Here is a 57,671-nt window from a genome sequence, read left to right on the forward strand (position 1 = left end):
ATTTGTTTTTCTATCTGGTATTTCCGCAATACTCATGTACGTATATATACATAGTTCAATGTATTTAATTATGAAATATCTCATTATTAGTTTAGGATTTTTTTCTAGTGCTATTTATACAATAATTATTACACTAGCTTCATTACAAACAAAAAAACCATCTGCACAATTAATAAACATAATTCTATTTTTTGGAACCATTGGAACATTATTAACGTTTATAGTTACTAGTCCTATCGTTGATGACAAAGGACTATATGCAACTTTAATATGCTCAAATATTTTATATAGTATAGTATTTATTTTATCTTTATTAATTTTAATAAATAGTAAAAATAAAATCTATTTCAAAGAATAAAATTTTTTTATAAATCAACATTACTACATAAAATATCAAAAATTATTGTTTATATAATAAATAAACTAGAATATAACTATTTCTGGTTTATTTATCTGATTAATTTGAAAAGCTAGTCAATTCCTATAGCAGAAAATACTTTTTCTAAAGTTTCTTGAGATTTTAAACGAGCTTTTATTGCGCCATTTGCAATGATTTCTTGTAAAAAAAACTCATTTTTACGATAATTAACATAGGATTTTTGTAACTTTAATAAAAATTTTGATAGACTCTCTGCAACAATATTTTTAAATTCACTATACAGAATACCATTAAATTCTTGTTCTAAAATATTAATTTCTTTTTTAGTTATAGCAGAAAGAATTTCTAATAAATTAGAGATTCCCGATTTTTTTTTAGTATCATAATATATTTTCGGAGGATGTTCTGAATCTGTAACACAATTTTTTATTTTAAAAAGCATAGAAGAAATATCTTCTAATAAAAAAATAACATTATTTTGATTAACATCAGATTTAGACATTTTTTTTATTGGATCTAATAAAGACATAATTTTAGAACCATTATGACTAATCATTGGTTTAGGTATAGTAAAAACGTTTCCGTATAAGTAATTAAAACGGTTCGCTATTTTACATGTTAATTCTAAGTGTTGTTTTTGATCTTTTCCTACTGGAACAAAATTCGTTTGATATAATAAGATATCTGAAGCCATTAAAACAGGATAATTAAATAAACCAATATTGCTATTTTTTATACAATTTTGAGTTTTTTTAAGTTTAAATTGAGTCATTCTAGATAGTTCGCTAAATTGACTAAAACAACTCAAAATCCAATTTAACTGACTATGCTGATAAACTTGTGATTGCACAAAAATAATGCTTTTATTAGGATCAACACCACAAGCTAAATATAATGCTAAAGTATCTAATATTGCATTTTTTATGTTTTTTTTTTATTAATTGTAGTTAAAGCATGTAAATCCGCAATACAATATAAACATTCATATTTATTCTGCATATTCGACCAATGACGCATCGTACCGATATAATTCCCAATAGTTAATTGACCAGAAGGCTGTATGGCACTAAATAATATTGGCTTAGAATTAATAAGCATAAATTAAAAACCCTAAATAAAAAATATTAATGAAGAGACTTAAAATTAGAACATTTTAATTCTTGACGAATTTTTTTAATAATTTTTTGATAGTCAGGATGATCAAAAATTCCAGAACCAACCACAAATACATTTGCTCCAGAAAAAGCTATTTCAGAAATATTTTCTAATTTAACTCCTCCATCTACTTGTAAAAAAATATCTGATGTATGTAAATCAATTCTTTTGCGTACTTCACGCAATTTATTAAATGTAGATGGTAAAAATGATTGATTGCCAAAACCAGGATTTACTGACATTAACAAAATTACATCTAATTTATCTATTACATAATCTAAAAAGTTAAGAGAAGTAGACGGATTAAATGCTAAACCAGCTTTGCATCCGTGCTCTTTAATTAAATTTAATGTACGATCAACATGATCAGTAGATTCTGGATGAAATGTAATAAAATTTGCACCTGCTTGAGCAAATTTTGGAATTAAATTATCTACAGGTTTCGTCATTAAATGAACGTCAATGGGTGCAGTAATTTTATAATTTCGTAAAGATTTTAAAATCATAGGACCCATTGTTAAATTGGGAACATAATGATTATCCATTACATCAAAATGAATCCAGTCTCCACCTGAATCAATAACTTTTTTTGTATCTTCTCCTAAACGTGCAAAATCAGCAGATAAAATAGATGGAGCTAATAAAAAATTTTTCATATTAATTTTCTCGATTTATATAAGATTATAAAGAACTAAGAATATAAACATAATATTTAGAAAAATAATATTTACTACATTAGTATTAATGCTGTTTATTTTTCATTTTTATAATATTGAAAATTATTTATTAAAAATTTACAATATATTTACTTTTTAAAATATAATTGATATTAAAAAATAAATTATTTAAAAATATTTCAAGTATAAAAAATTTATTGAGAATCTTTAATTGCACTTAAAATAATATTTTTATCTATACCAGAAAAAACCTTAGCTTTTCCGATAGAAACAGGAAGAACTAATCTCATTTCTCCTGAAATTACTTTTTTATCACGCATCATATATGGTAAATATGAAACTGCAGACATATTTTTTGGGCCTTTTATAGGTAATCCAGCTTTTTTCAATAAAGAAATTATTCTTTTATAATCTATTTTTTTTAAATACCCCAGTAATTCTGATGTACGCGATGCCATAACCATACCTACTGATATCGCTTCGCCATGTAACCAATTACCGTACCCAGCATGCGCTTCGATAGCATGACCATATGTATGACCAAAATTTAATAATGCTCTAAAATTTTTTTCTCGTTCATCAAGAGAAATAATTTTTGATTTTAATTCACAACATTTTTTAATACAAAAACACATAGATTTGTGATCTAATAACAATATTTTCTCGATATTTTCTTCTAACCAATTAAAAAATGTTTCATCAAAAATAACAGCATACTTAATAATTTCAGATATTCCGGAAATTAATTCATTATAAGGTAAAGTTTTTAAAAAATTAATATCTACAATAACTGAAGATGGTTGCCAAAAAGATCCTACCATATTTTTCCCTAATAAATGATTGACTCCTGTTTTTCCACCGATGGAAGCATCTACTTGTGCTAAAAGAGTAGTTGGAATTTGAATAAATCGAATTCCTCGCTGATAAATAGATGCTGAAAAACCAGTTAAATCACCTACTACACCTCCACCTAGAGCAATTAATGTAGTATCGCGAGAATGTTTTTTTTCAAGTAATGCAGAAATGACCATTTCTACTTCATTTAATGTTTTAAATTGTTCACCATCTGAAATTATTACCTGATCTATTTTTATTCCTGATTTTCTTAATTGAAAAAATACTTTATCTTTTAAAAGATTAGCTAATGTTTTATTCGTTACTAACATAGCTTGATTTCCTGGCTTTAAAGGAAGAAAAATATTATCTTCTTCAATAATACCAGAACCAATATGAATTGGATAACTACGCTCGCCTAAGACAACCTGTAATTGTTCCATAATTATAATACTCTACAAATATACTGTGAATAGTTATTAATTACTATATTTTTTCTAATAAACGAATTATATTATTTGCAACAGCTTTAGCACTTTGAGAATCAGTATGAATTTTAAAATCTGCTATTTCTTCATATAACGGGTTTCTTTCGATAGCTAAATTTTCTAATATAATTCTATTTGATATATTTTTTTGTAGTAATGGTCTTTTTTTATCTCTTTTTGTACGTGATAACTGTTTTTCAATTGTTGTTTCTAAATATACAACAATACCTCGAGCTGATAATATATTTCGATTTTCTTTAAATTTTATCGATCCTCCACCTGTAGCAAGAATAATTCCTTGTTTTTGTGTAATTTCATTAATTACTTTAACTTCTCTTTCTCGAAAACCATTTTCACCTTCCACATCAAATACCCAACTGATACTAGCTCCAGTGCGTTTTTCAATTTCTTGGTCAGAATCAAAAAATTCCATATTAAGTTGTTGAGACAATTGACGACCAATTGTACTTTTTCCAGCGCCCATAGGTCCAATTAAAAAGATATTTCGTTTTTCTGCCATATTTTTATTACTAAAATAATGTGTTAAAATTACTTATACTGAACATTTTAATGTCAGCAACATATACAATGCTAAAAATAGAATAATAAAATTTAAATGATACTACTTTTAAATTTTTTAATGAATAAAAATATTTAATAAATATTCTAAATTCATATATTTAGATTATTTAATAAAATAACATTATAAAAAATTTGAAAAATTTATAGGTATATCATAAATGAATTTATTCCTTATATTTACTTAGTTGTTTTTAGAGAAATATTTAAAAATAAATGTTTTTAAAATAATTAAACACTGAAAATACATTCTATCAGAGTAAAGATTATTTTTTCTATCTTTTCTTTGTAATTTTACTATAAATATTTTTAGATGTTTGATAAATTAAAAACTTGACGTAATTTACTTTTTCAGATTAAATAAGATAAATATTTTTAAAAATTAATTAAGGTGAGGTGTCCGAGAGGCTTAAGGAACACGCCTGGAAAGCGTGTATATGGAAACGTATCAAGGGTTCGAATCCCTTTCTCACCAAAAAAATAAACAACCTAAATTAATAAAGTAGTTTCTAAAGATAAAACAATCATATCATTAAAGCTAGATTCTCTATCTTTTGACGAAACAGATTCTTTTTTTAAAATATGATCAGAAACTGTACAAATTGATAAAGCCTGTGCTTTGAGTTCAGATGCAACAGAATATATGCCTGCCGTCTCCATATCTATACCAACAATATTATATTTTTTTAAAATATCTAGCATATTTCTATCAGTATAAAATGAATCAGTAGTAAAAAAATTGCCAATATGAATTTTTAAATTCATTTTTTTTGCAAATAAAAACGCATTATAAGTTATATTAAAATCTGAAATAGCAGCATAATCATGATTATGGAATCGTATTCTATTAAATTTTGAATCTGTAGAAGCACCTAATCCAATAACAATATCACGTAATTTTATATCATCTCGTACAGCACCACAAGTTCCGATTCGAATAATTTTTTTTACATTATATTCTGTTATTAATTCTCTTACGTAAAGAGCAGCAGACGGTATCCCTATACCATGACTCATAACGGAAATTTTTTTATTTTTATAATATCCTGTATAAGCTAACATTAACCGTGTTTTATTAATTTGCTTATAATCATTTAAATAATTTTCAGCAATATATTTTGCTCTTATGGGATCACCAGGCATTAAAATTACATCTGAAAAATCATTCTTTTTACTATTAATATGGAAAGTAGACACTGATTTTTTCCTTGTTTTTAAAATAAATGTTTTTAAAACATATATTTACCATATTTCATTTCTGATAATGAAAAATATTTTGCAATTGTTTGTCCTATATCAGAAAAAGTTTTACGATGACCTAAAAATTTTGTTTTTCTACTAGGAGAATAAATTAATATAGGAACGTTTTCTCTAGTATGATCTGTTCCTAACCAAGTAGGATCGCATCCATGATCTGCAGTAATAATAAGTAAATCTCTTTCTTTGACTAAATTAATCATATTGAACAACTGATTATCAAAAAACTCTAAACCTTTAGCATATCCAGAAACATCACGACGATGACCCCAAATAGAATCAAAATCTACAAAATTAGTCAATACAATAGTATTGTTTTTTGCTAATTTCATTTCGTTAATAGTCGTGTTACATAATTCTTCTAATCCAAAAGATTTTATGCTTTTACTAATACCTACACCTGCATAAATATCTGAAATCTTTCCTATTCCCACTACTTTCCCTTGTTTCTCGTTTATTAATTTTTCCATCACAGTAATAGAAGGGGGTTTTATTGATAAATCTAATCTATTTCCTGTTCTTTGAAAATTTAATTTATTATTTCCAATAAAAGGACGAGCGATCACCCGTGCTACTTTAAATTTATTTTCATTTAATAAATTTCGAATTTTTTGACACAATTTATAAAGTTTAGATAATCCAAAAATATTTTCATGACATGCGACTTGAAAAACAGAATCAGATGATGTATAAAAAATTGGTTTTCCTGTTTTTATATGTTCTTCACCTAATTTAGTAATAATTTCTGTACCAGATGCATGACAATTACCAAGAATTCCAGGTAATTTAAAATTGTTTATGATTTCGTTTATTAAAGTATTTGGAAATGTATTATTAATCTTTTTAAAATAATACCAATTATCTAAAACTGGAACTCCCGCTATTTCCCAATGCCCAGAAGTTGTATCTTTTCCGGAAGAAATTTCACTAGCAAAACCATAACTTGCAATAATTTTAGATTCATTAAATTTTTCATGAAAACCTAAAGGATATTTTCCTGTTGAAGACTTATATGCTTGAGCTATTCCTAATTTTCTTAAATTAGGAATTTTTAAATACCCTGCTCTTTCTTTATTTGCTTCACCTAAAAAACATTTTTCTACTATGTGTCCAAATGTATCAGCACCATGATCATTAAATTTATAAGAATCAATACTTGATCCGATTCCAAAAGAGTCTAAAATCATTAAGAAAACACGTTTCATTTTGAATACCTACAAAATAAATTAAAATATATTTACTGCTCTCTTATTGCATGAAAATTAATATCAACATATCGAGATATTATAATGTTTAAGTTTGCTTCATTAGGTGCTAAATATGTTAGATTATTGAAACTATCTAATGCTAAGTAAGATTTATTTTTATTTAAAAACATATCAATACTTTTCTTATTACTTGATGTAATCCAGCGAGAAAATTTCACATTAACTTCTTCGTATATTGCATCTATTTTATATTCAGTTTTTAAACGTTGAATAACTACATCAAATTGTAATATACCAATAGCTCCTAAAATTAAATGATTATTATTAAAAGGATGAAAAACTTGTATTGCACCTTCTTCTGATAATTGCATTAAACCTTTTTTTAATTGTTTTTTTTGCAAAGGATTTTTCAAAAGAATTCGACGAAATATTTCTGGAGAAAAACTCGGGATACCAATAAAATTAATTTCTTCTCCTTCTGTAAAAGAGTCTCCAATCTTAATTGTCCCATGATTATGTATGCCAATTATATCTCCAGGATATGCTATTTTGATAGAAAATCTATCTCCTGCTATGAAACAAAATGCATCAGAAATAATGATATTTTTTTTTATTCTAACATGTCTTAATTTCATACCTTTTGTATACTTTCCTGATACAATTCTAATAAAAGCTATACGATCATGATGCTTTAAATCCATATTAGCTTGAATTTTAAATACAAAACCTGTAAAATTTTTTTCTTCAGGTTTTATTTTTCTTTTATTACTCATTCGATAAATAGGTGGCGGAGCCCATTTTATTAAACTTTCTAATATATGATCAACAGCAAAATTAGTTAATGCACTACCAAAAAAAATAGGTGTAATGACATTTTTTAAAAAATCTTTTTTATTAAAATTTGAATATATATGACTAATTAATTTTAATTCTTCAAAAATTTGCAAAGTTAAATCTAAACTTATATATTTTTTTAATAAATTTTTATTTAAATTATTACAATCTATTTTAAAAACTTTGTTTTTTTCTAATTTATTATACAAATAAATTACTTTTTCATCTAGATGAAAAACGCCTTTAAAATTACTTCCACAACTAATAGGCCAAGTAATAGGTACACAAGATAAATTTAATTCTTTTTCAATTTGATCTAAAATCTCTATTGGTTCAAGGCTATCACGATCCAACTTGTTAATAAACGTAATAACAGGAGTATTATGTAATCGACTTACATCCATTAGTTTTTTCGTTCTTTCTTCTATGCCTTTTGCAGCATCAATAACTAACAAACAGCAATCTACTGCGGTAAGAATACGATATGTATCTTCTGAAAAATCTTGATGACCAGGAGTATCTAACAAATTAACTAGAATGTTTTTATATTGAAATTGGATAACAGAAGTTGTGACAGAAATTCCACGATCTTTTTCAATTTGCATCCAATCTGATTTAGCATATTTTCTACTTCCTCTTGCTTTTACTGTTCCAGAAGTACGAAGTATTTTCCCTAAAAGCAACATTTTTTCTGTAACAGTTGTTTTACCGGCATCAGGATGAGAAATGATAGCAAAAGTACGTCTTTTTTTTATTGCTAATTTATCATTTAAATTACACATATACACTCTATTAAAATAATTTGTGCTGACAAAATTTTATATAAATTAAAAATATATTTATGAAAATTTTTGTATTTATTTTTATATTTAAAAATATTTTTAAAACAAATAAATGGGTATAAATTAAATTAGTATGCAATAATAAAAATATTTATAATTAAATTATAAATAATAAAAAGAGTTTCTTTAATGAAAAAAAAAAATATATATATTGCATACACAGGCGGAACTATTGGAATGCAAAAATCGAATAATGGATATATTCCTATAGCTGGCTGTTTCAAAAAACAATTAATTAAAATGCCAGAATTCTACAGCCCAGAAATTCCAAATTTTGTTATTAAAGAATATAACCCACTAATTGATTCGTCTAACATGAGTCCAGTAGAATGGCAAAAAATTGCAGATGATATTAAAAAAAAATATTACAAATACGACGGATTTATTGTTCTTCATGGAACAGATACTATGGCCTATACTGCCTCAGCATTATCTTTTATTTTAGAAAATTTAGAAAAACCAATTATTATAACTGGATCTCAAATTCCTATAGCAGCGATTCGATCAGATGGACGTCAAAATTTACTAAACTCGTTGTTAATTATAGCTAATTATCCTATTAATGAAGTAACTTTGTTTTTTAATCACAAATTATATAGAGGCAACAGAGCTACTAAATCCAATGCTGATGGTTTTAATGCATTTTCATCTCCTAATATTGCTCCTTTATTAGAAGTAGGAATCAATGTTCGTTATTTATATAAAGATAAATTTTTAAAAAAACAAAAAAAATTAAAGGTATATAAAATTATACCTCAACCTATTAGTATTATTACTATATATCCAGGACTTTCTAGTAAAATTTTAAAAAATTTTTTGTTATATCCAGTAAAAGCATTAATTTTATGTACATACGGTGTTGGGAATGCACCTCAAAATAAAGACTTTTTAAACGAACTATATATTGCTGATAAAAAAAATATTATTATAATAAATTTAACGCAATGTGCATCTGGAAAAGTTAATATGAATGGATACGCAACAGGTAACTCACTTAAAAAAGTAGGCGTTATTAGTGGTTATGATTTAACAGTTGAAGCAGCTTTGACTAAATTGCACTTTTTACTCAGTCAAAATATTCCAATAAAAAAAATTCGCATGCAAATGCAAAATAATTTACGTGGTGAACTAACAAATCATTCATATCTTTTATAATTTCGAAACATATTTAACTACTCTTTAAATATTTCTTAATAAAAAGAATGATGCCCATGTAAATGTTGAGTTTGATCGATTACTTCTTTTATTTCAGGAAAAAAGGCTAATATTTTTTTTTCAATCATTTCTTTTAAAGTAACTCCTATCATTGAACATCCGTTACACCCCCCACTGAATTCTATTAACGCTATATTATTATTAGAAATATTAATTAAATTAACTTTGCCACCATGTAACGATAACTGTGGATTGATTTCTATATTTAAAAAATTTTTTAATTTTTCTTCTATAGAATGTTCTTGATGTATAATATTTTTTCTGGCATAAGGAGCTTTAAAAGTAAGATGTGTACTTAATTTATCTACTACTAAATCAATTTTAGAATCTTTTAAAAAAGGAATAATCGCTTTATTAACATAAACATAGAAATTATTATACTTTAGCTTAACATCACATTCATCTATTTCATCTACAGAGCAATATGCTACTCTACATTCTGCATTCTCCATACCTGGATTAACAATAAAAACACGAATTTGTGTTTCTATTGATTCTTTAGATAAAAGTGATAAAAAATAATTTTGAGCTTGATCAGAAATTTTAATCATAATAATTGTTTTAATGTGTTTTATTGATTTTAATTATGAATTTAATATAATAATTTTACTAATTAATTACTGTAAATACAAGAAAATTATAATTTAATATTTTATATAAAATATTATCATATCAAAAAATGAAAAAATTTACTTGGACAACTCTAGGAAATGGAGATATTAATCTTATTATACTCAATGGATGGGGTATTAATTATAAAATATGGTTTTTTATAGTTAAAAAACTTAGTATGTATTTTAAATTACATTTAATTGATTTACCTGGAATAGGAGTAAATAAAAATCTTCAACCTACTAACATTCAACAAATCATTGAAATATTAAATTTTTATATGCCTAAAAATTCGATTTATCTAGGATGGTCACTCGGAGGATTAATTGCAACTAATTTTGCTCTAGTATATCCTAAAAAAACATTAGGACTTATTAGCGTATCATCTTCACCTTATTTTATCAAACAAAAAAACTGGCCAGGAATAGAGAAAAAAAATATATATCATATATATGATGATCTATTAAATCAATATCATAAAACAATAAGCAACTTTTTATTCTTGCAAACATTCAAAGAAGAAAAATATTTTCAAGATTTAAAGATATTAAAAAAAATGTTATTTAGTAAAAATAATATACCTAATCAACAAACGCTCAAAAAGGGATTAGAAATATTATTATCAGTTGATTTAAGATCTAAAATATCTATGATTAAAGTTCCATTTCTACGTATATATGGATCGCTGGATACCTTAGTACCTAAAAAAATTTCAAGTTTAATTGATTTAATGTGCCCTGAAAGCTATTCTATTATTATAGAAAAAGCCGGTCACGTGCCATTTATTTCACACAAAGAAGAATTTTGTTCTATTTTATTAGAATATTTTTCAAAAAAAATAAAAATTAAAAATTAAAATACCCAAAATATCAGCCCCAAAAAAAATGGGGCTAAAACATATTTTAAATTAATTTAAAATGGAATTTCATCATCAAAATCTATTTCTGAAGAATCAACTTGTTCTTTTTTTAATTTGTACTTTTCTAAATTTTTAGATACATCAGTAGTTTCTATCTTTTTTGTTTTTAAAATATTATTATTTTCATTTGTATTATAAGAATTAGAATTTCGGTTTCCAAGCATTTGCATTGTACCACCAATATTTACTATGATTTCTGTTGTATATCGTTCAAAACCATTTTGGTCTTGCCATTTTCTTGTTTGAAGTGAGCCTTCAATGTAGACTTGTGAACCTTTTCGCAAATATTCTCCAGCTATTTCAGCTAATTTTCCAAATAAAACTACTCTATGCCATTCTGTTTTTTCTTTACTTTCACCTGTATTTTTATCTTTCCAATTTTCTGAAGTTGCAAGTGTCATATTGACTACTGCATTACCATTTGGCATATATCTTACTTCTGGATCTTGACCTAAATGACCAATTAAAATTACTTTGTTTACACCTCGACTTGCCATAAAAAACTCCATTTCTAAATTAATTGATATAAATATGTTTTAAATAGTATCTTTGATTATTTAACATATGTCATAAATATTTAATTTATTTTTTAAAAAATATATTTTATTAATAAAATATTTAAAATACTTTAACTAAAATTTTTTAAAAGCATTTAAAAGTTTAATTAACTTATATTGTAAATAGAATATATATGATTAAAATAAAAAGAAAGTTATATATTATAATCGATTTTTATTTTTTAAATTTTTTAGAATTATATAAATTAAAATTATTTTTTAAATAAATTTATTATTTATAATGATTATATGTACAATATTTATTGTATTTTTATCTTAAATGAACATAAAACCTATACGACTTTAAATAAAAAAGTTTAATATATAAAAAATCTAAATATTTATCAAAATACAAAATATGATAAAATTGTTTAAATCACAAATTAAATAAATCAATTTTAACATTTTATCTTATAAATTAATCTTTACCTTTAAATTCATTTTAAAAGACACTTTAATATTACTCATATTTTACAAATATTCCCTTAAAAAAATATTTCACTTATGTTGTTAGTAAAAGTACAGATTAAAAAATTTTATTATAAATCAAGTATAAGATATGTATTTTATAAAAAATTAAATAAATATTTTAAAAGCTACAAAAATAATGTTTAAAATAATTTACAAGATGTAAAGTAAATTTATCAGCACATAGTTTATTGTTGTAATATTAGAATATAATTTCAAAGTGATTTGCTAAAATAATGGTATATGCAATATATATGGGTAAAAATAAATTATATTTAAATCAAATTAATAGATTAAAGATTCCTCCACATTCAATAGAAGCAGAACAGTCGGTTTTAGGCGGTTTAATGTTAGATAATGAACAGTGGGACACTGTTTCAGAACATGTAGTTGTTGATGATTTTTTTAGTAAACCACATCGTTTAATATTTGAAGAAATGCAACAACTACTGAATTCAGGACATCCAATTGATTTAATTACATTATCTGAATCTTTAGAACAAAAAGGAAAACTAGAAAGTGTAGGTCGATTTTCTTATCTAGCTGAGTTATCAAAAAATACTCCTAGTACAGCAAATATAACTGCTTATGCTGATATAGTTAGAGAACGTGCAATCATAAGAGAAATGATATTAGTTGCTAATAAAATAGCAAACGCAGGATATGATACACAAGGGCGAAAAAGTGAAGAACTTTTAGATTACGCAGAATCAAGTGTTTTTAAAATAGCAGAAAAACGTTTTAAAAAAGATTCCGGACCTAAAAATATTGAAAAAGTACTTGATGAAACAATTAGTAGTATTGAAAAATTATTTTTATGCCCTAATGACGGAGTGACAGGAATTAATACAGGATATCAAGATTTAAATAAAAAAACATCAGGCTTACAACGTTCTGAATTAATAATTATAGCAGCTAGACCTTCTATGGGGAAAACTACTTTTGCAATGAATTTATGTGAAAATGCTGCTATGTTATATGATAAACCAGTGTTAATTTTTAGCTTAGAAATGCCTGGAGAACAAATTATGATGCGCATGTTAGCATCATTATCTAGAGTTAATCAAGCGCGTATAAGAACCGGTAAATTAAATGATGAAGATTGGTCTAGAATGTCAGGTACAATTAATGTTTTGCTTAAAAAAAAGAATATTTATATAGATGATTCTTCTGCTCTTACACCTAGTGAGGTTCGCTCTAGAGCACGTCGTATTTATCGTGAAAACAATGGTTTAACTTTAATTATGGTAGATTATTTACAACTAATGAGAGTTCCATCTCTTTCAGATAATAGAACTCTGGAAATCGCTGAAATTTCAAGAACATTAAAAGCACTTGCAAAAGAATTACAAGTTCCAGTAATCGCTTTATCACAATTAAACCGTTCTTTAGAGCAAAGAGCAGATAAAAGACCAGTAAATTCAGATTTAAGAGAATCTGGCTCTCTAGAACAAGATGCAGATTTAATCATGTTCATATATCGAGATGAAATATATCATGAAAATAGTGATTTTAAAGGTGTAGCAGAAATTATAATTGGCAAGCAAAGAAACGGACCAATTGGAACAATTAGTTTAACTTTTAATGGTCATTGGTCTAGATTTGATAACTATTGTAGCCCTAAATACGATTAATCTAATAAATTAAATAAAAGCACTATTTTAAAAATATACTTTATTAATATAAAAAATTTTAACTAAAAATTTTTATATTATATAATCATAGTTTTATATAAATAAAATTAAAATATATGAATAAGAAAAAGATCTTAAAAATTGGGATTGTAATGGATCCAATTCAATTAATTAAAATTGAAAAAGACTCTAGTTTTGCTATTTTGCTTGAAGCACAAAAAAGAAATCATCAAATTCATTATATGGAAATAAATGATTTATATTTAAAAAAAAATCATGCATATGCAAAAACGCGTTTAATAAAAATACAAAAAAAAATAAATGATCACTTTAGTTTCATACAAGAACAAAATATTTCATTAAATCAATTAGATGTTATATTAATGCGTAAAGACCCACCATTTAATATGGAGTTTATATACGCAACTTATATTCTAGAACGAGCAGAAAAATCAGGTGTATTAATTATTAATAAACCACAAAGTTTAAGAGATTGTAACGAAAAAATATTTGCCTCATTGTTTTATAAATTTATACCAGATACATTAGTCACTAGAAATATATCTCAAATATATAATTTTTGGGAAAAACACAAAGATATAATTATTAAACCTTTGGATAATATGGGAGGTTCAAGTATTTTCCGAATTAAAGAAGATGATGTAAATTTTTTAGTAATCGCAGAAATCATGACTAATTATGAAAAAAAATATTGTATGGTTCAAAATTATTTACCATCAGTCAAATATGGAGATAAAAGAATATTAATTATTAATGGTCAAGTAATACCTTGGTGTGTAGCAAGAATTCCTAAAAAAGGTGAAACCAGAGCAAATATAGCTGCTGGAGGTATAGCTCAAGTAAAAACACTAAATAAAAAAGATTGGGAAATATCAAATTATTTATCTCCTATTTTAAAAGAAAAAGGACTAATTTTTGTTGGATTAGATATTATAGGTGATAAGTTAACAGAAATTAACATTACAAGTCCAACATGTATTTGTGAAATTGAGTTAAATACAAATATTTCTATTACGGGTATGTTAATTGATTATATTGAAAATCAAATATATTAATAGAGATAAAAAAATGGTTATTGCTTTTGATTTTGGAATCAAAAATATTGGAGTCGCTATAGGAGCAAAAATTCTTAAAAAAGGAAAAGCTTTAAATAAATTAATTGCGTATAATGGATGTCCTAATTGGAACGATATAAAACATTTACTACATATCTGGAAACCTAATTGTATTGTTGTCGGTTTACCTTTAAATATGGATGGTACAAAACAAAATATAACAAAAAAAGCAGAACAATTTGCTAATTTGTTACAAAATAAATTTAATACTTCTGTTGAATTACATGATGAACGTTTAACTACAAAAGAAGCTAGATCTTTATTATTTCATCAATATGGTTTTAAAGCATTAAAAAAAGATAAAATTCATTCTACTGCAGCTGTTATTATATTAGAAAGTTGGTTTAACAAATATTTATAACAGCTAATTATTCTTAATTGTAAAAATATGAACAATATCGAAAATAATATAAAAATTCTTAAAAAAAAAATACAATATTTGTTAACAAATAATAATACTGAGTCAAAAAAAATTAAAATTATTGCAGCTAGTAAAAATCAATCAGTTGAAAATATTCAAACAGCTTTATTATCTGGAATATATGAATTTGGAGAAAACTATATTCAAGAAGGTATCAATAAAATTAAAAAATTAAAAAAAAATAATAAAATTATTTGGCATTTTATAGGAAAACTACAATCAAAAAAAACTAAATTGGTTGCCCAATATTTCGATTGGTGTCAAACTATTGATCGAGAAAAAATCGCAATTTTATTAAATAAATACAGAATAAAGCAAAAAGTTCCGATAAATGTCTTGATACAAATCAATATTTCTGAAGAAAATAATAAAAATGGAATTTCTATAAGGAATTATCAAAAACTAGCTGAAATTGTTTCTAAAATGCCTAATCTTAACTTTCGTGGAATTATGGCGATGCCTAAAAAAAAGAAAGAAATAATAAAATATCAGGATTATAAAAATATTAATAATATATTTAACATTTTAAAACATAAATATCAATCAGTTGATACATTATCATTAGGAACAAGTTTTGATATAAAAACTGCTATTATGTACAATAGTAATATGATTAGAATCGGGAAAAGTATTTTTAAAAATTAATATTGTAATACATTATTTCTTTTAACAATCAAATATTATGATAAAGTTACCTCCAATTAGTTTATATATTCATATTCCTTGGTGTATGAAAAAATGTGGATATTGTGATTTTTATTCATATGTTAGTAAAACAAATATCCCAGAAAGAGAATATATTAAAAATCTACTTAAAGATTTAGAAAAAGATTTAAAATTAATAAATCAACGGAAAATAAATAATATCTTTATTGGAGGAGGAACACCTAGTTTATTACATAATGAATCTATTAAAATTTTGATAAAAGGCATAAAAAAAAGAGTATTGATTTCTAAACATTCAGAGATTACTATAGAATCGAATCCAAAAACAATAGAATATAAACGTTTTAGAAAATATAAACAATCAGGAATTAATCGATTTTCTCTAGGTATTCAAACATTTAATTCAAGTTTATTAAAAAAAATAGAACGCACATATAACAAAAAAGAAGCTATTGAAGCGATTAAGGAAATTAAAAAAATTAATAGTAATTTTAATATAGATATTATGTATGGATTGCCTAATCAATCATTAAATAATGTTTTATCAGACTTAAAATATGCAGTTAAATATAATCCAACACATATATCATGGTATCAATTAACAACTGAACCTAATACTTCTTTTTATAAAAAAAAAATATGCTTACCTAATGAAAATATTATATTTAAAATGTTTAATCAAGGTGAAAAATTTTTACAAAAATCAGGTTATATAAAATATGAAATATCTTCATATATGAAATCAAAATATAAATGTCGTCATAATCTTAATTATTGGAATTTTGGAGATTATATTGGTATAGGATGTGGTGCTCATGGTAAAATTACTAAAATAAATGGTGATATTATTAGAACTATTAAAAATAAAAATATTAATGACTTTATAAATGGAAAATATTTAGACGCTAAAAAATTAATTGCAGAAAAAGATAAACCTTTCGAATATTTTATGAATGCTTTTCGGTTATATCAACCTATCTATAAAAAAGATTTTCAAGAACGTACTAATATTAGTATATTTGAGATAAAAAATAAAATTAAAAAAGCATTAAAACATAAATATATCATAGAAAATGCAAATTCTTGGGAAACCACGAAAAAAGGAAAAATATTTCTTAATTCATTATTAAAAATTTTTTTAAATTAAAATAATTTAGAATTTAGACTGAAATATCAAATTAAAAATTTCATTTCCTAACATGTTTGCTTTTTTTTCAAATCTTGTTTTGATATGAGGAAAAAAATTATCAATATAATAATTTGTATCAGATAAATTTACATATTGATTAATATTTTTTATAGTATCTAATATATAAAAAGCATATTCCTTTGAGTCAGTTTTAATGTGTAAAATGCCATTAAAAATTAATTTATTTAAAATATTTTTTAAAAAATTATATTGTATCATTCTTCTTTTTTGATGTCGTTTCTTAGGCCATGGATCAGGAAAGAAAATTTGTACTCTTGATAATGTATGATTATCGATCATATTGTTCATTACTTCTATTACATCGTAGTAAATAATTTTTAAATTTTTTAATTTAGAAAGAGAGGCAAGACGTAAACAAGAACCTATTCCAGATAAATATACTTCAACGCCTAAAAAATTTTCATGACAAGAATTTATTGCTGTTTGTACTAAAGACTCTCCTGATCCAAAACCAATATCTAAAATTACTGGATAATTATATTTAAAAACTGATTTAAAATTTATATTTTTTAATTGATAATCAATACCAAATGAAAACCAATTTTCTTTCATTGATTTTAATTGAGATTTGGTTGTACGACCTTTTCGGCATACAAAACTTTGATTTTTTCTTAAAAATATCCCATTTTTATATTTAGGTGTGATAATATTATTTTTCATATTTAATTAAATTGTTAATTATAAATATTTTATAAATGTTTATAAATGAATATATTATATTTTAACTGATTTTAAAAACACATCTATATCATCTCCTAACGAAAAATAGTTTTTATTAAAATGACATTTAATATTTTTTCAAGATTAGTCGTTAATTGGTATCATTTAAGTGGAAGAAAAAATCTTCCTTGGCAAAAAGATAAAACATTATATAAAGTTTGGGTATCTGAGATAATGTTACAACAAACTCAAGTAAAAACTGTTATTCCATATTTTAACAAATTTATATCACAATTTCCAAATTTAAATTCCCTAAATAATGCTGATTTAAATCATATTTTATATTTATGGAGCGGATTAGGATATTATAAAAGAGCTAAAAATATTTATGACACAGCTAAAATTATAGAAAAAAAATTCAATGGAAAATTTCCAAAAAATATTTTAGATTTAGTTAAATTACCAGGAATAGGAAAATCTACTGCTGGAGCTATTTTATCTTTTACATTAAATTATTTTTGTTCTGTATTAGATGGTAATGTAAAAAGAATTCTAATACGACACTATGGCATTGCTCAATGTTTAAAAAATTCTATAACTGAAAAAAAATTATGGAATTTAATAGAAACTATAACTCCTATTCATAATACCGGAGCCTTTAATCAAGGTATCATCGATATAGGAGCATTAATTTGTACACCTCAAGTTCCTAAATGCGATATTTGTCCTTTAAATATAACATGTATTGCTTATAAAGAAAAAGAATGGAAAAAATATTCTTTTCAAAAGAAAAAAAAAATAAAATTAAAGAAACAATACTGGTTTGTTATAATTTACTTTGAAAACAAAGTTTGGATGCAAAAAAATACCATAACAAATATTTGGAATCATTTGTTTTGTTTTCCGAATTTTGACAAAAAAAAACAAGCTATCGAATGGATAAAAAAAAATCAAATAAATACTAAAAAATATAAAGAAATGAACTCTTTTAATCATGAATTCAGTCATTTAACAATGCAAGCAACTCCTATTTTAATCAAATTATGTTTTCATAATCATTTTTTTGACACTAAACAACAGGGAATTTGGTATAATTTAAAACAACCTCAAAAAATAGGATTACCTACATTAGTAAAAAAAATTTTAAAGTTATTAATATAACTTTTCAAAATAAGGAAAATTAAAGAAATGTATCGTAAAATTTTTTGTGTATTTTTAGAGCAAGAATCTGAAGGTCATGAGTTTCCACCGTATCCAGGTGAATTAGGAAAAAAAATATACAATAAAATATCTAAAAAAGCTTGGAAAAGATGGATTATACAACAAACTAAAATAATAAATGAAGAAAAATTAAATATGCAAAAAGAGATAGATCGAAAAAAAATCGAAAAACAGATGCAATTATTTTTATTTAAAAATATTATTTAAAATATACAATCATATTTTTTAAATAAAATATACATTATACTTTTAATCTTTTATACATTAAAATTTACTAAAAAAGTGCTTATATTTGACTCTGGTATAGGTGGGATTGCTATATTAGAAAATATTAAAAATAAACTTCCTAACAAAAATTATATATATTTATTGGATAATGAAGGGTTTCCTTATGGAGAAAAAAAAGAATCTTTTATTATTAAAAGAAGTACTAAGATAATCAATACCATTAAAAATCTTTACCCAATTAAAATAGTTATTATAGCTTGTAATACTGCAAGCACTGTATCTTTATCTGTATTGAAAAAAAAATTTAATATTCCTATTATAGGAGTTTTACCTTTATTAGATAAAGTTACTAAAATTAAAAAAAATAATAATATTGGTTTCATAGCAACTAAAGCTACAATAAATAGTTCATATGTGAAAAATCTTATATCTCAATATATTAACTATATAAATATAAAAGTAATAGCTACAAATGAACTAGCTAAAATTGCTGAAAAAAAAATGAAAAAAATATCAATTTCTAATTATGCATTAAAAACAATTTTTCATTCTTGGATGATACCTTCGGTACAACCTGATATTATATATCTTGGATGCACTCATTTTTCATTTTTAAAAAATGAAATTCAAAGTATTTTTTATAAACCAATTAGTTTTTTAGATTCTCATACAATTACTACTAAAGCAGTTAAAAAATATTTTTTAGATAATAACAATAATCAAAATATTAAGAAAAATATTTTTTTATATTCTCAAGATAATATAGAACTGGATAAACTATTGCATATTTTAAAAAAATATAAATTTAACGATATAAAAAAAATTAATTTAAATTAATTTGCCCGTAAAATAAAGTTTTATACTTGTGAAAAACATATTCTAATAATTTATTTAATAAGTTAACTTTTTCTATATCAAAAGAAAATTTTTCTAAAAGATCTTCAATCGTATGTATATATTCTTTTAAAATAAATCGATTAAAAACCTTTAAACAATGATTAAACCAAATCTTTTTTTCATTAGTATTTAATATAAATAAAAAATTTCGAGCTTTATATCGGAAAAAAAGTTCTTTTAAACGCATATCTTGAAAATTTAATTGAAGATTTTTTAAATTTATCGGTTGAGTATTACTAATTTTTTTTATTAATCTTTTATCATTTAAATTAAAAAAATTATTATAAATTTGTAAATCTACATTAGAAGTTTTTTGAAATGTATTTTTTTGAGAAAAAATTTTTTTTATAGTATTTATTATGAAATAATTCAACTTAATTAAATTTATTTTTTTATCAATATAAAAATTTTGTATTTTTAATCTTTCCGTATCTTCCGTTCGAATAAGATTGATAGGAACTAATATAGGACAACGGTTAAAATGTATTAATACTATTCCTAAATCAAATAAATTTTTTATTTTAATATTTTGATAATCATGATTTTTTAAAAAATGAATTAATTTTTTAATATCTTGAAACAAATCTATTGAAATTAATATATTATTATTATTTTCATGCCAAAACAAAGGTAGTATAAAACTCATATTATTACGTATAGCACCAAAGCAACTAGAAATATAAAGTATAGGTTGAAAATTTTTCAAATTAATTAATTTAAATAATTCATTTTTTTTTCTATATTTTAAAAAAAAATTAAATAATTTTGGTTGCTGTTCTTTTACTAATTTTGCTAATTTAATAGTAGCGTAAACATCGGAAACTGCATCATGTGAATTATCATGTAATATATTATTTTCTTGAGTTAAATTAGATAATTTAAAAATAGGCATACCAAGATTATTTTTAGGCCATTTAATTCCATTAGGTCTCAAAAGATAACATATCCTCATAATATTTAATAAATCCCAACGTGAGTTATTATTTTTCCAACTCCATTCATATGGATCTAAAAAATTACGATAAAATATATTTCTTGTAATTTCATCATCAAAAACAATATTATTATAACCTACTATACAAGTATTAGGATGAGTTAAGATCTTATATATTTTTTTAGAAAATTCATATTCATTAATACCATGCTTAAATGTGTACTGCGGAGTAATTTTAGTGATTAAAATAGAATATGGTTCTGGTAAATAATCATCTGATGGAAAACAATAAAAACATTTTGGTTTTTCAATAATTTCTAAGTTCTTATTTGTTCTAATAGATGCAAATTGAGCTGGTTTATCCAATGATGTATGTGTGCCAAAAGTTTCATAATCATAGAATAAAAAAGTAAACTGATTTTTTTGAGAAGAAAATTGTATATTTTTTTTCATTATATAATCTTAATTATTTAAACAATTAAATTTAAAAAAATTTTTTTAAATCTTTAAAATAAATTTTTTAAAAGAAAATTTTATTAAGGTTGTAAATATTGTAAATATAAAAAATATTTAAAAATATATTAAAATTTGTATATAAATTTAAAAGAAAAAATAAAATACATACGAAATATCTGATATTAAACAATATAGAAAATGAAATAAAATATTATTTCTGAAAATTTAAAAGGTTATGTTAGAAATGAATTATGAAGAAACTAAAAAATTTTTATAATGAAAAAAATTATAAATTTATATATTATTTTATATTAAAATCGAATTTTTCTCCTCTGACTGGGCTCGAACCAGTGACATACGGATTAACAGTCCGCCGTTCTACCAACTGAACTACAGAGGAATATTGATATTTATATCAAAAATTTGCATGTCTGTCAAATATATATATAAAATTAAAAATTAACTACAAAATTTTTAAAAGAAGTATAGATTATTATTAAAAATTCATTTATAGTAAAAGATATAAAAATATTACGGCCCTTTAGCTCAGTGGTTAGAGCAGGCGACTCATAATCGCTTGGTCGCTGGTTCAAATCCAGCAAGGGCCATAAAAAATTATAAAATTAAAACCAAAAAAATTTTTATATGTTTATAAAAATATTACCTAAATTTTTCATCATTAATTAGGGCTGAAATGTGATGGAATGGAAAAAAGAATTTATTGAATTTCTTTTAAAAAAAAAGTCTTAAACTTTGGAACATTTATACTAAAATCTGGCCGAAAAAGCCCTTATTTTTTTAATTCAGGCCTGTTATCTACAGGTAAAGAAACTGCTAAAATTGGATTATTTTATGCACGTGCAATAATGGATTTAAATATTAAATTCGATGTGCTATTTGGTCCTTCTTATAAAGGCATCCCTATTGTCGTTTCTACTTCTATCGCATTAAAAAATCAATATAATTTAAATATTTCATATGCTTTTAATAGAAAAGAAGAAAAAAAATACGGAGAACAAGGACAGTTAATCGGAGGAGATATAAAAAATAAAAAAATTATTATTTTAGATGATGTGATCACTTCAGGAATGTCAATTAATCATTCAATTAAAATAATTGAAAAAGAAAACTCTAAAATATCTTCGATATTTGTTCTTCTTGATCGAAAGGAAAAACAAGAAAGTAATCTAAATAAAACCAATTATCTAAAAAAACAAAAAAGTCATAAAATCAATTCTATTATCACAATAGATGATTTAATTGTATATCTTTCAAAAAAAGAAAAACTAAAAAAATACGCTGATCAATTAATAAAATATTATACAAAACATGGTACTTTTTAATAAAAATTAATATTAGTATTTATATGCCAGAATGACCAAATCCACTTTGAAAACGAGTAGTTTTTTTAAATTTTTTCACTATATAAAATTCAGGTCGAATAATAGGAACGAATACTATTTGAGCAATTCTATCATTAGGATTAATACAAAAATCTTTCATACCTCTATTCCATAAGGAAACCATTAATTCGCCTTGATAATCTGAATCAATTAAACCCACTAAATTGCCTAAAACAATACCATTCTTATGACCTAATCCAGAACGTGGTAAAATTAAAGCAGTAATATAAGGATTTTCAATATATATTGAAATCCCAGTGGGGATTAAAACAACTTCTTTAGGAGACAAAATTATTTTTTTATTTATACATGCTTTAAGATCTAACGCAGAAGATCCTGGAGTAGCATATTCTGGGAAAAAAATATTATTATTCTTAACATCAGAATTTAAAAACTTGATTTGAATTTTATTTGTATTCATAATCTTTTTTAATTTGTGATTGAAAACTATGATGAAACTATAAAGTCTGGGTTTTTTAGAGATTTTCTAGAAAGTAAGCAATAGTTTAAATTCATTTTTTCATGATAGGTTAGCACACTACCTCCTGCAGCTGTAACAATCGCATGTCCTGCTGCAGTATCCCAGATATATGTTGTTCCGAATCTTGGATAATATTGGGCTTTTCCTTCTGCTATATAACAGAATTTTAAAGATGAACCTAATTTTTTGATTGTATACTTCTTGTTTTCTGTTTTATTGATAAAATCATATAATTTTTTATTCGGATGAGAACGACTTACAATAAATCTTGGTATATTAGATTGGACTACAGAAATTTTTTTTTTATATCCTGATGGACTGATTTTCCAAGCTTGTTTTTTAAAAGCAAAATATAAAATATTAAAATAAGGAGCGTATATAACACCTAAAATAGGTATACCATGTTCAATTAAACTAATATTAACTGTAAATTCACCATTTTTTTTTAAAAATTCTTTAGTTCCATCTAATGGATCAATTAGCCAATAGGTACTCAAATTTTTTACGTATTGAATATTTTTTACACTTTCTTCAGATAATATGGCAATATTAGGAGCAATAGTATATAATCCATCTTTGATAACTTTATCTGCAATTTTATCTGCACTAGTCACTGGACTTTTATCTAGTTTATAAGAAATATCAACTAACTCATTAGAATAGTAAATACTCATAATAGCAGCTCCAGCATTTCGAGCTAGGTTACAAATTTTATTAATCATTTAACACCAATTTTAAAAGCAAATTATTTTTTTTCTATAATATTTACTATAAAATGCTCATATATTTCACTATGTGGTTGAAAAGTTACTTGATGCTCTCCTATATGACGCAACACTCCATTAGGAAGTTTTATTTCTTTTTTATTAATTTTTATGCCTATTCGAGACATTTCTGTAATAATATCTCTTATACCTACAGAACCAAATATTTTCTTTTCTTTTCCAACTTTTGAAGAAATAGTTATAGATTTAATTTGTTTTACTTTTTCAGCACGAGATTTAGCGATCAGAAATTTATTAATATTTTCTTCTTTTAATTTCACTTGCTGAGCTTCAAAAGATTCAATATTTTTTTTATCAGCTAAAATAGCTTTTCCTTTTGGAATCAGATAGTTTCTAGCATAACCTGATTTAACTTTTACAATTTTACCAGAATCACCTAATTTATTCACTTTTAACAAAAGAATTACTTCCATTATTTATTATTCTCTTTAAAGTTTAAAAATATAATAATTCATTTAATATTAACGATGTTGATCAGTATATGGAAGTAAAGCAAGGTATCTTGCTTTTTTAATCGCTCTAGATAACTGACGTTGATATTTAGCTCGAGTCCCAGTAATACGACTAGGAACAATTTTACCATTTTCTGTAATATAGTTTTTTAACATAGAAATATCTTTATAATCTATTTCTTGAATATTTTCTGCAGTAAAACGACAAAATTTGCGACGACGAAAATAACGTGCCATAATAAAAGACCTTTCAAAATAAAAACAAAATGATTTTTAAATTTATATATTTTTTTGAAAAATTTTATAAAAATATTTTTAGTATAAATAATTTTTTTAAAAATTATTTTTTTTCTTTTTTTTCTTCTTTTAATTTCATTATAGGAGATACTTCGCTAATTGCTTTTTTCACTAGCATAATCATATTTCTAATAATTGCAATATTATAACGAAAATCTGTTTCTAATAAATTGATAACTTTAGGAACTGCTTCTATATTAATAAGAACATAATGTGCTTTATGTAATTTATTAATAGAGTAAGATAATTGTCTTCTACCCCAATCTTCTAAACGATGTATAATTCCTGAATTATCAAGAACAATTTTTTTATATTTTTCAATTATTATATTAATTTTATCGCTATAATCAGGATGGACTATAAAAATTACTTCGTAATGACGCACAAAACCGCTCCTTTTGGGTTATTTAGTTTCCTATATGTCAAAAAGTATAATATCTATTTTTTAGGAAACAAGGAACATTATATAAAAGAATAAACATTTTAAATACATAGTATTTTAATTCAATGGAAAAATCAATTAAATTTCATTGAAAAAATATAAAAAATAAAATTTTTGACCAATAGAACGCATTATATACATAAAGACAATTCTATTTTTTTTTGATTCAAATTAACAGAAATAACTTTTACTGTCAAAATATCACCAAGACAAAAAGTATTCTTAGTTGATTTCCCAATAAATTTTAATCCTACAGGATCAAAATAATAATAATCATCGCTCACATTGTCTATACGAATTAATCCGTCAATAAAATATTTATTTAAACGAACAAAAAAACCAAAAGAAGTAATATTGGAAATAACTCCAGTAAATATATTTCCAATTTTTTTTTCCATAAAATCACACTTTAACCAATCCATAACATCTCTATTCGCTTCATCTGCACGTCTTTCAGTCATAGAGCAATGCATTCCGATTTTTGTCATATCATTTTTATAATATAAATTAAAAAACTTATTTTTTTTATTATCATTTGATTTAAATAATATATGTTTAATAGCTCTATGCAAAAGAATATCAGGATATCTTCTAATTGGAGAAGTAAAATGCACATAACTAGATAAAGATAGACCAAAATGTCCACGATTTTCTGGGGAATATACAGCTTGTTTCATAGATCTTAATAATATAGTTTGAATCATTTCATAATCTGAACGGTGTTTAATTTTTTTTAATAGATCTGAGTAATGAATAGATTCTGGGATGTCACCACCAGTTAAAGATAATCCCAACCGATTCAAAATTCGTCGAAAATTTATAATACTATCTTGAGCAGGACGATCATGGTTACGAAATAAAATAGGATATTGATATTTTCTTATAAATTTAGCTGAAGATATATTTGCTAAAATCATACATGATTCAATAAATTTATGAGCATCATTTCTCACATGTTGATAAATATTTTTTATTTTAAAATTAGAATCTAAAGTAAATTTAGTTTCAATATTTTCAAAATATACACCTTTTTTAGCAACATCATTTTTTTTTAATATTTTTTGTAATAATAATAAATTTTCAATTTGTTTTAACAGTTTATGATATTTTGAACAAAGTTCGATATCACCGTTCCAAATATTAAATATTTCATCGTATGTAAAACGTCCTTGAGAACATATAACTGCTTCATAATATTGATATTTAATTAATTCTCCTGTATTTGATAAACTCATTTCACATATTATACATAAACGTTCTACGTGAGGATTTAAAGAACATAAATTTGTAGATATTTTTTCTGGTAACATGGGTACTACTAATGAAGGAAAATATACAGAATTTCCTCTTTTTAAAGCTTCTTGATCTATAGCAGTACCAGGTTTGACATAGTAACTAACATCTGAAATAGCTACCCATAAATTCCATCCTTCTTCACTATTTTTTTTTTTACAAAAAATAGCATCATCAAAATCACGAGCATCTTCTTCATCAATAGTGAAAAATGGAAGATGTCTTAAATCTACACGATTTTTAAATTCTTTTTGATCGATTTTATTATTGATTTTGTATAATTGATCTTTGACTTCTTGAGACCATAGATAAGGAATAGTATGAGTTCGTATTGCAATATCTGTAGCAAGAGTAGTGCGCATTTCTTTACCACCAAGAACTTCTACAATTTTTCCTTGCACTTTGTTTTTTTTATTTAAAAAATTTTTATTTAATTGCACAACAACAATAGATCCTACAGAAAGATTTTTTGTTAAAATTGATGAAAAAATAAATATTTTAAAATTAAATCGGCTATCATGCGGGATAACAAATTGTATTTTTTTTTCAATAGAATAGCGCCCTATAATAGGAGTATTATTTGATTTTAATATCTTTAATACTTTTGCTGTATTTCTTCCTTTTTTTTCAGATTTTATAATATGAGCTAAAATAATGTCACCATGAATACATAGTTTCATTTGTTCAATAGACAACCAAAGATCTTCTTTTAATGTTTCACTTCTAAGAAAACCATAACCATCTCTATGACCGATTACTTTTCCTGTGACTGTATGAATATTTTCTAAAACAATATAATAATGATTACATGTATATATAATCTTCTTATCTCGTTCCATAGCTCTTAATCTACGACGCAATGCTTTTTTATCTTCTTTATTGTTAATATTAAATTTCTTTTCTATTTTTTTGTGACTTATGAAATCTTTATAGTTTTTTAAAAAAGATAAAATACACTCGCGACTTGGAATAGAATTCATATATTTTTTATAATCATTTTTTTGGTAGGTATCTACTACCATATTTACTTCTCCAATAACATTATTTAATAGTAATATCCATAGATTTTTTATTTTAATCTTTATCTTTAAATTTAAAATTATAAAAAAGGATGTTTTACTACAATAGTATCATTACGCTCTGGGCCCGTAGAAATCATATGTACTGGAATTCCAGCAATTTTTTCAATACATTTTATATAATTCTTAGCAGCGTGAGGTAAATCTTCTATCTTTTTTATACCTGAAGTTTTTTTCATCCAACCTGGATGTGTTTCATATATTGGTTGCATATTTTCTAAATTATCAAAAGACACACTGGTATATATTTCTAATGTATTCACATTTCGATAAGCTATGCAAATTTTAATTTCTTCCAAATTATCTAAAACATCTAATTTTGTTATACATAATGCAGATAAAGAGTTCAACTGAACAGAATGATGTAAAGCTATTCCATCTAACCACCCAGTACGTCTTTTTCGACCAGTAGTTGATCCAAATTCATTTCCTTTCTTTGAAAGATAAGCATCTATATCATTATGAAGCTCGGTAGGAAAAGGGCCATTACCTACTCGTGTAGAGTAAGCTTTTGTTACTCCTAAAATATAATCTAAATTTTTAGGGCCTACACCTGTTCCTGTAATGACTCCACCTATCGTACTATTAGAGGAGGTAACATAAGGATATGTACCGTGATCAATATCTAAAAGACTTCCTTGCGCACCTTCAAAAATAATAATTTTTTTATTTTTAATTGCATTATTTAATATTACCGTAGTATCTTGTATCATATCAATGATGATGTTTTTAGCTTCTAATAAATCTTTTAAAATCACTTTACAATCGAACGGTTGACATTTATAAATAGAAACTAATTGATCATTATAATAATCAACAATCTTTGATAATTTTATAGACAATGTTTTTTCATTTTTTAAATCTCCAACACGTATAGAACGACGAGCGATTTTATCTTCATATGCAGGTCCAATTCCTCTTCCTGTCGTACCAATAGCATTGACTCCTAGTCTTTTTTCACGTGCGATATCTATAGCAATATGAAATGGCAAAATTAAAGAAGCAGCATGTGAAATAAAAAGACGTTTACTAACAAAGACATGGTTTTTTTCTAACATCTTTATTTCTTTAACTAAGTCGAAAATAGAAATTACAACTCCATTTGAAATTATTCCAATAACATTAGAATGTAGTACACCTGATGGAATTAAATGAAGAATAATTTTTTTTTTATTCACTACTAAGGTATGACCAGCATTATGTCCTCCATGATATCTGACTGCATAAGAACTCTTACTAGATAAATAATCTACTATCTTACCTTTTCCTTCATCGCCCCATTGTGTACCTAATATTACAATATTTTTTTTCATTTATGTAAATGACCTATTTTTTTGAAATACTTTTAATTAGAAATAATTTGATTCATATATTGGAAAAATTTATTATCAGAACTAATTAAGATAATATTATCTTTATTTTTAAAACTGTTTTCATAAGCATGTAAACTTCGAATAAACAAATAAAAAGATGAATCTTTTTGAAAATTATCCGAAAATAATTTTGCCACTTCAGCTTCTCCTTGGCCTTTTAATATTAAAGCTTTTTTCCTCGCCTCTGCCAATATCATTGATACTTTGTAATCAGCCATAGCGCGTAATTTTTCTGCTTTTTCTTGTCCTTGAGAACGTTGACTTCTAGCAACAGCTTCTCGCTCTGCTCGCATTCTATTATATATAGCTTCAGATACTTCAATAGGTAAATTAATTTGCTTAATACGAACATCAACAACTTCAATTCCTAAAGCATTCATGCTATTTACATTTATTTCAGATGAATTTTTTAAATTTACTGTTCCTTTATTTAAAGATTGCAGTACATCTAATGTTAATTTTCCTCTAGAATCAGTTACAATTTCTTTAACATTTAAACATCCTATTTCAGAGCGTAATCGATCACTAAACTTTCTTTTTAACAACACTTCAGCTTGAAAAATATCTCCGTTTCCAGTTGCTAAATAATAACGACTAAAATCATTAATACGCCATTTTATATAAGAATCTACAATCAGATCTTTTTTTTCTTTTGTCACAAAACGATCAGCTTGATTATCCATGGTATGAATACGAGCGTCTAACATCTTAACAGATTCTAAAAATGGAATTTTAAAATGTAATCCAGGATTATAAACTAACGTTTTTTGATCGTTATTTTTTAAAACTTTTCCAAACTGCAATACGATCCCACGCTCTCCTTCTTTCACTATAAATAATGAAGAAGAAATAAAAAGAAGTAAAATACTTGATAAACAAATTAATAATTTATTCATACAGTCATTCTCTCTCTATATTTTTAATATCATTGCGTATTGAATTGATACGTCGTTGTTTAAAAAAATGGTTAGGAGATAATGAAGATAAATAATCAATCTCTTGGTCTTTTTTTAAAAAATTAGATTTATGTTGTATTGGTTTAGTTAAATTTAAAAATGATTTATTATGTTTTTTTTTATCATATATAAAATTATTTAAAGACAAAAATAATGTTGAATTACTATTTTTATCAATAAAAACTTTTTTAGTGTGGCTTAATAATCTTTCCATAGATTCTATATAAATTCTTTTAAGAGTCATTTCTTTAGCTTTTTTATATTCTGGTAAAATTTTTAAAAATCGAACAATTTCTCCTTGGGCTTCTAAAATAATACGCGAAGAATATGCTTTAGCTTCTTCTAAAATGCGTTGAGCTTTTCCATGAGCTTTAGGTTGAACTTCATTTGCGTAAGCCTCTGCTTCACGTATATATTGTTCGCGATTTTCACGAGCTGCAATCGCATCATCAAAAGCAGATTTGACTTCCTCAGGAGGTCTAGCTGTTTGAAAGTTAACATCTAATATGGTTAAGCCCATATGATATGGTTGAATAGTTTCTTCAATTTCTTTTTGAGTATCATGTCTCACCAAAGTACGTCCTTCAGTCAAGATACGATCCATGGTGGAACGTCCTATAACTCCACGTAAAGCACTATCAGTTGCTTGTCTTAAACTATCATCTGGATATGCAACAGAAAAAAGATAACTAGAAGGATCAGTAATTTTATATTGTATATTCATTTCTACACGTACTACATTTTCGTCTGAAGTTAACATTACACCTGAAGTTGCTAATTCTCGAACTGTTTCAACATTTACTGTTTGCACATCATTAATAAAAACTGGTCTCCAATTTAATCCTGGTTCCACTAAATGACTAAATTTTCCAAAATGCGTTACTACTCCACGTTCAGCTTCTTTAATAGTATAAAACCCACTAGCACACCATATAAAAAAAGCTATAAAAATTAATATTAAACAAGGATGAATTTTCTTATTTAATAAGTTTTTAGAATTAGTTGTATGATTGATTATATTGTTAAAGTTATATAAAATTTTTTTAAAATTTATTGAGGTTTTTTTTTCATTACTTTTCTTTTGTTCTTTTTTTTCAGAATAATCTTGTTCTGAACTATTTTTTTTTCCCCAAGGATCTAGTTCTGGTTTATGATTATTTGTTTGATTCCAGGCCATTTTTGCCTCATTTATTAGTTTCAATGCTATATCATATGCTTTTAACAAATTTAAAATAATATATCTTATATTTTAAGATATGAAAACTGTATTTTTTTACAATTTTTCAAAAATTAATCCATTCAAAATACTTTAATAATATATAGAATAGAAATTTTATATTTAAAAATTAAAAATCTAATTCATATTTTTTAAAAATTTTTAACATCTCTTTGAAAATAATACTTGGATGAGAACTAATTAAAAAATAAACATTCTTCCATTTTTTTAACCATGTTAATTGATGTTTAGCTAATTTTCTTGTTGAAAAAATAATTTTTAAAATCATATCTTCGTAATTAATTTGATTTTCAAGGTATTCCCACATTTGCCGATATCCTATACAACGTATAGATGGTAATTGTTTATTTAAATCTCCTCTAAAAAATAAATTTTCTACTTCTTTTTGAAAGCCTGAAATTAACATTTGTTTTACACGCAATTCAATTTTTTCATATAACCATTCTTTACTTTTAGGTAAAATAGAAAATTGAATTACATTGTATGGTAATTTATTTAACATATTATTTTTTAAAGATGTTAATGTTTTTCCAGAAATATAAAATATTTCTAATGCTCTTAATAATCTTTGAAAATCGTTTTTATGGATATTACTAGCAGATATAGGATCTATTAAATTTAATTGCTCGTATAAAAAATATTGATTGTATTTCACTTTTTCCAACAAATATTTTCGAATTTCAAAATTTGAAGGAGGTAAATTAGATAAACCATATAATAGTACATGGTAATAAAGCATTGTTCCTCCAACAAGCAATGGTATTTTTCCTAATTTTAAAATACTTTGAATTTCCTTATGAGCATCTTTTCTAAATTCAGCAACTGAATAAATTTCACTAGGATCTTTAATATTTAACAAGCGATGTGGATGCATTTTTAAATCCAAATAATTGGGTTTATCTGTGCCAATATCCATATCACGATAAATTAAAGCAGAATCTACGCTAATTATTTCTATTGGCAAATATTTTCTAAGATATATAGCAAGTTTACTTTTACCACATCCAGTTAAACCCATTAAAAAAAAAATAATCGGTTTTTTTGATTTAAAGATTTTTACTTTTTTTATATGCATAATACTTCATCGATATTTATTTTATATGATCATTGTAAAAAAGGTTTTTAGAATTAATAGACGCAAATGCTATATTTTGAATAATAAAAAAATTACATGAAATAATTTTAAGATTAATTTGATTATATTATGAAGCGATTGTAAAATCTTTTTAATATTTATTTAGAAAAGATTATTTTATTTAAAAAAATTTTATATTCTATAATAAGAAAAAATCAAATATTTTCAAAAAGTGTTAATTACTTAATTTTTGAAAATGTAAAACAAAACGATATGTATATAAAATAAATTTTTTACTATTACTGTTTGATTCATACAAGATGATAATTAAATATAAATAATTTTTTAATTAAATTCTTAAGTATATATTTCATGTCATGCTTTATACTATAAGAAAAAATTAATTTTATTTTTGAAAATAATTTAATATTCAACTATGTCTAATTTCAAATTAAAATATATTAATACTAGATCAAATCACCAAGAAAAAATTTTACTATATTCCTTGTTAATAAATAATTAAAATATAATTAATGATAAGATTTAATTATATATTTCTTTAGAAAAAATATTATTAATTGAAATATATTCGAGAACAATTAAATCAATTTCTTGGCTATCTAATTGTAAATGAGAAATTTTACTTAATGTTTGTTTTATGCCAAATTTTTTTATTAAATTATCAATTTGCATAGATTCTGAATCATTTATATTTCTATAATATAAAGCTGCTGCAATACCCTTTATTAAATTATCATATGAAAAATTATATTTTTTTGCTAATAAAAAAGGTTTGATTAAACGTTCATCTTTTCTTAGTTTTTGTAATGGATTTCTAGCAATACGTTCTATTCTATCTAATAAAAAAGGATTTTGAAAACGAATTAAAATTTTATTAATATAAGAAAAATGACTATTTTGATTAAAATTATATTTTTTAATTAATGTCAATCCACTTTCTTTCATAGCACCATAAACAATATCTTTTACATCATTATCTTTAATACTATGATATATAGTTTTATGATTTTTGATCCAACCTAAATACGCTGCTATAGCATGTCCTGTATTTAATGTTAAAATTTTTCTATCTATAAAAGATTTTAAATTATTACTAATTGTCATATTAATAATTTTAGGTATAGTTCCTTTAAATTGTTTTTGGTCAACAATCCATTCTTGAAAATTTTCAGCAATTAAAGATAAGCTGTTTTGTTCAAAAGAAGATATTGATGGCACAATAGTATCAATACTACAATCAATAAAACCAATATGTTCGTTTAAATATTCATGATATTTAACAGAAATGTTCTTAAAAATAATTTTTTTAAGATAGGAGCTTGCTTGAGTTTTGTTTTCACAAGCAATGATATTTAATGGAATTTTAGATTTTAGCTTAATTTTTAACATAATTCCTTTTTCTAAAATCAGTGCAATTTTATCCAGAGACGATGCGCCAATAGCTGTTGTAATTAAATTCATATCAGATATAACATTTAATATACGAGGATTATTTAAATTTATTGCACGAAAATTATTAACACTAATAATTTCTTGATAGTTATATCCGACTAATTTCACGTTGTATTTTTTATAATAATTTAATGCATCTATTATATTTTGATTGATATCAGCAAATGTAAGATTAAAACCAGATTGTAATATTGACTTTCCAATAAAAGCTCGTCCAATATTTCCCGCTCCAAAATGTAAAACGTTCATAATCAATCCCAATTAATATTTAAATATTTAAATATGATAACACCTCTTTTACATTTTTTGTTTTAGATAATTTCATAATAATATCTCGGTCATCTAATGCATTAGTAACCTGACTAACTACCATAATATGTTCATTATTTTTAGCGGCGATTCCAATTACAAGATAAGCTATATCATCAACATTATCACCAAAACATACACCATTTGGAAATTGGCAAAAAATTATTCCAGTTTTTAAAATATTATCTTTTGCCTCTATAGTACCATGCGGTAATGCAATGTGTTCTCCTAGCCATGTAGATGCAATTTTTTCTCGTTCTAACATTGCATTAACATAATCAATCTTAACATAACCTTGTTCTACTAAATATTTTCCAACTATTTTGATAGCTTGCTCTTTATTAACAGCATATTGGTTAAGAAAAATATTTTTTTCATTTAATTGAAATAGTTTTTTAGGTTTATCTTGTATATTAACATTTACTTTAGTTATATGTTTATGATCATGAACGTTGTTATTTTTAATTAATTTGTTTACTAAAGAATCATAAAAAATATTATCAAGAAAATTAACTAAAGATATATGTTTAGCGTTAGGAGCGTATTTTTTAGCACGTGAAGTTAAATTTTTATGCGTTATTACGATATCAGTATTTTTAGGTATAGAACGAATAGAAACATTGAATATAGATATGTGCATTAAATTTTTTTTTCTTATTTTTTTTCGAAGAATACTTGCACCTATTGCACTAGATCCCATGCCAGCATCACAAGCTACTACAATAGTATTAATATTTCTGAAGAAATAATCCGATTGATTATTATTTTGATGGTTTAATAACTTGTTATTAACGATTTGTTTAGATGAATTAAAAAACTTTTTCTTTTTATAATTAATAAGTTTTAATAATATAATAGAAATTAAAAAAGAAACGAGAAAAGAAGAAAAAATAGAAAAAATATTAATATAATAAAAATTTTTTTTTGTCATCGCTAAAATTGATAAAATAGATCCTGGTGAAACAGCCCCGATTAAACCACTCTGAAAAAAAACAAGTATAAAAATATTAGTCATACTTCCTAAAATAAGAGCTAATAGAAATTCTGGATTCATTAAAACATAAGGAAAGTAAACTTCATGGACACCTCCTATAAACTGAATAATAGAAGCTCCCCCAGCGGATTTATAAAAATCTCCTTCTCCAAAGAAAAAACATGCCAGTAATATTCCTAATCCCGGACCAGGATTGGATTCAATTAAAAAAAATATAGAATTTTTATTTTCCAGTATATCTTGAAGTCCTAATGGAGAAAATATTCCATGGTTAATTGCATTATTTAAAAAAAATATTTTAGCAGGTTCAATTATAATAGCTATAAGAGGTAATAAATTATAATGTATAATAGTTCTTAATAAATAACCTAAAGAATTTGATAGCCATTCTATACAAGGTCCAATAATAAAAAACGAAACAATGGTTAAAAATATTCCAATTATTACAACGGAAAAATTATTAATTAACATTTCAAATCCATGTTTTATTTTATTTTTTACTAACATGTCAAAATTTTTAATAATCCATCCACCTAATGTTCCAACAACCATGCCACCTAATAACATAGGTATTTTTGCACTTGTAATCATACCAATAATAGAAATACTTCCAATTATACCACCTCTTTCTCCTCCAATTAATTTACCTGCCGTATATGCAATAAGAATAGGTAGAAGGTAAAATATCATAGGTGAAATTAATTCTGATAAAACTTTATTTGGTTGCCAACCTGCAGGCGTAAATAAAGCGCTCATAATACCCCATGTAATAAAAATACTAATATTGGGCATCATAATATTACTTAAAAATTGACCAAAACTTTGTATTTTAAATTTAATTGATTGAAACATATTCATTGCTCATAATCTGGAAAATACATTAATATTAAATAATAATACAAACCAATAACAAACTATTATTTAAATTTAGTGAAAAATCTTGAATATCTAAGAATACCAAAGAAATAAAATATTTTATTTATAAAAAAATTTATAAAAATTTATTAAACCTCGCGTAGAAGAGTCGAAACGTTTATCGTTTTCTATATTAGAAAAATTTTTATAAATATTTTTAGCTAAATTTTTTCCTAATTCAACACCCCATTGATCAAAACTGAAAATGTTTAATAAATGACCTTGGACAAAAATTTTATGCTCATATAAAGCAATTAATGCGCCTAAATTATAAGGTGTAATTTTTCGTATTAAAATAGAATTTGTCGGTTGATTTCCTATACATTGTTTAAATAAAAAATTTTTATCTGTTTTGTTTAGATGTTTTTTATTTTCTTCAAAAAGAATTGATTCTTGTAAAAAAGATTTTTCTGAATTTCCAAAAGCAAGTGCTTTGGTTTGAGCAAGAAAATTAGATATTAGTTTTATATGATGATTTCCTAAATTATTATGAGAAATAATGGGGGCAATAAAATCACTTGGAATTAATTTAGTACCTTGATGTATTAACTGAAAAAAAGCATGTTGTCCATTAGTACCTGGTTCTCCCCAAATAATAGGACCGGTTTGATAAGATATTTTTTGACCTTTTTTATCTACTGATTTACCATTAGATTCCATATTAGATTGTTGAAAATAAGCTGAAAACCGATGCATATATTGATCGTATGGAAATATTGCTTCTGTTTGAGAACCAAAAAAATTAGTATACCAAATACTAATAAGTGCTAATATTATTGGTATATTTTTTTCATATTCTGCATGGTAGAAATGATTATCCATAGCATGAGCACCATTTAAAAACTTCTCAAAATTATTAAATCCAATAGACAAAATAATAGATAATCCAGCAGAAGACCATAATGAAAAACGACCACCAACCCAATTCCAAAATTGAAAAATATTTTTAATATTAATACCAAAATCTAGTGCATTTTGTATATTAGCTGATAATGCAAAAAAATGTTTATCCAAATTAGGTTTTTTTTTTACATTTTTTAAAAACCATATTTTTGCACTATTTGCATTAGTGATTGTTTCTTCTGTGTTAAATGTTTTAGAAGCTATCAAAAAAATTGTTGTTTCAGGATTAACTTTTTTTAAAACTTCAGAGAGATGCGTACCATCTATGTTTGAAACATAATGCATATTTAAATGATTTTTGTATGGACGTAATGCTTCTGTAACCATATAAGGTCCTAAATCAGATCCTCCGATGCCTATATTGACAATATCTGAAATAACTTTTTCAGTACAACCTTTCCATTCTCCAGTAATAACCTGTTCCGAAAAATCTTTCATTTTTTTTAATACGCGATTAATTTCAAACATAATATTAGAATTGTCTACAAAAATTGGAGAATTATGTCTGTTACGCAAAGCAATATGAAGTACAGGACGGTTTTCTGTTTCATTGATATTTTTTCCAGAAAACATTGATTGAATTGCATTTTTAATATCCATTTCTTTAGCGAAATCTAATAAATATCTTAAAGTGTTTTGAGTAATAAAATTTTTTGAAAAATCAACTAATATTTCATTTTCAAAATAAATAGAAAATTTTTCAAATCGATTAATATCTGATGAAAAAAGATCTTTTAAATGTAAATTTTTCATCACATGAAAATGATTTTTTAACATATTCCAAGATCTAGTATGAGTCGGATTTATATATTTCATTTAAATAATCTCTTAAATAATATTATAAATATTTAATTATTATAATATAATGTTTTAAATTTTTAAAACAATCTTAAATATTTTATAAATGCAAATATTATACAACATAATTTATTACATATAAAAATGATCAAATTAAATAATACAAATCTAATTTGGATTGATTTAGAGATGACAGGCTTAAATCCTAAAATTCATCGAATTATTGAAATAGCTACTTTAATCACAGATATTAAACTAAATATCCTTTCAAAAGGACCAGTTATTGCTATTAATCAAAAAGAAACAGATATGTTACTGATGAATGAATGGAATAAAAAAAATCACATGAAAACTGGATTAATTGAAAAAGTAAAAAAAAGTACCTATAATGAATTTAAAGCTGAATCTAAAACTATATTTTTTTTAAAACAATGGGTGTCTTTTCAATCATCTCCTATGTGTGGAAATAGTATTTATCAAGATCGAAAATTTTTGAATCAGTATATGCCAAATTTAGAAAACTATTTTCATTATCGTTGTATTGATGTTAGTACTATTAAAGAATTAGTATCTCGTTGGCACCCTAAGATTAAAAGATTTAAAAAAAAAAATAATCACACTGCCTTAGATGATATAAAGGAATCGGTAATGGAATTACGTTTTTATAAAAAAATTTTTTTTGATACTAGTTGAATAAAATAATTGTATTAAAATTAACATAAATTATTTTTTTTAAAGTAAAGCTTGATTAATAAGTTTGATCTATATAAAATATATAATATTTAAAAATTAATTTAGTTTGCGGGAATAGCTCAGTTGGTAGAGCACAACCTTGCCAAGGTTGGGGTCGCGAGTTCAAATCTCGTTTCCCGCTCCAAAAAAATAAACGAATATTGGCTAAAAAATTAAGAAAATTTATGTTTTTTTATTGTTCGTACAAATGGATAATTTTAGCTTTTTTATTAATTAGTTTTCAAGCAAAATTTAAAAAACACATCGAAAAAAAAAATATTAATAAAATAATATTCATAAAAAATATAAATCATTATCAAAAAAAAATAATTGAACAAAAAAACAAATTTACTATATTAATAGACCCAGGGCACGGTGGGAAAGATCCAGGATCGATTGGGCATACAGGGTTACAAGAAAAAGAAATAACGTTAAAAATTGCTATTAGACTAAAAAAATTATTAGATAATAATAAATTGTTTCAAGCAGTTTTAACTCGTAACAATGATTCTTATTTATCTTTAAAAAAAAGAAGAAACTTTTTAAAATATCGAAACGTAAATTTACTAGTATCTATTCATGTAGATTCTTCACAACAACCATATGTGTCAGGAACATCAATTTGGATTATTTCAAATAATAGAATGCATCGTGAAATTAATAATTTTATAAAAAATACAAAAGAAAAAATTTATTTTTCTAAAAATATTAAAGATGCATTTAAAAACAATCAAAATAATATATATTTAAAAAAAACTATTCTTGATTTACAACTTCATAGTTTTCAAGCTATAGAAATTGATCTATCACGTTATATATTTCAAGAATTTAAAAAAGTTGTAAAAATTAAAAAAATACAACCCAATTATGCCAGTTTAAGCATATTAAGTTCTATAAATACACCATCTATTTTAATTGAAACTGGATTTATTACAAATTTCGAAGAAGAAAGAAAATTAAGAACAATTTCCTATCAAAAGAAGGTGGCTAATGCTATCTACATTGCATTAAAAAATTATTTCCAAAATAAATCTACATCAAATGCTTGAAATATATTGATTAAAACAATTTTTTAAATTTAATATCTTTTAAGCATCAAAATACCATTTAAGATGCTTAAAATTAAAAATTTTTTTAAATTCAACATGAAAAAATAATAATTTTATATAGTTTTTTATTTAGTCATTTTAAAACGTTTTTTAAATCTTTCAACACGTCCTCCAGTATCAATAATTCTTTGTTTTCCAGTATAAAATGGATGACATTTTGCACATATATCTAGATTTAGATTATGATTAATAGTTGAAAAAATTTCAATTATATTTCCACATGAACAAGTAGCTTTTATCTGAGAATAATAAGGATGTATTTTTTTTTTCATAGGAAATTTTCCTTAATTTATTAAAAGTATTTATTCTATTATACAATTATTATTATATTAGTTATCAATTTTTCAGAAAAAATAAAAATGGATCACAATCAAAATAAAATTAATTCAATGTATTTTAAAAAAAAAAAAAATTAAATTTAACAAATATAATTTATTTACTATTCTATTAGTCATAATTATTTTTTTAATTTTTTTAAATATATTTTCAAAAAAAACAAATGATACACAAAAAAAAATATTTATCCAACAAAAAGAAGACGAAAATAAGCTACCTGATAAACCAAAGGAGAGATGGAAATATATTAAAAAATTAGAAAATTTATAAAATAAATATTTTTCTATAATATTTGTTTTTACATGTATATTAATTAAATATTTTTAATATTCGATTTATTTAAAAAAATTTAAATTCATTAAGATAATATTAAACATTATTAATTTAATTAATAAAAAATTTTATTTAATTTCTAAATAAAAATGTTACTTTAAGAGGTTTTTCTTGTGACCACAATATTAAGTGTAAGATTAAAAAATAAAGTAGTAATCGGAGGTGATGGACAAGCAACTTTAGGCAATACTATTATGAAAAGTAATGTCAAAAAAATTAGAACTCTTTATCACGAAAAGGTAATTGCTGGTTTTGCTGGAGGAACTGCAGATGCTTTTACTCTATTTGATATGTTTGAAAAAAAATTATCTATGTACCAAGGTCAACTACAACGATCAGCGATTGAATTAGCCAAGGACTGGAGATCTGATAAAATGCTTAGAAAACTAGAAGCATTATTAGCAGTTGCTGATAAAGATAGTTCATTAATTATTACTGGAAATGGAGATGTAATACAACCTGAAGATGATTTAATTGCGATCGGATCAGGAGGGTCTTACGCTCAATCAGCTGCGCGTGCATTAATAGATAATACTAATCTTAACGCTAAAAAAATTGTAGAAAAATCGTTAAACATTGCCGCAAATATTTGCATATATACAAATCATATTTTTACCATAAAAGAATTACTTTCAGAAAAATAAGGACTATATATGTCTGAAATGACTCCTCTTCAAATCGTTGCTGAACTTGATAAGTTTATTATAGGTCAAGAAAAAGCAAAAAAAGCGGTATCTATTGCATTAAGAAATCGTTGGCGTAGAATGCAATTAAATAATGAATTAAGACAAGAAATTACACCTAAAAATATTTTAATGATCGGTCCTACTGGGGTCGGAAAAACAGAAATTGCTAGAAGATTAGCTAAGTTAGCTAATTCTCCATTTATCAAAGTAGAAGCAACTAAATTTACAGAAGTAGGATATGTAGGAAAGGAAGTAGATTCAATTATTCGAGATTTAACAGATGTAGCTATAAAAATGATTCGCGTTAAGAATATTGAAAAAAATAAAGCTAAGGTAGAAGAAATTGTTGAAGAAAGAATACTTGATGTTTTAGTTCCAAGACCTAAAAATCATTGTACAGACAGCGAAAAAAATAACAGTCTTTTAAATACTTTACAAATATTTCGTAAAAAATTAAGAGAAGGTGTTCTTGATGATAAAGAAATTGAGATTAACTTATTAGCTAGTACTATGGGTGTAGAAATAATGGCTCCTCCTGGAATGGAAGAACTAACAAATCAATTACAATCTTTATTTCAAAATTTAAGTGGTCATAAAAAAAATACAAGAAGACTTAAAATTAAAGACGCAGTTTTACTATTAAAAGAAGAAGAAGCTACAAAATTAGTTAATTTAGAAGATATTAAAAAAGAAGCTATTCATGCAGTGGAACAAAACGGAATAGTATTTATTGATGAAATTGACAAAATATGTAGACGAAGCGATATATCTGGGCCAGATATTTCAAGAGAAGGTGTGCAAAGAGATTTACTCCCGTTAATTGAAGGTTGTACTGTATCTACCAAATATGGCACGGTAAAAACAGATCATATTTTATTTATTACATCTGGTGCATTTCAAACATCTACACCTTCTGATTTAATACCTGAACTACAAGGTAGACTACCAATTAAAGTAGAATTAAATCCACTAACAATAGATGATTTTGAAAAAATACTTACTGAACCTACCGCCGCAATTACCACGCAATACAAAGCGCTAATGGAAACAGAAGGAGTGTGTATACATTTTACAAAAGAAGGAATTAGGAATATCGCAGAAGCGGCATGGAAAGTCAATGAGTCAATGGAAAACATAGGCGCTCGAAGATTGCATACAATATTAGAAAAATTAATGGAAGATATTTCTTTCAATGCTAGCAATATGAGCGGAAAAAAAATTAAAATAGATGCGCTATATGTTGAAAAAAATTTAAATCAATTAATATCTAATGAAGATCTTAGTCGTTTTATTTTATAAAACAATTAAAATATTTATCCATTAAAAATTATCTAAAATGGATGAATATTTTTACAGTTCTTCTATTGAAAAAAATGAAAAAGATCATATATAAATTAAGAAACTTTTTAAATGTTAAAAAAATATTATTTAATGAAATAATTAAAATATATTTTATAAATAAAAAAGGAGTTTTTTATGTCTTATCGTTCATTTTCTTTTTTACCAAATATCAATCAAAATAGTATTTTTTCAAATAGATTCAATCAAATTGATAAAATGTTTAGTACTTTAACAGGAGAAAAACCACTATCAGAAACTCCATTATATAATCTTATTCAAATTGACGAAAAAAAATATACATTAATATTAAGTATTCCTGGGTATGAAGAAAAAGAATTAGATATATCTGTTCATAAAAATCAACTTATAATTCAAGGAAAAAAAGAAACAAAAAATCAAAAAAATGAAAAAATAGAGAAATATTTACATAAAGATATTATATTTGGTAATTTTTCTTTAAATTTTAATTTCGATCATAAAATACGAGTAAATAAAGCAAATTTATCTTTAGGTTTATTAGAGTTAAACTTTGAATGTCAAATTCCAGATGAAGAAAAACCTAAAAAAATATTTATTAACAATCATAATAACACATCAATTAAACATAAATAAAATATAAGTAATGTTTAAAAAAGAAAAATTCTAATAATCATTGTGCTTATTTTAAATTTAGTACGATGATTATTAAAAAAATAATTTTAACTAATCTATAGGAAAATAACATGAATCCATGGATTAATGCTGAAGTTTTAAAAATAAAAAAATGGACTAAAAGTTTATTCAGCATTTTTTTAAAAGCACCAATATCAAATTTTCAAGCTGGTCAATTTACAAAATTAGCTCTATATGAAACTAATGAAAAAAAAAAAATTCAAAGAGCATATTCCTTTGTAAATGCACCAAGTAGTCAAAATTTAGAAATTTATATTATTCGAATTCCCAATGGAAAACTAAGTAATCTTTTATATAATCTTAAAGTTGGAGATAATGTATTTATCAAAAAACATGCATTTGGATTTTTCATTCTAAATGAAATACCTAATTGCGAGACATTATGGATGTTTGCTACTGGAACTGCAATTGGTCCTTATTGTTCTATTTTACAGGAAGGTAAAGATATTAAAAGATTTAAAAATATTGTTTTAGTGCACGCTGTCAGATATAAAAACGAGTTAATTTATTTACCTTTAATGAAAGAACTTAATACAAAATACAATGGGAAATTAAAAATTCAAACTATAGTTAGTAGAGAAAAAGATAAAAATTCTTTATTAGGAAGAATTCCTTTTTTATTAAAAAACAAAATAATAGAAAACAAAATTGGATTAGATATTCATTGCGATAATTCACATATTATGTTATGTGGAAACCCATTAATGGTAAAAGAAACATATTTTTTATTAAATAAAGAAAGAAATATGACTAAACATTTAAGAAAAAAAAATGGACAAATCACTATGGAAAATTATTGGTAAATTAATCTAACAACGATCAAATGCAAATGACATAACTTCATAAATACTTTTTTTATTTAATGCAATCATTATTAAACGATCTATACCAATAGCTACTCCAGAGCATAAAGGTAATCCATGATTTATTGCATTTAAAAAATTATTATCTATTTTTCTTATAGGCAAGTTCATTTTTCGTCTATTTTTATTATCATTAATTAAACGTTTTTTATTTTCTAAATAATCTGTTAATTCATAAAATCCATTTCCTATTTCTATTCCTTTGAAAAATATTTCAAATCTTTCTGAAATACGATCATCTTTGCTATTTTTAGCAGCAAGAGAAGCTTGTTCTATAGGAAAATGATATACGAATGTAGGTTGATATTCCCCCAAAAGTGGCTCTATTACTAGAGTAAATAATATTTCTATTAATGTGTTTAAATTTTTTTCAAAACATGTTAAGTGTTGCAAATTAAATTTTTTTGAAATTTTATATAATTCACAAATATCAGTAGAAAAAGGATCTATATTTAAATATTTTATAAACACTTCTTGATAAGAAATTTTTACTGCTTGTTTAGATTGTAATATTTTTTGAAAAAATAAGTCTATTTGATCAATAAATTCGTGCATAGAATATGAAGTTTGATACCATTCAAGCATAGTAAATTCCGGATTATGACGTTTACCATATTCTGTATTTCTAAAACTATGACATATTTGATATATAGGCCCACTTTTAGCTGCTAATAAACGTTTCATATGATATTCTGGACTGGTAATTAACCATAGTTTTAACTTATTTAAATTATTTTCTAAAAATAAATAATTAGTTTCAAATGGTGTTAAATTTATATCTGTAACTGTTGATTTAGATAATGATGGAGTTTCTACTTCTAAAATTTTTTTTTCTAAAAAAAACAAACGAATATTATTAATAATTTTTGCTCTTTTAATTAAATCTTTAATAGAAGCACTCGGTTTCCAATTATTTTGCATATAACTTCCTTATAAAATTTATATAAAAATAAAATTTAATATTTTTTTTTGATTAAAGTTAAAATAAAAATTATTTATAAAAAATAAGCAATAAAAAATGAAAAAAACAGCAATCTATCCAGGTACATTTGACCCAATTACATATGGACATTTAGATATTATAACTCGCGCAATAAAAATTTTTGATAATATAATTATTGCTGTTTCTTCTGATAACTTAAACAAAAAAACTATTTTTAGTTTAAAAGAACGTATTAAATTAACTCAGTTAGCTACAGCTAATATACATAATATTAAAAAAATAGTTGGTTTTAATGATTTACTAGCTAATTTAGCTAAAAAAGAAAACACTAATATTTTAATTAGAGGAGTTCGTACAATATTTGATTTTGATTATGAAATTAAATTAGCTGCAATAAATAAACAAATATACCCTGAACTAGATAGCATATTTTTACTTTCATCTCAAGAAACTTCATTTATATCATCATCTTTTGTAAAAGAAATCGCAAAATACAAAGGAAATGTAAAACCATATCTTCCTAAAGAGATACATTTGGCTTTATTAAAAAAATTTCAAAAAACTAATATTCTATAGATATAATCTTAATAATTAATAAAAAATAATAGGGCATGTAGCCCTATTATTTTTTTAAGTAAAAATTTTCAAAGATTAATTAACAAAATATGAATGTTTTATTATTGGTGCATTTGTATATGAAAAAATGACTGTTGTTTTTACTCCAAAAGAATGATGTTCTGTTACATCATTTGCATTGACAGAATAAAAATCAGATAAATTAGTAGCGACAATTCTAATTGTACCATCTTCTAAGTGAGTAATTTCATAAAAATTATTTGCACGTACAATACGAGAACCATTTAATCCTGGATGTTCAGCAATTAATTTTAAGTAAGATGGCTTTAATAATGTAGGATTAGCATATTGAGAAACGAACTTTTGTTCTATATCGTTAGTGATTAATTTTTTAAAATTTTCAATCATTGCTTCTTTAGTTGAAGAAGAAATTAAATGCCCATCAATTAGAAATACAGCAGAATCAAAATCTATCATAAAATACTCATTTAATTCTTTAGGAATTTCTAAATCTTTATACATATCTTTGTAATAAGATACTGTATTTTTTGAATGTGGAAACAATGGAGGCTCTTTAAAAACTGTCCATGGATGTTTATTTTTATCAACATCATTATAATGAGCTTTGTTAATACTGCTATTTATTTTATCTTTAAATATTTGATCGGATTGCAAATTTTTTTGTTGTACTGCTGTGTAAAAATTTTCATCTAAATCATTTGGATACTGTACTGTAAAATTCTCTTCTTTTGGAATTTCAACATTTAAATCAGGAAAAGAACTTTCATATTCAGGATGTTTAGGATTATGATTTAATTTATTAACTACTCTTAATCTTCCTTGTTCTCTTATTTTTTCAATTAAAGCATGTATAAATAATTTTGAAGATTCAATTGTTTTTCTTAACTTTTTCACATATTCAATTAAACTATCAATTTTATCATTTACTTTTTTAGTAGACTCATCCATTGAAGATCCGACTATAAATTTATAGCCTGCGTCAAAAATTTTCTTAAGTGTAGTACCATTAAATAAATCAATAACTTCATTTTTAATTGCATTATAAGCTGCAGATATTTTTTCTTGCAATACATGAAATATTTTTGAACTTAATTCTTTTAAATTGATATTTTCAATTGTATCTTTAATGAGATTTATTAAATAATTAAAAGAATTTGGGAAGAAATCTAAAATAGATTGAATGATGGATTCAGAGGGGCATTCAGAAGAGAGTTCAGAAGCAGTTTTTTTTTCACAGAGTTTTCATTATTTAATTCATTAATACTATTATTAACATCAATTTCATTATTTTCTGTTGATTTTTTTTTTATATTTTCTACTTTATCTAATTCAGATAAAAATCTTTCATATAATTTTTCTAATTTAATTAAATTTAACTCAGTTTCATTTGAAGATATTGTAATTTTACTATCTTGAGAATGTTTAGAAATTTTAGAATTTTTATCTAATTCTTTACGATAATCTTCAACTTTTTTACTAATATGTTCAAGATCATTAGGATTTATTATAATTTTTAAATTATCGTTTTTTTCAAAAGATATTGGATTTAATTTATCAACTAGATTAATATTAGATGACATAATTTTGTTTCCTTTTTTTAAACTATTTAAAACTATACACTTGTTTAATGAAAATATTTCTGTTAATTTTTTTAGAAAATTTTTTTAAAAAATTAACATAAAAATAAATTATTTTAATTAGTACTTTTTAGTTTATTATTTTTTATTTTTTAAGAGATATAAAAAATAAAAGTTTTATTTCATACATTTTAAATCTATTTTTAGAAAAGTCAATTATTAATAATAAAAAATAAAAATATTATGAATATATATTTAATTATAAAAAATACTAATGTAAGATTACAAAAAATAATTAATGAATATAATATAAAACATGATGAAAACGCTTCTTTCGCTCTAATAATAAATAACAATACATTAGAATTATATGATCGTTCAAAACTTGGTCAAAAAAGTATTAAAGTTGATTTCTTATCTAAACACAATAATTATAGATGTTTAAATTTTAAAAAAAAAAATGAAGCTCTTTATAAAGCATTAGGTATTAAAAAAAATTATTTTCCTTCTGTTATTGATGCAACAGCTGGATTTGGAAGAGATGCGTTTCTAATTTCTTTTTGGGGCTGTTATGTTGTTATGATTGAACGTAATCCAGTAATTGCTGCTTTATTAAAAGATGGTTTACAGAGGGCATATGAAGATCAATATATTGGATATTGGTTAAAACAAAGATTGCATTTAATATTTGATGACAGTTTCAAAATGCTTGAAATACCAATTTGTCAACCAGATATTATTTATTTAGATCCAATGTATCCAATTAATAAAAAAAAAACATTACCTAAAAAAAATATGCAATTTTTAAGAAAGATAATAAAAAATAATGATAATTATGAAAATTTATTAAATATTTCTAGAACATTTGCAAGAAAAAGAATCATTGTAAAAAGACCCTCTTATGCAAAACCTTTATCTAACGAAAAATTTGAATTTTCAATTAATAATAAAAACCATCGTTTTGATGTATATTTACCTTTCAAATAAAATAAGAGTACAATTAAATGAATATGTACTCCTATTCAAAAAACTATAATTAATATTATTTAGTTTATTAAAAACAATGCTATCGAATATAAAAATCCAGAAATTAAAATTGAAATAGGCAAAGTTAATACCCAAGCAACAATAATATTTTTCATAGTAGTTTTTTGAATTCTATCTCCATCAGCTAACATAGAACCTGCTACTGACGATGATAAAATATGTGTTGTAGAAACAGGAATTCCTGTATAGCTAGCTATTCCAATAGAAAAAGTAGCAGTTATTTGAGCTGACATAGCCTGTGCATATGTCATTCTTTTTTCACCTATTTTTTCACCGATAGTAACAACTATACGTTTCCAACCAAACATTGTTCCTATAGATAAAGAAAACGCAATAATTAATATAATCCAAATTGGTGCGTATTCTACAGTTTTAAGTATTTCTTTTTTAGTTTTATATAAAAAATTTTTTTCGTTTTTATTAATATCAAAACTAGTTATTTGATCAATGTTATCAGAAATACAAAGTAACAAGTGACGCAATTGAAATCTTTTTTGTATATTTAAGTTTTTATAATCATATACGTTATTCAATAAAATATGGGCTTCTTTAATATTTTTTGTTATATGAGAATAATTAAGATATAATTTTTTATTATTATTTTTTTTAATTATGTTTATACGATTATTTGAATAATATTTATACAAATAATTAAGTGTATTTTTTGTGTCAATGATTTCGTTTCTAGTAGTATTTAGATTGATTAAAAAACTAGCTGGTATAATACTAATTAATACAAGCATAATTAATCCAATTCCTTTTTGACCATCATTTGCTCCATGTGCATAACTAACTCCAATAGATGATAAAATTAATGCTATTTTAATTGAAAGTGGAGGATTTTTTTTTCCTTTACTTTTTTCATATTCTAATGGAGTCATATGAATTCGATTAAATTTTTTATATTTATTTGTAATATACCGTAATACAAATATTATACTTCCAGAAATGATTAATCCGATAACAGGAGATAAAATTAAAGATATAAAAACATTTAAAATTTTAGATATATTTAATGCGTGAACTAAAGAGGAACCTGTATATATTGCATTAGTCAAACCAACTCCAATAATTGCTCCAATAAGAGCATGAGAACTAGATGCAGGCAAGCAAAAATACCAAGTAGACAAATTCCATAGTATCGCAGCAAGTAAAATAGAAAAAACTATTGCAAGCGCATGCTGAGGATTCTCATTTAATAATAAATCATTAGGTAATAAATGAACAATAGCATATGCTACTGTCAAACCTCCAAGCAAAACGCCTAAAAAATTAAATATACCAGACATTATAACTGCAAGATTCGCAGACATAGCTCTAGTATAAATTAAAGTTGATACAGCATTCGCTGTGTCATGAAAACCATTAATAGCTTCATAAAATAAAACAAAAAATAAAGCTAAAAAAATAAATAAACTATGATTCAAGTCAGAATAAGAAAATAAATATAGCATAATATTTTAGCCATTTTGATGAATTGAACTAAACTTATTATCCTTGAGAAAGTATCTTTTAGGAAAGCAAAATATAATATTTTTTTTAAAAAAATATTTTATTTAATTAAATTTTTTTAATTGTAAAGATAAAAATATTCCATAAATTAAAATAATTATCATAAAAATTGAAATTCCTAACCATTTTGAATAAAACCAAAAAAATCCACTAAATGTCCCAAATATGCTTGAACCTAAATAATAAAAAAATAAATATAAGGAAGTAGCTTGTACCTTGGCAAATTTTGCATATGCACTAACCCAACTACTAGCAATTGAATGAGAGGCGAAAAATCCCCCTGAAAAAATTATCAGCCCTGCAATAATAATTATAATTTGATTAAATTGAGTAATTAATAAACCTAAAATCATTAATAATAGTGATATTATTAATATATTTACTTTATTATATTTATTTATTAACATTCCAGCTTTAGGGGAACTATAAACTCCAGTTAAATAAATAATAGATAATAAACCTATACTTGATGCACTTAATAAAAATGGTTTTAATATTAATCGATATCCAATATAATTAAAAATAGTAATAAAACTTCCCATTAATAAAAAACCTATCATAAAAAGAATCAGTAATATTGGATTTTTTAAATGTAAGTAAAAATTACTTAAAAATTTTTTATAATTAACAGGAATAGGGTAAAAATTTTTTGAAGATGGTAAAAAATATAGAAATAAAAAAGAAGATATTAATGAAAAAAGACCAATTGTAAGTAATGAAGTATTCCATGAAAAATGCTCTGCTATAATACTACTTATAATTCTTCCAAAACATCCACCGATAGTATTACCACTGATATATAATCCAATGCAAAATGATAATGAATGTGAATGAATTTCTTCAACTATATATGTAATAGCAATTGCAACAACTCCGCTTAAAGACAATCCTATTAAAGCTCGAAGAAAAATAATCATATTCCAGTTATCTACAAAAGAACAAATTATTGTTAAAATTGATGCAATTAGTAAAGATGTAGACATAATTAATTTTCTACCAATTACATCAGATAAAATTCCAGTAAATAACGTACCTATAGCCATAGTTGCAGTTGTTGCCGATAAAGATAAACTACTTTCTGAAGCAGTTAAACAAAATTGCTTAGAAAATATCGGTAAAATTGATTGTACACAATATAAAATAGAAAAACTAGAAAATCCTCCTAAAAAAAGACATAAAATGATTTCATTAAACTTTTTTGTATTTTTTTTAATATATTTTGTTTTTTTAATAATATTTTGATTGTTCAAAATTCTTAAAAACTCCTATAATTAATATTTTATATATATATACAGCCTTCATAAATGTATTTTGCTGGTCCTGTCATATATAAAGAATTTCTAAACCCTTTCCATTTAATTGATAAAATTCCACCTAGTAATTCTACTTGAACATTATTAGAAAGAATATTTTGTATAATACCCACTGCAACTGCAGCACATGCCCCACTTCCACAAGACTGAGTTTCTCCTTCATTACGTTCATAAACTCGTAATTTAATATAATTTTTATTTAAAATCTGCATAAAACCCACATTTATTCCTTCAGGGAAAATAGATTGTTTTTCTATTATTCTACCAATAGTTTTTACAGGTGCATGTTTTATAGATTCTACTTGAATGATACAGTGAGGGTTACCAATGGAAACTAAACTACATAATAAATTATTATCAAGTATTTTTGTTAAAAAATTATGATTTTTAAATTTTTCAGAATTTACTATTGAGTTTAATGTAAAAATAGGCTCATTCATATTAACTTCAATTATATCTTCGGAGATAAAATTAATAATTATATTTTTTTTATTTGTATTGAGATTAATTTTTTTTTTATTAGTTAAACCTTTTAAAATAAGAAATAATCCAACACATCTAGCTCCATTTCCGCATTGTTCTACTTCATTGCCATTAGAATTAAAAATACGATAATAAAAATCAAATTCAACACTATTTGATTTTTCAATTAATAATAATTGATCAAATCCTATTCCAGTATGACGATTAGATAATTGTTTTATTTGTGATGAAGATAGAACAAAATCTTGTGTAATGGATTCAATAACCATAAAATCATTACCTAAGCCATGCATTTTAGAGAAATTAATTTTTTTTTTATTGCTAGTATTTAAATGCATTTGAGATTCCAATAGTTGTTAGTTTTTTATATAAAATTTTTAATTAAACAAAATTATACAGATTTTGTTTTTTTTTAAAATAAATTAAATAAATTTTAGGAAATATTAATGAAAACTAAAATAAAATCTAATCAAAAAAATAATTTTTACGAATTAGTAAATGAATTATTTCTTAAGATTGAAGATAATTTAAATTTGTATATTAATAAAATTGATTTTGATTATGAAATACAAGATTATATGATGACTATCACTTTTTCAAATAAAAGTATGATGTTAATTAATAAACAAGAATTTTTAAAACAAATTTGGTTAGCTACAAAATTCAATGCATATCATTTTTATTATGATTTAGATAAATGGATTTGCAATCGTAGTAATAAAAATTTTTGGGAAATATTTCAAAAATCTTTTTCAATTCAAGCTAATACAAATTTAACATTTTATAATATTTAAAAGATTTTAATGGTTATGAACATATGATAACTAATTATATATTTTATGATGATTTCATAATAATTTTTAAAAAAATATTTTATACTGAATATGAACAGTAATATGAAAAGAAAAACATTAAGAATTGCTACTAGAAAAAGTCCTTTAGCTTTAGCACAAACTAAATATGTTGAAAAAAAAATATTATCTTTATATCCCGATCTAAATATACAATTAGTACCTATAGTAACACATGGAGATAATATTTTAAATAAATCGCTTTCTAAAATTGGAGGAAAAGGACTTTTTATAAAAGAATTAGAATTTGCTCTTCTTGAAAATAGAGCAGATATTGCAATACATTCAATGAAAGATCTTCCTGTTCATATTACTAAAGAATTGTGTTTAGTTAGTATATGCAAAAGAGGAAATCCATTAGATTCATTAGTTTCTAACCGATATAAATCTATTAATCAATTACCTAAAGGAGCAAAAATTGGAACATCAAGTTTAAGAAGACAATGTCAATTAATAACTTATCGACCAGATTTAATTGTAGCTCCTTTGAGAGGCAATATAGAAACAAGAATAGCTAAATTAGATCAAGGTAAATATGATGCAATAATTTTAGCGACTGAAGGATTAAATAGATTGCGTTTAAAACATCGAATTACTCAAATTATACCTGCAGAATTATCTCTTCCCTCATGCGGTCAAGGGGCTATTGGAATACAATCTAGATTGTATGATAAACAAATACTATTTTTTTTATCACGTTTAAATCATATTAACACTTTCATTGAAATTAATACAGAACGTGCTTTCTGTAAAACTTTAGAAGCAGGATGTCAAATTCCAATTGGAAGTTATGCGATTCTTAAAAAAAACAAAATATGGCTTAGAGGATTAGTAGGTTCGCCTGATGGAGCTATGATATTAAAAGGAGAAAGAGTTGGATGGTATAATAATGCTGAAGAAATGGCTTATTCTTTAGCTAATGAATTACTTAGTAATGGTGCTCAGAAAATTCTTGATGATATTTATCTCTAAAATTAAATTAAAAATGAAAATATTAGTGATGAGACCTTCACCCGAAGGTGAAAAATTAGTAAATATACTAAATAATATCGGCATTATGTCTTGGCACTTTTCTTTATTTAATTTTTTACCTAGCACAAGTTCAATGAACTTGTCGAAAAAACTTCATGAATTATATACTTCAGATATAGTACTGATTTTTTCTAAAAAATCTGTTTATTATGTAAATTTATATTTAAATAAAAATAACTTAGATTGGCCTCTTAGTCCAGATTATTATACTATTGGTAAAGGTACAGCTATTTTTCTTAAACAGCATATTAAAAAAAAATTCTATTTCCAGAGAATGAAGAAAATAGTGAAGCTTTATTAAATCTGTTATATAAGCAAAATATTAGCAAAGCTAAAATAATTTTATTAAAAGGAGAAAATGGAAGAAAATTAGTAGAAAAAAGTTTACAAAAAAATAATTTTAATATATCCGTCATAGAATGTTATAAAAAAATTTTTAAAAAAATTAATAATCTAGAAATAAAAAAATGGCGTTTTTACCAAATAAATACATTAATAGTAACTAGTGGTGATATTTTAAATCGACTAAACGAACAAATTGATGTTTTAAATAAAAATGAATGGTTATTTAAATGTAAAATATTTGTTGCAAGTAATAGATTAGGTGATATGGCTGAAAGGATAGGATGGAAAGATGTTATTGTTTGTTATTGTGCTGACAATGAAAATTTATTAAAAATTATAAAAAAATATAGCTAAATTTTATTCGGCGAAAGAGGATTTGAACCTCTGACCTACTGGTCCCAAACCAGTTGCGCTACCAAGCTGCGCTATTCGCCGTTTTTAAATTTTGGGTGGCTAATGGGATTTGAACCCATGACCACTGGAATCACAATCCAGCACTCTACCAACTGAGCTATAGCCACCAAATAAAATAAAGTTTTATCAAAGTGATTGCGCTCGACAGGATTTGAACCTGGTACCTCTACCTTCGGAAGATAGTGCTCTATCCAAATGAGCTACGAGCGCATCTATAACATGTAATTTAAATTTTATGACTAATTATTCTTATTGTCCAGCTTTTTTTATAAAAATTTTAAGAACGTTTCATCATATCAAAAAATTCGTCATTAGTTTTAGTCATAGATAATTTATTTAATAAAAATTCCATTGCATCTATTTCACTCATCGGGTGAATAATTTTTCTTAGTATCCACATTTTTTGAAGTTCATCTGGTAAAGTTAATAATTCTTCTTTTCTAGTTCCAGATCTATTATAATCAATAGCTGGAAAAACACGTTTTTCTGCTATTTTTCTAGATAATGGTAATTCCATGTTACCTGTTCCTTTGAATTCTTCATAAATAACTTCATCCATTTTTGAACCTGTATCAACTAATGCAGTTGCAATTATTGTTAAACTACCACCTTCTTCTACGTTACGAGCAGCTCCAAAAAATCTTTTAGGTCTATGTAATGCATTGGCATCAACTCCACCTGTTAAAACTTTACCTGAAGCTGGTACAACAGTGTTATAAGCACGTGCTAAACGAGTAATAGAATCAAGTAATATAATAACATCTTTTTTATGTTCTACTAATCGCTTAGCTTTTTCAATAACCATTTCTGCTACTTGAACATGCCTTGATGCAGGTTCATCGAAAGTAGAAGCAACAACTTCTCCTTTAACCAACCTTTGCATTTCAGTAACTTCTTCTGGTCTTTCATCAATTAATAAAACCATTAACACGCAATCTGGATGATTATAAGCTATGCTTTGTGCAATATTTTGTAATAATATTGTTTTTCCTGCTTTTGGAGGTGCTACAATTAAGCCTCTTTGACCTCTACCTATAGGTGAAGCTAAATCTAATACTCTTGCAGTTAAATCTTCTGTTGAACCATTTCCTCTTTCCATTCTCAGACGAGAATTAGCATGTAATGGTGTTAAATTTTCAAATAAAATTTTACTTCTTGCATTTTCAGGTTTGTCATAATTAACTTCATTAACCTTTAATAAAGCAAAGTATCTTTCGCCTTCTTTAGGTGGCCTTATTTTACCGGAAATAGTATCACCAGTTCTTAAATTAAATCTACGAATTTGACTCGGTGATACATATATATCGTCAGGACCAGCTAAATAAGAACTATCAGAGGAACGAAGAAATCCAAATCCATCTTGTAATATTTCTAAAACTCCATCTCCAAATATATCTTCTCCGCTTTTTGCATGTTGTTTAAGGATTGCAAAAATAATATCTTGTTTACGCATACGCGCTAAATTTTCCAACCCCATTTTTTCACCAAGAATAATTAATTCGGAAACTGGCATATTTTTAAGTGCGGTAAGGTTCATAATGGTGGGTTCTTAGTAAAATCGGGGTAAATCTTGAAATGATAATTTTGACATAATGTATATTGTATTAATAAATTTTTACAAAGTTTAATATTTGAGATTAAAAATTAGTAAATTTATTTAATATTCTCATCTAAAAATTTTTGGAGTTGCAATTTCGAAATTGCCCCAATTTTAGTAGCAAGAACCTGGCTGTTATGAAATAATAATAATGCAGGAATACCTCGAATAGAATACATCGGAGCTGTTTTTGGATTTGTTTCGATATTCAATTTTCCAATCTCTATTTTTTTAATGTATTCATGTGCTATTTCTTCTAAAATAGGTGCTAACATCTTACATGGATTACACCATTCAGCCCAAAAATCAACTAATATAAAACCTTCTTTTTTTAAAACTTTTTCTTCAAAATTTTGATCTGTTAATTGAATGATATTGTTCATTTTTATTTACTCTCAAGAAAACTTACAATAATTTAACTTTTTAATAAATATTTTATAATATTATCATTTTTAAAAATTGATTTAAACTAAAATTATAGAATTTTTACTTTTAGTGTTTTTTAAAATTATTTCCTTAATTATTATTATAAATAATATATTTTTTATTTTTTTTATTTTGAATAATTACTTGGAAAAATATTTTCATCCCAATGCAAATCTTCTTCGGGTAATTCAAATAAAAACCTGCTAGGTAATGTATATAATTTTTGTCCATACTGTATTCTTGTTTGACAATATGTTAAAAATAATTGTTTTTTTGCGCGAGTAATACCTACATAAGCCAGTCTTCTTTCTTCTTCTATATTATTTTCATTAATACTTTTTGTATTAGGCAAAATACCTTCGCTCATTCCAATAATAAAAACATAAGAAAATTCTAACCCTTTAGACGAATGCAATGTCATTAATTGAACTTGATTCGAGTTTTTAGGTTTTTTATCATTATTAATTATATCACGAAGTGTCATTTTTGTAATAATTTCTAATAAGTTCATAGGTTTTTCAAAATTATTTCCTTTTATTAAACTTTTTATCCAATTAGATAATGTATGCACATTGTTTATACTTTGATTTATTTTATCCGGTTCTTTTAAAGTTTTTTCTAACCATGATTCATATTGAATTTCATCAATAATGATATCTAGAATATCATGAGGTTGTAAAATAGAGATTGAGGTAATTTTATTTATCCAAGAAGTAAATATTTTTATTTTATCCAATGTTGATTTAGGTAAAACATTTTTTATTTCTGGGTGATTACTTACTTGAAAAAAACTTATATTTTTTTCAATAGAAAATTCTTCGATTTTATTCAGCGTAGTAATTCCTATGCGACGACACGGAATATTTAATATTCTTGCAAAAGCATAATTATCATTATGATTAATGATTAATCGAAGATAACTTAATAAATTTTTAATTTCAGGACGTGAAAAAAATGATGAATTATTAGAAATTTTGTAAGGAATATTTCGTTTGAGAAAAATTTTTTCAAGAATTTGAGATTGATAGTTTCCCCGATACAATATAGCATAATCTTTATATTGTATTTTGCTTATAGCACATTCATATATTATCTTTTGCGCTATTTTTTCTGCTTCAATTTCTTCATTCTTACCAATTAAAATATTTATTTTATTTCCATATTTTAATTGAGAAAATAATTTTTTTTTAAAATAATTTGGGTTATATGAAATAAGTTTATTTGCAGCTTTTAATATTCTTCCATAAGAACGATAATTTTGTTCCATTTTTATAATTTTTAAAGTAGGAAAATCTTTTTTTAACAAAAAAATATTTTGAGTTGTAGCGCCTCTCCATGAATATATTGATTGATCATCATCTCCAACCAAAGTAAAATTAGAATTTATTTTAGTTAGTGTTTTAATTAATTCATATTGACTGTGACTAGTATCTTGATATTCATCTACCAATAAATAGTTTATTTTTTTTTGCCAACGATTTTTTATAACGTTATTTTTTTTAAATAATAATGTTGGAATACAAATTAAATCATCAAAATCTAATATATTTGATTCATGTAAATAAGTAGTATATTTTTCATAAAAATATGCAAAATCTTCTTCTTGATTAGATTGTGATAAAAGTTTCACATCTGAAGGTGTATAAAATTTGTTTTTCCAATAGGAAATCATAAAAATTAAATTTTTTAGTAATTTTCTATCATTGTTAA

The 57,671-nt window shown here is 24.1% G+C and carries 56 protein-coding genes, 7 tRNA genes and 2 pseudogenes (2 of these 65 only partly in view); 27 read left to right on the forward strand and 38 right to left on the reverse strand.

Annotated elements, in window-relative coordinates:
* Positions 1-358, forward strand: partial view of an MFS transporter TsgA gene (gene tsgA / locus D9V63_RS02705; RefSeq protein ID WP_158369152.1) — the final stretch only. Its footprint begins 812 nt before the window's first position; only the last 358 of its 1,170 coding nucleotides appear in the window; its start codon lies off the left edge, out of view; the stop codon is at positions 356-358.
* Positions 359-470: 112 nt separating this feature from the next.
* Here the strand turns inward: tsgA and trpS are convergent.
* The 4 genes and pseudogenes from trpS to aroK form a co-directional block, all read right to left on the reverse strand.
* Positions 471-1,477, reverse strand: a pseudogene (trpS, locus tag D9V63_RS02710) (tryptophan--tRNA ligase).
* Between the two features lie 26 nt (positions 1,478-1,503).
* Positions 1,504-2,190 (reverse strand): ribulose-phosphate 3-epimerase, encoded by a 687-nt coding sequence (gene rpe, locus D9V63_RS02715; protein ID WP_158369154.1) that lies wholly within the window; start codon positions 2,188-2,190, stop codon positions 1,504-1,506.
* A 215-nt stretch (positions 2,191-2,405) separates the two neighbouring features.
* Complete coding sequence (aroB, locus tag D9V63_RS02720) at positions 2,406-3,488, reverse strand: 3-dehydroquinate synthase (RefSeq protein ID WP_187308578.1); 1,083 nt, start codon at positions 3,486-3,488, stop codon at positions 2,406-2,408.
* A 43-nt stretch (positions 3,489-3,531) separates the two neighbouring features.
* The gene (gene aroK / locus D9V63_RS02725; RefSeq protein ID WP_158369158.1) at positions 3,532-4,053 is read right to left on the reverse strand and encodes a shikimate kinase AroK; all 522 of its coding nucleotides are present in this window, start codon (positions 4,051-4,053) and stop codon (positions 3,532-3,534) included.
* A gap of 449 nt (positions 4,054-4,502) precedes the next feature.
* On the opposite strand from aroK, the gene D9V63_RS02730 reads away from it, so the two are divergent.
* Positions 4,503-4,587 (forward strand) — tRNA-Ser (locus D9V63_RS02730).
* A gap of 14 nt (positions 4,588-4,601) precedes the next feature.
* Here the strand turns inward: D9V63_RS02730 and deoD are convergent.
* The 3 genes from deoD to D9V63_RS02745 are packed head-to-tail and all read right to left on the reverse strand — an operon-like array spanning position 4,602 to position 8,193.
* Positions 4,602-5,309: a purine-nucleoside phosphorylase gene (gene deoD / locus D9V63_RS02735; RefSeq protein WP_158369160.1), complete on the reverse strand. Its 708-nt coding sequence runs from the start codon at positions 5,307-5,309 to the stop codon at positions 4,602-4,604.
* Positions 5,310-5,341: 32 nt separating this feature from the next.
* On the reverse strand, positions 5,342-6,574 hold the full coding sequence (locus D9V63_RS02740) for a phosphopentomutase (protein WP_158369162.1): 1,233 nt from the start codon (positions 6,572-6,574) through the stop codon (positions 5,342-5,344).
* A 32-nt stretch (positions 6,575-6,606) separates the two neighbouring features.
* Positions 6,607-8,193 carry a peptide chain release factor 3 gene (locus D9V63_RS02745; RefSeq protein WP_158369164.1) on the reverse strand — a complete coding sequence of 529 codons (1,587 nt, stop codon included), beginning with the start codon at positions 8,191-8,193 and terminating at the stop codon, positions 6,607-6,609.
* Between the two features lie 189 nt (positions 8,194-8,382).
* Here D9V63_RS02745 and ansA point away from each other — a divergent pair, with 189 nt between their 5' ends.
* A complete protein-coding gene (gene ansA, locus D9V63_RS02750) occupies positions 8,383-9,408 on the forward strand; it encodes an asparaginase (RefSeq protein WP_158369166.1) in 1,026 nt (341 codons plus the stop codon).
* Positions 9,409-9,443: 35 nt separating this feature from the next.
* Here ansA and D9V63_RS02755 read toward each other — a convergent pair whose 3' ends face one another.
* Positions 9,444-10,019, reverse strand: coding sequence for an NfuA family Fe-S biogenesis protein (locus D9V63_RS02755; protein WP_158369168.1), 576 nt, complete (start codon positions 10,017-10,019; stop codon positions 9,444-9,446).
* A gap of 128 nt (positions 10,020-10,147) precedes the next feature.
* Here D9V63_RS02755 and bioH point away from each other — a divergent pair, with 128 nt between their 5' ends.
* Entirely contained in the window at positions 10,148-10,936 is a 789-nt protein-coding gene (gene bioH, locus D9V63_RS02760; protein WP_158369170.1) for a pimeloyl-ACP methyl ester esterase BioH, read from the forward strand.
* A gap of 56 nt (positions 10,937-10,992) precedes the next feature.
* On the opposite strand, the gene ssb is transcribed toward bioH, so the two are convergent.
* Complete coding sequence (ssb, locus tag D9V63_RS02765; RefSeq protein ID WP_158369172.1) at positions 10,993-11,496, reverse strand: single-stranded DNA-binding protein; 504 nt, start codon at positions 11,494-11,496, stop codon at positions 10,993-10,995.
* A gap of 764 nt (positions 11,497-12,260) precedes the next feature.
* On the opposite strand from ssb, the gene dnaB reads away from it, so the two are divergent.
* The 5 genes from dnaB (at position 12,261) to hemW (ending at position 17,028) form a co-directional block, all read left to right on the forward strand.
* Positions 12,261-13,658, forward strand: coding sequence for a replicative DNA helicase (gene dnaB, locus D9V63_RS02770; protein WP_158369173.1), 1,398 nt, complete (start codon positions 12,261-12,263; stop codon positions 13,656-13,658).
* A gap of 116 nt (positions 13,659-13,774) precedes the next feature.
* Positions 13,775-14,734 carry a glutathione synthase gene (gene gshB / locus D9V63_RS02775; protein WP_158369175.1) on the forward strand — a complete coding sequence of 320 codons (960 nt, stop codon included), beginning with the start codon at positions 13,775-13,777 and terminating at the stop codon, positions 14,732-14,734.
* A gap of 13 nt (positions 14,735-14,747) precedes the next feature.
* The gene (gene ruvX, locus D9V63_RS02780) at positions 14,748-15,155 is read left to right on the forward strand and encodes a Holliday junction resolvase RuvX (RefSeq protein WP_158369177.1); all 408 of its coding nucleotides are present in this window, start codon (positions 14,748-14,750) and stop codon (positions 15,153-15,155) included.
* Between the two features lie 27 nt (positions 15,156-15,182).
* On the forward strand, positions 15,183-15,860 hold the full coding sequence (locus tag D9V63_RS02785) for a YggS family pyridoxal phosphate-dependent enzyme (protein WP_158369179.1): 678 nt from the start codon (positions 15,183-15,185) through the stop codon (positions 15,858-15,860).
* Between the two features lie 37 nt (positions 15,861-15,897).
* Complete coding sequence (hemW, locus tag D9V63_RS02790; RefSeq protein WP_158369181.1) at positions 15,898-17,028, forward strand: radical SAM family heme chaperone HemW; 1,131 nt, start codon at positions 15,898-15,900, stop codon at positions 17,026-17,028.
* Between the two features lie 6 nt (positions 17,029-17,034).
* Here hemW and trmB read toward each other — a convergent pair whose 3' ends face one another.
* Complete coding sequence (gene trmB, locus D9V63_RS02795) at positions 17,035-17,751, reverse strand: tRNA (guanosine(46)-N7)-methyltransferase TrmB (protein WP_158369182.1); 717 nt, start codon at positions 17,749-17,751, stop codon at positions 17,035-17,037.
* A 120-nt stretch (positions 17,752-17,871) separates the two neighbouring features.
* Here trmB and mutY point away from each other — a divergent pair, with 120 nt between their 5' ends.
* The 3 genes from mutY (at position 17,872) to murI (ending at position 20,037) form a co-directional block, all read left to right on the forward strand.
* Positions 17,872-18,912, forward strand: a complete 1,041-nt coding sequence (mutY, locus tag D9V63_RS02800) for an A/G-specific adenine glycosylase (RefSeq protein ID WP_158369184.1) — start codon at positions 17,872-17,874, stop codon at positions 18,910-18,912.
* 27 nt (positions 18,913-18,939) lie between these two features.
* Positions 18,940-19,179 carry an oxidative damage protection protein gene (locus tag D9V63_RS02805; RefSeq protein ID WP_158369186.1) on the forward strand — a complete coding sequence of 80 codons (240 nt, stop codon included), beginning with the start codon at positions 18,940-18,942 and terminating at the stop codon, positions 19,177-19,179.
* A 75-nt stretch (positions 19,180-19,254) separates the two neighbouring features.
* A complete protein-coding gene (murI, locus tag D9V63_RS02810) occupies positions 19,255-20,037 on the forward strand; it encodes a glutamate racemase (RefSeq protein ID WP_158369188.1) in 783 nt (260 codons plus the stop codon).
* Here murI and sbcB read toward each other — a convergent pair.
* A complete protein-coding gene (sbcB, locus tag D9V63_RS02815; protein ID WP_158369190.1) occupies positions 20,024-21,484 on the reverse strand; it encodes an exodeoxyribonuclease I in 1,461 nt (486 codons plus the stop codon). The two genes, murI and sbcB, sit on opposite strands and share 14 nt — an antisense overlap.
* A gap of 330 nt (positions 21,485-21,814) precedes the next feature.
* Positions 21,815-21,887, reverse strand: a tRNA-Asn gene (locus D9V63_RS02820).
* A gap of 135 nt (positions 21,888-22,022) precedes the next feature.
* Here D9V63_RS02820 and D9V63_RS02825 point away from each other — a divergent pair.
* Positions 22,023-22,095 (forward strand) — tRNA-Ile (locus D9V63_RS02825).
* Between the two features lie 91 nt (positions 22,096-22,186).
* A pseudogene (gene pyrE, locus D9V63_RS02830) lies at positions 22,187-22,830 on the forward strand (orotate phosphoribosyltransferase).
* Between the two features lie 19 nt (positions 22,831-22,849).
* Here the strand turns inward: pyrE and dut are convergent.
* The 13 genes from dut to pgi all read right to left on the reverse strand — a co-directional run bounded on the left by dut (position 22,850) and on the right by pgi (position 37,770).
* On the reverse strand, positions 22,850-23,311 hold the full coding sequence (gene dut / locus D9V63_RS02835) for a dUTP diphosphatase (RefSeq protein ID WP_158369192.1): 462 nt from the start codon (positions 23,309-23,311) through the stop codon (positions 22,850-22,852).
* Positions 23,312-23,337: 26 nt separating this feature from the next.
* Positions 23,338-24,093 (reverse strand): 3'(2'),5'-bisphosphate nucleotidase CysQ, encoded by a 756-nt coding sequence (cysQ, locus tag D9V63_RS02840; RefSeq protein ID WP_158369194.1) that lies wholly within the window; start codon positions 24,091-24,093, stop codon positions 23,338-23,340.
* Positions 24,094-24,116: 23 nt separating this feature from the next.
* Entirely contained in the window at positions 24,117-24,569 is a 453-nt protein-coding gene (rplI, locus tag D9V63_RS02845; RefSeq protein WP_158369196.1) for a 50S ribosomal protein L9, read from the reverse strand.
* A 48-nt stretch (positions 24,570-24,617) separates the two neighbouring features.
* Complete coding sequence (rpsR, locus tag D9V63_RS02850; protein ID WP_158369198.1) at positions 24,618-24,845, reverse strand: 30S ribosomal protein S18; 228 nt, start codon at positions 24,843-24,845, stop codon at positions 24,618-24,620.
* A 103-nt stretch (positions 24,846-24,948) separates the two neighbouring features.
* Positions 24,949-25,290 carry a 30S ribosomal protein S6 gene (rpsF, locus tag D9V63_RS02855; RefSeq protein WP_158369200.1) on the reverse strand — a complete coding sequence of 114 codons (342 nt, stop codon included), beginning with the start codon at positions 25,288-25,290 and terminating at the stop codon, positions 24,949-24,951.
* 188 nt (positions 25,291-25,478) lie between these two features.
* Complete coding sequence (gene rnr, locus D9V63_RS02860) at positions 25,479-27,662, reverse strand: ribonuclease R (protein ID WP_158369202.1); 2,184 nt, start codon at positions 27,660-27,662, stop codon at positions 25,479-25,481.
* A 77-nt stretch (positions 27,663-27,739) separates the two neighbouring features.
* Positions 27,740-29,032, reverse strand: a complete 1,293-nt coding sequence (locus D9V63_RS02865; protein WP_158369204.1) for an adenylosuccinate synthase — start codon at positions 29,030-29,032, stop codon at positions 27,740-27,742.
* Between the two features lie 32 nt (positions 29,033-29,064).
* Positions 29,065-29,988 carry a protease modulator HflC gene (gene hflC / locus D9V63_RS02870; RefSeq protein ID WP_158369206.1) on the reverse strand — a complete coding sequence of 308 codons (924 nt, stop codon included), beginning with the start codon at positions 29,986-29,988 and terminating at the stop codon, positions 29,065-29,067.
* 4 nt (positions 29,989-29,992) lie between these two features.
* Positions 29,993-31,225: an FtsH protease activity modulator HflK gene (gene hflK, locus D9V63_RS02875; RefSeq protein WP_158369291.1), complete on the reverse strand. Its 1,233-nt coding sequence runs from the start codon at positions 31,223-31,225 to the stop codon at positions 29,993-29,995.
* A gap of 169 nt (positions 31,226-31,394) precedes the next feature.
* Positions 31,395-32,303: a tRNA (adenosine(37)-N6)-dimethylallyltransferase MiaA gene (miaA, locus tag D9V63_RS02880; RefSeq protein WP_222837015.1), complete on the reverse strand. Its 909-nt coding sequence runs from the start codon at positions 32,301-32,303 to the stop codon at positions 31,395-31,397.
* Positions 32,304-32,903: 600 nt separating this feature from the next.
* A complete protein-coding gene (locus D9V63_RS02885) occupies positions 32,904-34,082 on the reverse strand; it encodes a mannitol-1-phosphate 5-dehydrogenase (protein WP_158369210.1) in 1,179 nt (392 codons plus the stop codon).
* Between the two features lie 19 nt (positions 34,083-34,101).
* A complete protein-coding gene (locus D9V63_RS02890; protein ID WP_158369212.1) occupies positions 34,102-35,988 on the reverse strand; it encodes a PTS mannitol transporter subunit IICBA in 1,887 nt (628 codons plus the stop codon).
* 123 nt (positions 35,989-36,111) lie between these two features.
* Complete coding sequence (gene pgi, locus D9V63_RS02895; protein WP_158369214.1) at positions 36,112-37,770, reverse strand: glucose-6-phosphate isomerase; 1,659 nt, start codon at positions 37,768-37,770, stop codon at positions 36,112-36,114.
* A gap of 129 nt (positions 37,771-37,899) precedes the next feature.
* On the opposite strand from pgi, the gene orn reads away from it, so the two are divergent.
* From orn to D9V63_RS02910, 3 genes are all read left to right on the forward strand, one after another.
* Entirely contained in the window at positions 37,900-38,445 is a 546-nt protein-coding gene (gene orn, locus D9V63_RS02900) for an oligoribonuclease (protein WP_158369293.1), read from the forward strand.
* A 108-nt stretch (positions 38,446-38,553) separates the two neighbouring features.
* A tRNA-Gly gene (locus tag D9V63_RS02905) sits at positions 38,554-38,629 on the forward strand.
* A 40-nt stretch (positions 38,630-38,669) separates the two neighbouring features.
* On the forward strand, positions 38,670-39,533 hold the full coding sequence (locus D9V63_RS02910) for an N-acetylmuramoyl-L-alanine amidase (protein WP_158369216.1): 864 nt from the start codon (positions 38,670-38,672) through the stop codon (positions 39,531-39,533).
* A 125-nt stretch (positions 39,534-39,658) separates the two neighbouring features.
* On the opposite strand, the gene rpmE is transcribed toward D9V63_RS02910, so the two are convergent.
* The gene (gene rpmE / locus D9V63_RS02915) at positions 39,659-39,865 is read right to left on the reverse strand and encodes a 50S ribosomal protein L31 (RefSeq protein ID WP_158369218.1); all 207 of its coding nucleotides are present in this window, start codon (positions 39,863-39,865) and stop codon (positions 39,659-39,661) included.
* A gap of 510 nt (positions 39,866-40,375) precedes the next feature.
* On the opposite strand from rpmE, the gene hslV reads away from it, so the two are divergent.
* The 4 genes from hslV to D9V63_RS02935 all read left to right on the forward strand — a co-directional run bounded on the left by hslV (position 40,376) and on the right by D9V63_RS02935 (position 43,764).
* The gene (gene hslV / locus D9V63_RS02920; protein WP_158369220.1) at positions 40,376-40,906 is read left to right on the forward strand and encodes an ATP-dependent protease subunit HslV; all 531 of its coding nucleotides are present in this window, start codon (positions 40,376-40,378) and stop codon (positions 40,904-40,906) included.
* A gap of 9 nt (positions 40,907-40,915) precedes the next feature.
* Positions 40,916-42,247: an HslU--HslV peptidase ATPase subunit gene (hslU, locus tag D9V63_RS02925; protein WP_158369221.1), complete on the forward strand. Its 1,332-nt coding sequence runs from the start codon at positions 40,916-40,918 to the stop codon at positions 42,245-42,247.
* A gap of 177 nt (positions 42,248-42,424) precedes the next feature.
* Positions 42,425-42,901, forward strand: a complete 477-nt coding sequence (locus D9V63_RS02930) for an Hsp20 family protein (RefSeq protein WP_158369223.1) — start codon at positions 42,425-42,427, stop codon at positions 42,899-42,901.
* A gap of 110 nt (positions 42,902-43,011) precedes the next feature.
* The gene (locus tag D9V63_RS02935; protein ID WP_158369225.1) at positions 43,012-43,764 is read left to right on the forward strand and encodes an FAD-binding oxidoreductase; all 753 of its coding nucleotides are present in this window, start codon (positions 43,012-43,014) and stop codon (positions 43,762-43,764) included.
* 6 nt (positions 43,765-43,770) lie between these two features.
* Here D9V63_RS02935 and epmA read toward each other — a convergent pair whose 3' ends face one another.
* On the reverse strand, positions 43,771-44,745 hold the full coding sequence (gene epmA, locus D9V63_RS02940) for an elongation factor P--(R)-beta-lysine ligase (protein WP_158369227.1): 975 nt from the start codon (positions 44,743-44,745) through the stop codon (positions 43,771-43,773).
* A gap of 97 nt (positions 44,746-44,842) precedes the next feature.
* Between epmA and coaD the strand changes: the two genes are divergently transcribed.
* Positions 44,843-45,343, forward strand: a complete 501-nt coding sequence (gene coaD, locus D9V63_RS02945; protein WP_158369228.1) for a pantetheine-phosphate adenylyltransferase — start codon at positions 44,843-44,845, stop codon at positions 45,341-45,343.
* 75 nt (positions 45,344-45,418) lie between these two features.
* Here the strand turns inward: coaD and D9V63_RS02950 are convergent, their stop codons facing one another.
* A complete protein-coding gene (locus D9V63_RS02950; protein WP_158369230.1) occupies positions 45,419-46,432 on the reverse strand; it encodes a hypothetical protein in 1,014 nt (337 codons plus the stop codon).
* Between the two features lie 98 nt (positions 46,433-46,530).
* Positions 46,531-46,944 carry a hypothetical protein gene (locus D9V63_RS02955; RefSeq protein WP_158369232.1) on the reverse strand — a complete coding sequence of 138 codons (414 nt, stop codon included), beginning with the start codon at positions 46,942-46,944 and terminating at the stop codon, positions 46,531-46,533.
* 240 nt (positions 46,945-47,184) lie between these two features.
* Between D9V63_RS02955 and D9V63_RS02960 the strand changes: the two genes are divergently transcribed.
* Positions 47,185-47,928: a class I SAM-dependent methyltransferase gene (locus D9V63_RS02960; protein WP_158369234.1), complete on the forward strand. Its 744-nt coding sequence runs from the start codon at positions 47,185-47,187 to the stop codon at positions 47,926-47,928.
* Positions 47,929-47,987: 59 nt separating this feature from the next.
* On the opposite strand, the gene D9V63_RS02965 is transcribed toward D9V63_RS02960, so the two are convergent.
* The 3 genes from D9V63_RS02965 to dapF all read right to left on the reverse strand — a co-directional run bounded on the left by D9V63_RS02965 (position 47,988) and on the right by dapF (position 51,634).
* Complete coding sequence (locus D9V63_RS02965) at positions 47,988-49,442, reverse strand: inorganic phosphate transporter (protein ID WP_158369236.1); 1,455 nt, start codon at positions 49,440-49,442, stop codon at positions 47,988-47,990.
* 102 nt (positions 49,443-49,544) lie between these two features.
* Positions 49,545-50,750: an MFS transporter gene (locus D9V63_RS02970; RefSeq protein ID WP_187308579.1), complete on the reverse strand. Its 1,206-nt coding sequence runs from the start codon at positions 50,748-50,750 to the stop codon at positions 49,545-49,547.
* A gap of 29 nt (positions 50,751-50,779) precedes the next feature.
* On the reverse strand, positions 50,780-51,634 hold the full coding sequence (gene dapF / locus D9V63_RS02975; RefSeq protein WP_158369240.1) for a diaminopimelate epimerase: 855 nt from the start codon (positions 51,632-51,634) through the stop codon (positions 50,780-50,782).
* 108 nt (positions 51,635-51,742) lie between these two features.
* On the opposite strand from dapF, the gene cyaY reads away from it, so the two are divergent.
* The 4 genes from cyaY to D9V63_RS03180 all read left to right on the forward strand — a co-directional run bounded on the left by cyaY (position 51,743) and on the right by D9V63_RS03180 (position 53,878).
* Positions 51,743-52,090, forward strand: a complete 348-nt coding sequence (gene cyaY, locus D9V63_RS02980) for an iron donor protein CyaY (protein WP_158369242.1) — start codon at positions 51,743-51,745, stop codon at positions 52,088-52,090.
* A 102-nt stretch (positions 52,091-52,192) separates the two neighbouring features.
* The gene (gene hemC, locus D9V63_RS02985) at positions 52,193-53,119 is read left to right on the forward strand and encodes a hydroxymethylbilane synthase (protein WP_158369244.1); all 927 of its coding nucleotides are present in this window, start codon (positions 52,193-52,195) and stop codon (positions 53,117-53,119) included.
* Positions 53,103-53,480, forward strand: coding sequence for a uroporphyrinogen-III synthase (locus D9V63_RS02990; protein ID WP_261979538.1), 378 nt, complete (start codon positions 53,103-53,105; stop codon positions 53,478-53,480). The genes hemC and D9V63_RS02990 overlap by 17 nt, the downstream gene beginning before the upstream one ends.
* A 2-nt stretch (positions 53,481-53,482) precedes the next feature.
* On the forward strand, positions 53,483-53,878 hold the full coding sequence (locus D9V63_RS03180; RefSeq protein ID WP_410051815.1) for a uroporphyrinogen-III synthase: 396 nt from the start codon (positions 53,483-53,485) through the stop codon (positions 53,876-53,878).
* Positions 53,879-53,885: 7 nt separating this feature from the next.
* On the opposite strand, the gene D9V63_RS03000 is transcribed toward D9V63_RS03180, so the two are convergent.
* From D9V63_RS03000 to rep, 6 genes are all read right to left on the reverse strand, one after another.
* Positions 53,886-53,959 (reverse strand) — tRNA-Pro (locus tag D9V63_RS03000).
* Between the two features lie 13 nt (positions 53,960-53,972).
* Positions 53,973-54,045 (reverse strand) — tRNA-His (locus tag D9V63_RS03005).
* A 29-nt stretch (positions 54,046-54,074) separates the two neighbouring features.
* Positions 54,075-54,148 (reverse strand) — tRNA-Arg (locus D9V63_RS03010).
* 67 nt (positions 54,149-54,215) lie between these two features.
* Positions 54,216-55,475: a transcription termination factor Rho gene (gene rho, locus D9V63_RS03015; RefSeq protein WP_053940503.1), complete on the reverse strand. Its 1,260-nt coding sequence runs from the start codon at positions 55,473-55,475 to the stop codon at positions 54,216-54,218.
* Positions 55,476-55,591: 116 nt separating this feature from the next.
* Positions 55,592-55,918: a thioredoxin TrxA gene (gene trxA, locus D9V63_RS03020; RefSeq protein ID WP_158369246.1), complete on the reverse strand. Its 327-nt coding sequence runs from the start codon at positions 55,916-55,918 to the stop codon at positions 55,592-55,594.
* Positions 55,919-56,088: 170 nt separating this feature from the next.
* Positions 56,089-57,671 carry the 3' portion of a DNA helicase Rep gene (gene rep / locus D9V63_RS03025; RefSeq protein WP_158369248.1) on the reverse strand. 373 nt of this gene lie beyond the right edge of the window, so 1,583 of the gene's 1,956 nt are visible here — the last part of the coding sequence; its start codon lies off the right edge, out of view; it ends in the stop codon at positions 56,089-56,091.

This window comes from Buchnera aphidicola (Aphis nasturtii), from assembly GCF_005083345.1.
Classification (GTDB): Bacteria; Pseudomonadota; Gammaproteobacteria; order Enterobacterales; family Enterobacteriaceae; genus Buchnera; species Buchnera aphidicola_R.

Excerpts from the sequence above, each read along its gene's own strand:
- D9V63_RS02745 (WP_158369164.1), bottom strand. The coding sequence starts at position 8,193 with ATGTGTAATTTAAATGATAAATTAGCAATAAAAAAAAGACGTACTTTT.
- rplI (WP_158369196.1), bottom strand. The coding sequence starts at position 24,569 with ATGGAAGTAATTCTTTTGTTAAAAGTGAATAAATTAGGTGATTCTGGT.
- D9V63_RS02955 (WP_158369232.1), bottom strand. The coding sequence starts at position 46,944 with ATGTCATCTAATATTAATCTAGTTGATAAATTAAATCCAATATCTTTT.
- dnaB (WP_158369173.1), top strand. The coding sequence starts at position 12,261 with ATGGTATATGCAATATATATGGGTAAAAATAAATTATATTTAAATCAA.
- D9V63_RS02890 (WP_158369212.1), bottom strand. The coding sequence starts at position 35,988 with ATGTTTCAATCAATTAAATTTAAAATACAAAGTTTTGGTCAATTTTTA.
- D9V63_RS02865 (WP_158369204.1), bottom strand. The coding sequence starts at position 29,032 with ATGAAAAAAAATATTGTAATATTAGGTACACAATGGGGCGATGAAGGA.
- D9V63_RS02910 (WP_158369216.1), top strand. The coding sequence starts at position 38,670 with ATGTTTTTTTATTGTTCGTACAAATGGATAATTTTAGCTTTTTTATTA.
- D9V63_RS02990 (WP_261979538.1), top strand. The coding sequence starts at position 53,103 with ATGATATTTATCTCTAAAATTAAATTAAAAATGAAAATATTAGTGATG.
- sbcB (WP_158369190.1), bottom strand. The coding sequence starts at position 21,484 with ATGAAAAAAAATATACAATTTTCTTCTCAAAAAAATCAGTTTACTTTT.
- D9V63_RS02885 (WP_158369210.1), bottom strand. The coding sequence starts at position 34,082 with ATGAACGTTTTACATTTTGGAGCGGGAAATATTGGACGAGCTTTTATT.
- dut (WP_158369192.1), bottom strand. The coding sequence starts at position 23,311 with ATGAATACAAATAAAATTCAAATCAAGTTTTTAAATTCTGATGTTAAG.
- D9V63_RS02965 (WP_158369236.1), bottom strand. The coding sequence starts at position 49,442 with ATGCTATATTTATTTTCTTATTCTGACTTGAATCATAGTTTATTTATT.
- D9V63_RS02740 (WP_158369162.1), bottom strand. The coding sequence starts at position 6,574 with ATGAAACGTGTTTTCTTAATGATTTTAGACTCTTTTGGAATCGGATCA.
- miaA (WP_222837015.1), bottom strand. The coding sequence starts at position 32,303 with ATGGGTTTAACTGGATGTGGTAAAAGTAAACTTGCTATATATCTTAGA.
- epmA (WP_158369227.1), bottom strand. The coding sequence starts at position 44,745 with ATGCAAAATAATTGGAAACCGAGTGCTTCTATTAAAGATTTAATTAAA.
- aroB (WP_187308578.1), bottom strand. The coding sequence starts at position 3,488 with ATGGAACAATTACAGGTTGTCTTAGGCGAGCGTAGTTATCCAATTCAT.
- ansA (WP_158369166.1), top strand. The coding sequence starts at position 8,383 with ATGAAAAAAAAAAATATATATATTGCATACACAGGCGGAACTATTGGA.
- rho (WP_053940503.1), bottom strand. The coding sequence starts at position 55,475 with ATGAACCTTACCGCACTTAAAAATATGCCAGTTTCCGAATTAATTATT.
- D9V63_RS02805 (WP_158369186.1), top strand. The coding sequence starts at position 18,940 with ATGTATCGTAAAATTTTTTGTGTATTTTTAGAGCAAGAATCTGAAGGT.
- hemC (WP_158369244.1), top strand. The coding sequence starts at position 52,193 with ATGAAAAGAAAAACATTAAGAATTGCTACTAGAAAAAGTCCTTTAGCT.
- rpe (WP_158369154.1), bottom strand. The coding sequence starts at position 2,190 with ATGAAAAATTTTTTATTAGCTCCATCTATTTTATCTGCTGATTTTGCA.
- trmB (WP_158369182.1), bottom strand. The coding sequence starts at position 17,751 with ATGAAAAATAATATTATCACACCTAAATATAAAAATGGGATATTTTTA.
- hflC (WP_158369206.1), bottom strand. The coding sequence starts at position 29,988 with ATGAATAAATTATTAATTTGTTTATCAAGTATTTTACTTCTTTTTATT.
- pgi (WP_158369214.1), bottom strand. The coding sequence starts at position 37,770 with ATGAAATATATAAATCCGACTCATACTAGATCTTGGAATATGTTAAAA.
- mutY (WP_158369184.1), top strand. The coding sequence starts at position 17,872 with ATGACATTTAATATTTTTTCAAGATTAGTCGTTAATTGGTATCATTTA.
- hflK (WP_158369291.1), bottom strand. The coding sequence starts at position 31,225 with ATGGCCTGGAATCAAACAAATAATCATAAACCAGAACTAGATCCTTGG.
- D9V63_RS02785 (WP_158369179.1), top strand. The coding sequence starts at position 15,183 with ATGAACAATATCGAAAATAATATAAAAATTCTTAAAAAAAAAATACAA.
- rpmE (WP_158369218.1), bottom strand. The coding sequence starts at position 39,865 with ATGAAAAAAAAAATACATCCTTATTATTCTCAGATAAAAGCTACTTGT.
- dapF (WP_158369240.1), bottom strand. The coding sequence starts at position 51,634 with ATGCATTTAAATACTAGCAATAAAAAAAAAATTAATTTCTCTAAAATG.
- rnr (WP_158369202.1), bottom strand. The coding sequence starts at position 27,662 with ATGGTAGTAGATACCTACCAAAAAAATGATTATAAAAAATATATGAAT.
- cysQ (WP_158369194.1), bottom strand. The coding sequence starts at position 24,093 with ATGATTAATAAAATTTGTAACCTAGCTCGAAATGCTGGAGCTGCTATT.
- rpsR (WP_158369198.1), bottom strand. The coding sequence starts at position 24,845 with ATGGCACGTTATTTTCGTCGTCGCAAATTTTGTCGTTTTACTGCAGAA.
- cyaY (WP_158369242.1), top strand. The coding sequence starts at position 51,743 with ATGAAAACTAAAATAAAATCTAATCAAAAAAATAATTTTTACGAATTA.
- aroK (WP_158369158.1), bottom strand. The coding sequence starts at position 4,053 with ATGGCAGAAAAACGAAATATCTTTTTAATTGGACCTATGGGCGCTGGA.
- trxA (WP_158369246.1), bottom strand. The coding sequence starts at position 55,918 with ATGAACAATATCATTCAATTAACAGATCAAAATTTTGAAGAAAAAGTT.
- coaD (WP_158369228.1), top strand. The coding sequence starts at position 44,843 with ATGAAAAAAACAGCAATCTATCCAGGTACATTTGACCCAATTACATAT.
- hslU (WP_158369221.1), top strand. The coding sequence starts at position 40,916 with ATGTCTGAAATGACTCCTCTTCAAATCGTTGCTGAACTTGATAAGTTT.
- hemW (WP_158369181.1), top strand. The coding sequence starts at position 15,898 with ATGATAAAGTTACCTCCAATTAGTTTATATATTCATATTCCTTGGTGT.
- ssb (WP_158369172.1), bottom strand. The coding sequence starts at position 11,496 with ATGGCAAGTCGAGGTGTAAACAAAGTAATTTTAATTGGTCATTTAGGT.
- D9V63_RS02935 (WP_158369225.1), top strand. The coding sequence starts at position 43,012 with ATGAATCCATGGATTAATGCTGAAGTTTTAAAAATAAAAAAATGGACT.
- D9V63_RS02960 (WP_158369234.1), top strand. The coding sequence starts at position 47,185 with ATGAATATATATTTAATTATAAAAAATACTAATGTAAGATTACAAAAA.
- ruvX (WP_158369177.1), top strand. The coding sequence starts at position 14,748 with ATGGTTATTGCTTTTGATTTTGGAATCAAAAATATTGGAGTCGCTATA.
- bioH (WP_158369170.1), top strand. The coding sequence starts at position 10,148 with ATGAAAAAATTTACTTGGACAACTCTAGGAAATGGAGATATTAATCTT.
- gshB (WP_158369175.1), top strand. The coding sequence starts at position 13,775 with ATGAATAAGAAAAAGATCTTAAAAATTGGGATTGTAATGGATCCAATT.
- D9V63_RS02930 (WP_158369223.1), top strand. The coding sequence starts at position 42,425 with ATGTCTTATCGTTCATTTTCTTTTTTACCAAATATCAATCAAAATAGT.
- D9V63_RS02755 (WP_158369168.1), bottom strand. The coding sequence starts at position 10,019 with ATGATTAAAATTTCTGATCAAGCTCAAAATTATTTTTTATCACTTTTA.